The sequence below is a fragment of the Myxococcus sp. XM-1-1-1 genome (genome assembly GCF_020037095.1).
Taxonomy (GTDB): Bacteria; Myxococcota; Myxococcia; order Myxococcales; family Myxococcaceae; genus Myxococcus; species Myxococcus fulvus.
Window position 1 is genome coordinate 627,211 of the sequence record NZ_JAIQDH010000003.1, and the last position, 44,726, is coordinate 671,936.

38 protein-coding genes, 1 tRNA gene and 1 pseudogene (1 of these 40 running past the window's edge) are annotated in these 44,726 nt (G+C 70.1%); 16 read left to right on the forward strand and 24 right to left on the reverse strand.

The window, feature by feature from the left end; genetic code table 11:
• Positions 1 to 1,913, forward strand: the final stretch of a protein-coding gene (locus tag K8640_RS10310) for a myxosortase-dependent M36 family metallopeptidase (RefSeq protein WP_223746878.1). It extends 3,010 nt beyond the left edge of the window; only the last 1,913 of its 4,923 coding nucleotides appear in the window; the start codon falls outside the window, past its left edge; it ends in the stop codon at positions 1,911 to 1,913.
• Between the two features lie 967 nt (positions 1,914 to 2,880).
• Here K8640_RS10310 and K8640_RS10315 read toward each other — a convergent pair.
• The 3 genes from K8640_RS10315 to K8640_RS10325 form a co-directional block, all read right to left on the reverse strand.
• On the reverse strand, positions 2,881 to 3,630 hold the full coding sequence (locus K8640_RS10315; protein WP_223746879.1) for a hypothetical protein: 750 nt from the start codon (positions 3,628 to 3,630) through the stop codon (positions 2,881 to 2,883).
• A gap of 123 nt (positions 3,631 to 3,753) precedes the next feature.
• Positions 3,754 to 3,960, reverse strand: coding sequence for a hypothetical protein (locus tag K8640_RS10320; RefSeq protein ID WP_074957590.1), 207 nt, complete (start codon positions 3,958 to 3,960; stop codon positions 3,754 to 3,756).
• A gap of 100 nt (positions 3,961 to 4,060) precedes the next feature.
• Positions 4,061 to 5,506 (reverse strand): C39 family peptidase, encoded by a 1,446-nt coding sequence (locus K8640_RS10325; RefSeq protein ID WP_223746880.1) that lies wholly within the window; start codon positions 5,504 to 5,506, stop codon positions 4,061 to 4,063.
• Positions 5,507 to 5,674: 168 nt separating this feature from the next.
• Here K8640_RS10325 and K8640_RS10330 point away from each other — a divergent pair, with 168 nt between their 5' ends.
• Positions 5,675 to 6,667 (forward strand): hypothetical protein, encoded by a 993-nt coding sequence (locus tag K8640_RS10330; protein ID WP_223746881.1) that lies wholly within the window; start codon positions 5,675 to 5,677, stop codon positions 6,665 to 6,667.
• A 64-nt stretch (positions 6,668 to 6,731) separates the two neighbouring features.
• Here K8640_RS10330 and nadE read toward each other — a convergent pair whose 3' ends face one another.
• From nadE to K8640_RS10380, 10 genes are all read right to left on the reverse strand, one after another.
• Entirely contained in the window at positions 6,732 to 7,727 is a 996-nt protein-coding gene (gene nadE, locus K8640_RS10335; RefSeq protein ID WP_223746882.1) for an NAD(+) synthase, read from the reverse strand.
• A 22-nt stretch (positions 7,728 to 7,749) separates the two neighbouring features.
• Complete coding sequence (locus tag K8640_RS10340) at positions 7,750 to 9,327, reverse strand: class I adenylate-forming enzyme family protein (protein ID WP_223746883.1); 1,578 nt, start codon at positions 9,325 to 9,327, stop codon at positions 7,750 to 7,752.
• Positions 9,328 to 9,522: 195 nt separating this feature from the next.
• Positions 9,523 to 11,490 (reverse strand): asparagine synthase (glutamine-hydrolyzing), encoded by a 1,968-nt coding sequence (asnB, locus tag K8640_RS10345; protein ID WP_223746884.1) that lies wholly within the window; start codon positions 11,488 to 11,490, stop codon positions 9,523 to 9,525.
• Between the two features lie 12 nt (positions 11,491 to 11,502).
• Positions 11,503 to 11,757: an acyl carrier protein gene (locus tag K8640_RS10350; protein ID WP_141323149.1), complete on the reverse strand. Its 255-nt coding sequence runs from the start codon at positions 11,755 to 11,757 to the stop codon at positions 11,503 to 11,505.
• A 91-nt stretch (positions 11,758 to 11,848) separates the two neighbouring features.
• On the reverse strand, positions 11,849 to 12,439 hold the full coding sequence (locus K8640_RS10355; RefSeq protein WP_141323150.1) for a DapH/DapD/GlmU-related protein: 591 nt from the start codon (positions 12,437 to 12,439) through the stop codon (positions 11,849 to 11,851).
• Positions 12,436 to 12,939 carry a DapH/DapD/GlmU-related protein gene (locus tag K8640_RS10360; protein WP_223746885.1) on the reverse strand — a complete coding sequence of 168 codons (504 nt, stop codon included), beginning with the start codon at positions 12,937 to 12,939 and terminating at the stop codon, positions 12,436 to 12,438. The genes K8640_RS10355 and K8640_RS10360 overlap by 4 nt, the downstream gene beginning before the upstream one ends.
• Positions 12,940 to 12,985: 46 nt before the next feature.
• Complete coding sequence (locus K8640_RS10365) at positions 12,986 to 13,849, reverse strand: hypothetical protein (RefSeq protein ID WP_223746886.1); 864 nt, start codon at positions 13,847 to 13,849, stop codon at positions 12,986 to 12,988.
• 187 nt (positions 13,850 to 14,036) lie between these two features.
• A complete protein-coding gene (locus K8640_RS10370; protein WP_223746887.1) occupies positions 14,037 to 16,442 on the reverse strand; it encodes an ABC transporter permease in 2,406 nt (801 codons plus the stop codon).
• A gap of 148 nt (positions 16,443 to 16,590) precedes the next feature.
• Positions 16,591 to 17,271: a hypothetical protein gene (locus tag K8640_RS10375; protein WP_223746888.1), complete on the reverse strand. Its 681-nt coding sequence runs from the start codon at positions 17,269 to 17,271 to the stop codon at positions 16,591 to 16,593.
• 168 nt (positions 17,272 to 17,439) lie between these two features.
• Positions 17,440 to 18,936: a mechanosensitive ion channel family protein gene (locus tag K8640_RS10380; RefSeq protein WP_223746889.1), complete on the reverse strand. Its 1,497-nt coding sequence runs from the start codon at positions 18,934 to 18,936 to the stop codon at positions 17,440 to 17,442.
• 82 nt (positions 18,937 to 19,018) lie between these two features.
• On the opposite strand from K8640_RS10380, the gene holB reads away from it, so the two are divergent.
• The 4 genes from holB (at position 19,019) to K8640_RS10400 (ending at position 22,543) form a co-directional block, all read left to right on the forward strand.
• Positions 19,019 to 20,053 carry a DNA polymerase III subunit delta' gene (gene holB, locus K8640_RS10385; protein ID WP_223746890.1) on the forward strand — a complete coding sequence of 345 codons (1,035 nt, stop codon included), beginning with the start codon at positions 19,019 to 19,021 and terminating at the stop codon, positions 20,051 to 20,053.
• Positions 20,050 to 21,366: a DNA polymerase III subunit delta gene (gene holA, locus K8640_RS10390; protein WP_141323157.1), complete on the forward strand. Its 1,317-nt coding sequence runs from the start codon at positions 20,050 to 20,052 to the stop codon at positions 21,364 to 21,366. The genes holB and holA overlap by 4 nt, the downstream gene beginning before the upstream one ends.
• Before the next feature lie 62 nt (positions 21,367 to 21,428).
• A complete protein-coding gene (locus K8640_RS10395; RefSeq protein ID WP_141323158.1) occupies positions 21,429 to 21,890 on the forward strand; it encodes a hypothetical protein in 462 nt (153 codons plus the stop codon).
• Positions 21,891 to 21,991: 101 nt separating this feature from the next.
• On the forward strand, positions 21,992 to 22,543 hold the full coding sequence (locus K8640_RS10400) for an AraC family ligand binding domain-containing protein (protein ID WP_223746891.1): 552 nt from the start codon (positions 21,992 to 21,994) through the stop codon (positions 22,541 to 22,543).
• Here K8640_RS10400 and K8640_RS10405 read toward each other — a convergent pair.
• Positions 22,503 to 23,312, reverse strand: coding sequence for an NRDE family protein (locus tag K8640_RS10405; protein WP_223746892.1), 810 nt, complete (start codon positions 23,310 to 23,312; stop codon positions 22,503 to 22,505). The two genes, K8640_RS10400 and K8640_RS10405, sit on opposite strands and share 41 nt — an antisense overlap.
• A gap of 114 nt (positions 23,313 to 23,426) precedes the next feature.
• On the opposite strand from K8640_RS10405, the gene metG reads away from it, so the two are divergent.
• The 3 genes from metG (at position 23,427) to K8640_RS10420 (ending at position 27,380) form a co-directional block, all read left to right on the forward strand.
• Positions 23,427 to 25,541, forward strand: a complete 2,115-nt coding sequence (gene metG / locus K8640_RS10410) for a methionine--tRNA ligase (protein ID WP_223746893.1) — start codon at positions 23,427 to 23,429, stop codon at positions 25,539 to 25,541.
• Positions 25,542 to 25,632: 91 nt separating this feature from the next.
• Positions 25,633 to 26,607 (forward strand): HEAT repeat domain-containing protein, encoded by a 975-nt coding sequence (locus tag K8640_RS10415; protein ID WP_223746894.1) that lies wholly within the window; start codon positions 25,633 to 25,635, stop codon positions 26,605 to 26,607.
• A complete protein-coding gene (locus K8640_RS10420; protein ID WP_223746895.1) occupies positions 26,604 to 27,380 on the forward strand; it encodes a TatD family hydrolase in 777 nt (258 codons plus the stop codon). The genes K8640_RS10415 and K8640_RS10420 overlap by 4 nt, the downstream gene beginning before the upstream one ends.
• Here the strand turns inward: K8640_RS10420 and K8640_RS10425 are convergent.
• From K8640_RS10425 to K8640_RS10445, 5 genes are all read right to left on the reverse strand, one after another.
• Positions 27,367 to 29,322: an HD domain-containing phosphohydrolase gene (locus tag K8640_RS10425; protein ID WP_223746896.1), complete on the reverse strand. Its 1,956-nt coding sequence runs from the start codon at positions 29,320 to 29,322 to the stop codon at positions 27,367 to 27,369. The genes K8640_RS10420 and K8640_RS10425 overlap by 14 nt on opposite strands.
• A gap of 6 nt (positions 29,323 to 29,328) precedes the next feature.
• Complete coding sequence (locus tag K8640_RS10430; RefSeq protein ID WP_223746897.1) at positions 29,329 to 30,846, reverse strand: 3'-5' exoribonuclease YhaM family protein; 1,518 nt, start codon at positions 30,844 to 30,846, stop codon at positions 29,329 to 29,331.
• Positions 30,847 to 30,896: 50 nt separating this feature from the next.
• Complete coding sequence (locus K8640_RS10435) at positions 30,897 to 32,036, reverse strand: class I SAM-dependent rRNA methyltransferase (protein WP_223746898.1); 1,140 nt, start codon at positions 32,034 to 32,036, stop codon at positions 30,897 to 30,899.
• Positions 32,037 to 32,149: 113 nt separating this feature from the next.
• Positions 32,150 to 32,518: a hypothetical protein gene (locus K8640_RS10440; protein ID WP_141323166.1), complete on the reverse strand. Its 369-nt coding sequence runs from the start codon at positions 32,516 to 32,518 to the stop codon at positions 32,150 to 32,152.
• 34 nt (positions 32,519 to 32,552) lie between these two features.
• Positions 32,553 to 34,148: an NAD(P)/FAD-dependent oxidoreductase gene (locus K8640_RS10445; RefSeq protein WP_046713058.1), complete on the reverse strand. Its 1,596-nt coding sequence runs from the start codon at positions 34,146 to 34,148 to the stop codon at positions 32,553 to 32,555.
• A gap of 331 nt (positions 34,149 to 34,479) precedes the next feature.
• On the opposite strand from K8640_RS10445, the gene K8640_RS10450 reads away from it, so the two are divergent.
• Positions 34,480 to 34,683: a hypothetical protein gene (locus K8640_RS10450; protein WP_174816750.1), complete on the forward strand. Its 204-nt coding sequence runs from the start codon at positions 34,480 to 34,482 to the stop codon at positions 34,681 to 34,683.
• 107 nt (positions 34,684 to 34,790) lie between these two features.
• On the opposite strand, the gene K8640_RS10455 is transcribed toward K8640_RS10450, so the two are convergent.
• Positions 34,791 to 35,474, reverse strand: a complete 684-nt coding sequence (locus K8640_RS10455; protein ID WP_223746899.1) for a diacylglycerol kinase family protein — start codon at positions 35,472 to 35,474, stop codon at positions 34,791 to 34,793.
• A 78-nt stretch (positions 35,475 to 35,552) separates the two neighbouring features.
• Here K8640_RS10455 and K8640_RS10460 point away from each other — a divergent pair, with 78 nt between their 5' ends.
• The 6 genes from K8640_RS10460 (at position 35,553) to K8640_RS10485 (ending at position 42,254) form a co-directional block, all read left to right on the forward strand.
• Complete coding sequence (locus tag K8640_RS10460) at positions 35,553 to 38,420, forward strand: N-acetylmuramoyl-L-alanine amidase (RefSeq protein WP_223746900.1); 2,868 nt, start codon at positions 35,553 to 35,555, stop codon at positions 38,418 to 38,420.
• Positions 38,421 to 38,523: 103 nt separating this feature from the next.
• Positions 38,524 to 39,534: a type I glyceraldehyde-3-phosphate dehydrogenase gene (gene gap, locus K8640_RS10465; RefSeq protein WP_141323170.1), complete on the forward strand. Its 1,011-nt coding sequence runs from the start codon at positions 38,524 to 38,526 to the stop codon at positions 39,532 to 39,534.
• 27 nt (positions 39,535 to 39,561) lie between these two features.
• The gene (locus K8640_RS10470; protein ID WP_223746901.1) at positions 39,562 to 40,749 is read left to right on the forward strand and encodes a phosphoglycerate kinase; all 1,188 of its coding nucleotides are present in this window, start codon (positions 39,562 to 39,564) and stop codon (positions 40,747 to 40,749) included.
• A 57-nt stretch (positions 40,750 to 40,806) separates the two neighbouring features.
• Complete coding sequence (gene tpiA / locus K8640_RS10475; RefSeq protein ID WP_046713063.1) at positions 40,807 to 41,580, forward strand: triose-phosphate isomerase; 774 nt, start codon at positions 40,807 to 40,809, stop codon at positions 41,578 to 41,580.
• 87 nt (positions 41,581 to 41,667) lie between these two features.
• Complete coding sequence (gene secG, locus K8640_RS10480; protein ID WP_046713064.1) at positions 41,668 to 42,084, forward strand: preprotein translocase subunit SecG; 417 nt, start codon at positions 41,668 to 41,670, stop codon at positions 42,082 to 42,084.
• Between the two features lie 88 nt (positions 42,085 to 42,172).
• Positions 42,173 to 42,254, forward strand: a tRNA-Leu gene (locus K8640_RS10485).
• Between the two features lie 47 nt (positions 42,255 to 42,301).
• Here the strand turns inward: K8640_RS10485 and K8640_RS10490 are convergent.
• The 4 genes and pseudogenes from K8640_RS10490 to K8640_RS10505 form a co-directional block, all read right to left on the reverse strand.
• Complete coding sequence (locus tag K8640_RS10490; RefSeq protein WP_223746924.1) at positions 42,302 to 43,504, reverse strand: site-specific integrase; 1,203 nt, start codon at positions 43,502 to 43,504, stop codon at positions 42,302 to 42,304.
• Complete coding sequence (locus tag K8640_RS10495; protein WP_223746902.1) at positions 43,501 to 43,725, reverse strand: helix-turn-helix domain-containing protein; 225 nt, start codon at positions 43,723 to 43,725, stop codon at positions 43,501 to 43,503. Before K8640_RS10495 ends, K8640_RS10490 begins: the two co-directional genes overlap by 4 nt.
• A gap of 2 nt (positions 43,726 to 43,727) precedes the next feature.
• The gene (locus K8640_RS10500) at positions 43,728 to 44,309 is read right to left on the reverse strand and encodes a hypothetical protein (protein WP_223746903.1); all 582 of its coding nucleotides are present in this window, start codon (positions 44,307 to 44,309) and stop codon (positions 43,728 to 43,730) included.
• Positions 44,310 to 44,343: 34 nt separating this feature from the next.
• Positions 44,344 to 44,726, reverse strand: a pseudogene (locus K8640_RS10505) (hypothetical protein); the annotation flags it as partial.

Consider the following 44,726-nt stretch of genomic DNA (forward strand, 5'->3'; position numbering starts at 1 on the left):
ACGACGAGGTCGCCAACTCCTCGGACACGGACTACGTCGAGACGCAGAACACGAGCTGGACGAACTCCACGTTCAACTACCGTCCGCTGTGGCAGAACGGTCATGCCACCACGGGCTACTGGCACGCGGCGAACGAGTCGGAGTCGCGTGACATCCGCCTGACGTCGCCGCTGTTCGACGTCGCCCAGGGCCAGAACTTCGTGCTGTCCTTCTACCACCGCCACTCGTTCGAGTCGGCCGTCGTCCAGGGCGCTTGGGTGCACTTCGACGCGGGCGTCATCGAGGTCTCCGTCGACGAGGGGCCGTGGGAGAACTGGTACCTCTACCTGACGGCGGCCGAGCGGGCGCGGCTCACGAACCAGGGCAACATCGACACGGGCAACCCGTACGTCGGTGGCTGGCCGGGTTACGTGCGCATGAGCACGAACTACCCCAGCTTCATCCCGGCCCAGACCAACTTCGGTCGCATCTTCGGCGGACACCAGGTGCGCCTGCGCTTCCGCCTGGGCACGGATGGCTTCGTGGGTGCGTACGGCTGGGATGTGGCGAACATCCGCGTCACGGGCATCACGAACACCACGCCGTTCTACTCGCGCGTCGCGGAGACGGGCTCTGGGACGTGCAACGTGGCGCCCATCGCCGAGCCGGGCATCTCCCAGACGGTGACGGAGTACATCGTCAACCCGAACGGGACGCGCACGCTGCGCGTCATCACGCTCAACGGCTCCGCGAGCTTCGATCCGGATGCCGTCGCGGGCAGCACGCTGACGTACGCGTGGACCCAGATTGGCGGCCCCGCGGTGACGCTCACGGGCGCCGACACGGCGACCCCGAGCTTCACGGCGGAGGTTCCCGCGGCCACCATCTTCACGTTCCAGCTCGTGGTGAGCGATGGCACGGACTCCAGCCACCCGCGCGTGGTGCAGGTCCTGGTCAACAACGTGAACGCGGCGCCCGTCGCGGTGGCCCGCGTGAAGGACAACGGCCCCACGACGGTGGACGAGCGCTCGGGCAGCGTCACGCTCGACGCGACGGGGTCGTCGGATGCGGACGGCGAGCCGCTCGACTTCGCCTGGACGCAGACGGCGGGCCCGGCGGTGGAGCTGGATGACGACACCAGCGCCACGCCGACCTTCACGCCTCCCGAGGTGACGGCGGACACGGCCTTCACCTTCACCCTGGTCGCCAGCGACGGCATCGCCGCGAGCGCTCCGGCGACCATCACCATCACCGTGCGCAACGTGGACCGTGCTCCCGTGGCGAACGCGGGTGAGAACCAGACGGTCAACCAGGGCAGCCAGGTGACGCTGAACGGCAGCGCCACCGACGAGGATGGCGACACCATCACCTACGCGTGGACCCAGACGGCGGGTCCGTCCGTGACGCTCACGGGGGCCGACGCGGCCACCGCGACCTTCACGGCGCCGAGCGTGACGGGGAACTCCGTCGACCTGACGTTCAGCCTGGTGGCCACGGCCGCGGGGCAGGCCAGCGCGGCGAGCACGGTGACGGTCACCGTGACGCGCACCAACACCAAGCCGGTGGTGAGCGCGACGTCGAGCTACACGGTGCACGAGGGCTCGGGCGTGAAGCTCACGGCCACGGGCACGGACGCCGACGGTGACGAGCTGTCGTACCGCTGGGTGCAGGTCGCGGGTCCCACGGTGAAGCTGGATGGCGCAGAGACGGCCCAGGCCTACTTCGTGGCGCCCGAGGTCTCCGAGACGACCATCTTCCTGTTCCGCGTCCGGGCGAACGACGGCGTGGCCAACAGCGACACGGTGGACGTGGCGGTGACGGTGCGCAACCTGACGGACAGCGGCGGCTGCACCGCGGCGGGTGGTAGCGCCACCAGCGCGCTGCTGCCGGCCCTGGCCATGTTGGGCCTCGCGCTGCGCCGTCGTCGCAAGTAATGAAATGAGCCCGCCGGCCTCCGTGTGAGGTCGGTGAGCGGAGTGTGAGGGGCGGTCCCGGGATGTCTTCCGGGGCCGCCCCTTGTTTTTCAACGGGCCCGTGTGCGAGGTGCTCGGGGAGGAAGTGAGGATGCGGATGACCAGGACGTGGAATCAGGCGCTGCGGTGGACGTGCTGTGTGGCAATGGTGTGGGCGCTCGGGTGCAAGGGGGGAGGGGAGGAGCAGCGTCGTGACGCCGCCTCGGCGCCGGAGACAGCGCCCGCTGCCGAGGCCCCCAGGTCGGCGGACGTGCCGGAGTCGAAGGAGCGCCCCCGGGTGGCAGAGCCGGAAGTGGACGCCGGGCGCACGGTCTGCCCGGAAGGTCAGTACCTGTGCTGCGACGGGAGTTGCGGCGACAGCAAGGGATGCCCTGGCATTGCGTGCGACCCGCGCCGGATGCCGCCGACCATGACGAAGTAGCGGCCCCGGCGCGCAAGCTCGTGCGCGCCCAATGACTTGCATGGCGTGGAGGGGCGGGCGACGGCGCTCCTACTCGGGAGTGCTCTGCTCCCAGGGATTGACACACCGGGTTCTCCGCCTGTTCGCGGGAGCGTCGGCTGCGTCAATCGTGCTGGGGAGATCCTTCCCGTAGTAGGCGAATCGCAGCTCAACGAGCTTCTTCGCGCCATGGGCACGGACCACGAGTGGCGTGCCCGCGAGGATGCCTCCACCGGGAGGGCCCGGGGCAGGTCATTCCCTGGCGCTGCCCATCGCTCAACTCAATGTCTTCGTCGAGCACGACGAACTGGGCGGGGCCATACCACCCGTCCAGAATGTAATCCCGAGCAATGATGCTTGAGAGAATCCCCAGGAGAAAGCCGCCGAGGATGGCAATGGAGGTCCTGGTTCGTGACATTGAATGGCGCTCTCGCGCATGCCCGCGGAGGTCTGTCTTTGCAAGCGCAGACCTCCTTGTGAATCATTGCGTTACTGGTCGCCGAAGCGTCCCTCGCGAGGTCCGCGAGGGCGGGAGTTCATCTGCTCCTCGCGCCGCATGACCTGGTACTTGGCCAGCTGCTCCGCGTCGAGCATTCCCTTCATGACCTGGTCCGTCTCCTCGCGCTGGGCTCGGAGGGCCTGGCGGATGTCACGCGCGGACTTCGTCCCGGCGCGGACCTCATCGAACAGGGTGTTCCGGGACGTCTCCTCCTGCTCCAGCCGGCGCGTCAGCTCCTGCTCCTGCGAGTAGTTCAGCTTCGCCTCGGACACCAGCCGCTTCACCCGCTCCTGGCGCTGCTCCTGCCCGCGGACCTGCGCCTGCATCCACTCCTCCTGGCGCCGGTTGAGCTGCTCGGTGCGCATCTCCTGCTGCACCGAGCGCATCACGTCCTTCAGCGCCTCACGCCCGCCCTCCGTCGTCAGCGTCTCGCCCGCCATCAGCCCGCGCACCTCGTTGCGCAGCTGCTCCAGCTCGCCCGCCGCCACCGCGGTGCCTCCGCCCGCGGGCGCAGTGCCGGGCTGCTTCTCCAGCTCCATCAGGCGCCGGGACAGGCTCAGCGTGGTGTCCTCGAGCGCCTGGATGCGCCGCTCCAGGGCCTCCTGGTTCGCGGGCCGCTCGGCGACGGGCTCGGGCGTCTGGGACGGGGAGGGCGCCTCGACACGCCCGGGGGCCCAGAGGGCCACCGCGAGCGCGGCCGAGGCGAGGACGAAGGAGGCGGGACCCATTAGCTTGTTCATGGCTTCTCCGACGGGGACGGCAACGACGTATTCCATACCCCGTCGCGCCCACCTGGCTCCACCCCGTCGTGGCCCTCCGGGCGCCAGGCCCTCGCGCGGCTCCTCGCCCGAGGGCCCTCGGCTTCAGCTCCGGGGCTGCTCGGCCTTCGCCGGGTCGTCCATGTCGATGGGGCCCTGACCCGGACCCAGCGGCAGAGCGCACTCGTCGCACATCCAGAAGCGGACGATCATCCCGTTGTCACCCGTGGAGACATAGGTGGAGCCGACCACCTCGCCGCCCTCGGTCTTCTTGCAGGAAATGCAGGTATGCGTCTGCTTGCTCTGCGTCATCTGGGAGTCCTCGGGGTGTGGAAACGCGGACGGACCGACACCCTCACCGGAGTGCCGGTCCGCTCGAAGCCTACTTCACTCCATCCAAAGTCGGGTCATCTCACCCGATGGACATCTGGTAGCCGCCGTTGGGGTTGGAGTTCAGGAAGTGCCGCATCTGCTCGGGCGTAATCGTCTTCACGTTCGCGTCCGCCGGGTCGCGCACGATGAAGTTGCCCTTGGCATCCATGCCCGCCACCGTGACGTAGTGGCCGGACGTGCGGCCCTCGTTCTGGTGCGGCGGCATCGCGTGGTAGTCGCCGTTGGCCACCACCAGCTTGCCCTGCTTGAGCTGGTCGGCGATCCACTCCACGTTGGCGCCTGGGCCCTTCGTCACGGCGTCCTTGCCCATCGCCTTGGCCATCTTCGCGATGCCGTTGACGTCCGTGCCGTTGCCCGACGTGCCGCCAATCCTGCCCAGGTGGTTGATGAGCTGGGCATCCGTCATGTCCTTGCCGTATCCAAAGGCACGCGCGATCTGCGCCATGGACGTGGGGCCGCAGTTGGCCGGGCCATTCGTATACGAGCCGTCCTTGCCCGCCGGGCTGTACTGGCTGATCTGCGGGACCTTGCTCGGGTCCACGCGGCCGTCACCCGTCACCGGCGCGGCGCCGTCCGTGGCCTGCGGGCCCGTGGGCTTGGGGTTCAGGTCCACCGGCCCCGGCTTGTTCGTGCCCGGCGTGAAGGTGCTCTGGTCCTTGCCCGCGATACCCGGCAGCTTCAGCGTGTCGCCCGCGAAGATGAGGTTGGGGTCGGTGATCTTCGGGTTGAGCTGGCGGATCTGGTTGATGACATCCCAGTGCGAGCCCTCCATGCCCTTGGCCTTGAGCTCGGAGGCGATGCCCCACAGCGTGTCGCCCTTCTTGATCTCCCGGTCCGACGCCGCCACGGGCGTGCGCGAGTCGTCCGTCTTGCCCGGCGTGAGCCCCGGCTTGTTGCCCGGCTTCGACGTGTCCGTGCCACCCACCGTGGTGTCGGGCACGTTGGCCGTCGTCCCGCTCGGCGTCTTGCCGCCCGGGAACAGCCGGCTCATGTGGTTCTGGATCTTGTTCTGGTAGTCGTAGCCCCGCGCGTCGTTCATGTTGCCCGCGCCCCGGTGCCACTCGCGCGCGGCCGCCATGCCGCTGCCGTGCTTCTTGGTGAGCTCACCAATCGTCTTCGCCAGGAACTCCATCTGCTTCTCGGGCGGAATCGTCTTGGCGTTCGCCCCGCGGCCCACCTGCATCCCGGACCACTTCTCGAACGAGGGCAGCAGGCCGTTGTCGTCCAGGCCGATGAGCCCATGGCCCGTGCCGTCCGCGTGCACGCCGTGGTTCTTGAACGAGGACTCCTGCGCGACGATGCCCGCGAGCACCTTCGGGTCCGCGCCGTACTTCTGCGCGTACTTCTCGATGTACGGCCAGAGCTGCTGGAGGTTGAGCTGCGCGTCGCGGCCCTGCGGCAGGCCCTCGGCCTGCGCGGAGGTGGGCGAGTACGTCTGCTGGCGACGCTCGATGCGAGGAGACATGGGGTCACTCCACGAGTGGAGAAACAGGGGGTGTGGGAACGACTGATGACCGATTGTCGGCGGCTGAGAAAAAGAGTTGCGGCGACCCAGGTCGGTTTGGCCTGACTTCCGGGTTCGGAGAGCGATAGGAGTCGCCCTGTCTGGGTGAATCCACACAAGGAGTCGCGAATGAATGCACTGCGTTACGGACTCGTGACTGGCGCGGCATTGTGTCTGTGGGCGGGCCTCGCGGCCGCGCAGCAACAGCCGCTCACGGGTGTCTATGCCAAGGAGGGTGGCACCCTCGTCGTGCTGGAGGGCGATGGACAGACGCTCGTTCAATACGAGTCAACTTTTCCGCAGGGCCAGAGCATGGGCGCCTGTGAATGCACCTTCGCTGTCCAGAAGAAGACCTCTCCGAAGTCGTGGGCCCTGACGACCTTCCAGTCCCAGGGGAAATGGACGCTGGACCTGGAGTCCAACAAGCTGGTGCTGAAGGGGCCTGGGACGGACTGCTGCGGGGCGGGGTGGTCCGGACAGGACAGCTTCTCGCGGCCATTCAGCCGAGCGCTGTCGACGTGCACGGTGAAGGCGAAGGAGGCGCGCCTGCAGCCGCTGGATGGGAGTCGGCAGGGGCCCACGGTGGTGACCGGGGACAGGGTGGAGGCGCACGCAGCGTCACCGCTGCCGGACGTGGTGCCCGTGCGCGTGGTGAAGGGGACGCAGGTTGTCACGGGCCTGTTGCCGGGCGGCGAGCTGGAGTGCGGGACGCAAGCGGCTGGCGTCGAGGCGGCGTCCTCCGGGGCGCTCAAGGCCCTGGCCGGCAAGTGGCTTCAGGTGAGCCGCAAGGGCAAGGGCTACCTCATCGAGGAGTGGTGCGGGGCGAACACGCCCTCGGTGACGGTGGACGCGGCCGGGTCCATTCTCATCGACTTCGGCCAGGATGACCTGACGGGCCAGGTGAAGTCCGTGAAGTCCGAGGCCCGCGGCGGCTCGACGCTGCAGGTGGCCTATCCGAGCGGTGCCAGCGAGACGCTGACGTGGACCGTCACCGACGCGAAGCGCAACGTGATGCGCGTGCAGGGTGGGAAGGACTACTTCCGCGAGGGATATCTCTACGTGCGTGACGACGCGCGCAAGGACATCCCGGTGAAGGCGGAGGCCTGCGAAGAGGAGGAGTAGTCGCCCCTGTTCGCGAGGGACGGGAGGCGAGCGTGCCTCCCGTCTTCTGTCACGGCGGCGCGTTTCAGCCGAGCTTGAACGGCTCCAGCTCCGGCACCTTCTCCAGCAAGAGCGGCGGCGAGTGCAGGTAGGCCGTGCTGCGGCGCTTCTGGTCGATGTCGTCGTAGACGCGCTGCACCTGGGTGGGCGTCAGGCCCATCACCTGCGCGGCCTCGTCCGTGGGCACGTCGTGGTTCTTGGCCCACATGAGCAGGTCCAGCTGCGAGTAGTGCACGGAGAAATAGAAGTCCTCCTGCGACTGGGGGAGGCTGAACGTGTCCGTGGTCGGCTCGCCGCTGGTGATTTCGTCGATGACGCCCAGGTGCCTGGCCAGTTGATATGTCTGGGTTTTGTAGAGGCCGGCGATGGGCTTCACGTCCGCGGCGCCGTCGCCCAGCTTCACGAAGAAGCCCTGGTCATACTCCAGACGGTTGGGCGTTCCCGCCACCGCGAAGTTCAGCCGGTCCGCGTGGAAGTAATCCATCATCTTCCGCGTGCGCTGCTTGAAGTTCGTCGCGGCGACAATCTGGGTATAGGCCTGGGGCGGCAGCCGGAAGCGGCGCTCCTCGCCATTCACTTGCACCACGACGTAGAAGAAGTTCACCGCGTCCGTGTTGAGCCGGTCGCCGTGCATGACAATCTTCCACTTCATGTCCGGGGTGAACTCCGGGAAGACGGAGCGCACGGCCTCGTCGCGCTGGCGATAGCAGCCCGCGGCCTCGAGGATGGGGGCGATGTCGTGGAGCTGGTATTTGATTCCCAGCTTCTCGCAGAGCTTGCGGCCCAGCTGCGAGCTCCAGCCGCTGGAGTCGCGCTCGGGCAGGAGGATGCCGAAGACGCGCTCGGGGCCCAGGGCCCGCACGGCCAGCGCCGCGACACACGCGGAGTCGATGCCGCCGGAGATGGCCACGACGAGGCCGCGCTTGCGCAGCTTCTTGAGCACCGTCTCGCGCAGCCCCTCGGACAGCTCGGCCGCCTTCGCCTCCCAGTCCAGCTCCAGCACCTGCTTGGAAAACTTCATTGTGTGACCCCTCTCGAACCCTTCACGACGAACCGATGGATGAATATTGGGTGCGCAGCTCCGCCTTGAGCACCTTCCCACTGGGCCCTCGCGGCAGCGCGTCCGTGAACACCACGTGCCGGGGCACCTTGTGCGCCGGCAGCGATTCCCTGCAGAAGCGCCGCAGCGTGTCCTCCTCGACTGCGGCTCCTTCCTGGAGCACGACCACGGCGCAGGCCGCCTCGCCGCCCAGCGGGTCCGGGACTCCCACGACGGCCACCTCGCGCACCGATGGGTGCCTCGCGAGCTGATGCTCCAGCTCCGCCGGGCTCACCCGGTGGCCGCCGACCTTGAGGATCTCCTTCGCGCGTCCCACCAGGAAGATGAAGCCCTCCGCGTCGCGCCAGGCCAGGTCTCCGGTCCACAGCCAGCCATCGCGCAGGATGGCCGCGGTCTCCTCGGGGGCGCCCAGGTAGCCCGGCGTCACGTTGGCGCCGCGTGCCACCAGGTGGCCTGTCTCGCCCGTGGGGAGCGCCTTGCCGTCCTCGCCGACCACGCGCAGCTCGACACCGGGAATCGCCACGCCGATGGAGCCCGCCTTCTCCGCGGCCCGCGTCGGGGGCAGGTAGCTCAGTCGCGCCGTGGCCTCGGTCTGGCCGTACATGACGTACAGCTCGGCGGGGTAGAGGGCTTCGCGCGTCCACTGGATGGTGTCCGGAGACATGCCGCCGCCGGCCTGGGTGGCGTAGCGCAGACGGAGCTTCGAGAGGGCCTCCGCGCCAGCTTGCCGCTTGAGCAACTCGAAGGTGAGCGGCACGCCCGCGAAGCCGGTGCTGCGCTCCTGGGCCATCGCCTCCAGCACCACTTGTGGGTACATGAAGCGCGGGTCCAGGAACACCGAGCCGCCCACGAGCAGGTGGGTCTGGAGGACGCTCTTGCCGTAGCAGTAGTGCAGCGGGAGGACCAGGTGCGCCCTGTCTCGTGAGGACAGGCCCAGGTACTCGACGATGGAGCGCGTGTTGGCGGCGATGTTGCCGAAGGTCTGGATGACGCCTCGGGGCGTGCCGGTGCTGCCGGAGGTGTAGACGATGGACGCGTGGGCGTCGGAGGGCGTGGAGGGCAGGGCGGCCAGCGGTGGAGCCTTTGCCTCGGGGTCCACTGCGCCGTCCTCTTGCACCCACGTGCAGGTCGCGGGGGCGAGCGCCTGGAGCATCCGCTCCGGTGGGCGCGTGGCGTGAATCACATACACGTGTGTCAGGCCCGGCTTGCCGGACCACTTGCGCGCGTCCTGTCCGAAGACGAAGGCCTGTCGCGCGCCCGTCTGTGCGAGGATGGCGTCCACGGATGTCGCGCCCGTCTCACGGTCGAGCTCCACCGCGCATGCTCCCAGGGCCTGCACCGCGAGCCCTGCCACCGCGCCCGCCGAGCCGAGGGGCAGGGCGATGAGCACCTTGTCTCCGGCTGACACGCCCGAGGAACGCAGGTGCCCCGCGAGCGCCGTCATCCGCTCCGCGAGCTGCGAGTACGTGAGCCGGGTCCACGGCGAGTCCACCGCCGAGGCCGTGGGGGTGCGCTGCGCGTGGGCCATGACCCACGCTGGTGCGGAGTCCGTCGCGCTCACGCGACCTCCTGAAGCACGGCTGGTTTAATCGCGGCGAAGATGTGCGCGGGGAGGTCGCGAGTAATCACGCGACCTTCCGATGCGGGAAATCTGTGGTTGCGGCGAGGCGCGAGACCGTCGCGAGGGTTCACGCGACCTCCCGATGCAGGACATGTGCGGACGCACCAGCGCTCCGCACGTGAGCATCACTGCCGCTCATGCCGCCTCCAGCACCACGGCGTCGAGGTCCGCCTGCGGCGGTGCGCGCGGCGTGAGGAAGTGGTGCGCGAGCAACTGCGTGGACGCAATGGCGAACAGCGCCATGGTGTCCGCCTCGCTCTCCGCCGCGTTGGGCGCGCGCAGCTTCGCCACGAGCCGCTCCGCCTTGCGCGCATCGAACACGTCCACCTTCGCCACGGCCTCGGGCGCGAGCAGCTCCCTCGCCCACGCGGGCGCCTCCGGTCCCACCAGCGCTCCGGCGATGGGCGCACGGTACGGGAACTTGCTGCGCTCCAGGATGGACGCCGGAACACGGCCCTTCGCGTAGCGCTTGAGCACGTGCTTCTCGTCCAGCCCCTTGAGCCGCATGCGCTCGGGGATGCGTGCCGCCAGCTCCATCACCGACGTGTCGAGGAATGGGAAGCGCCCCTCCACCGCGTTGCCCAGCAGCATCCGGTCTCCCTGCGCCGACAGCAGGTATCCCGACAGCAGCGTCTTCGCCTCCAGGTACTGCGCGCGCGCCAGCGGCCGCCAGCGGGCCACGTGTGCGGGCACCGTCGAGAGCACCGACGCCGTCGGCTCCTCGTCCGCCACGCTCGCCGCGAAGTCCGGCGCCAGGAGGCGCGAGATCCGCCCGCTGTTCGCCCACCGCACCAGGTGCGAGAAGCCCAGGCTGCCCGGGTCCTCCAACCCCATGCCGAAGAACTCGCGCAGCAGCTCCACGTTCTGCTGGCTCACCGACAGGGTGGGGTAGAGCCGACGAAGCAGCAGCGGCCGCCACTTCGACGCCGGCTGCCGCGCCCAGAACTGCCGGACCTTCGTCTCCTTGAACAGGTCGTAGCCCAGGAACATCTCGTCCGAGCCCTCCCCCGTGAGCACCACCCGGATGCCGTTCTGCCGCACCCACTCGCTCAGCCGCAGGAACGGCGCGGGCGCCGAGCGCATCATCGCCTGCTCCGCGTGGAAGATGACGCCGGGCACCAGCGTGCCGATGTCCCCGTCGCGCATCTCCACCACGCGGTGCTCCGTGCGAAGCTCCCCGGCCACCGCGGCCTGGTGCTCGCGCTCGTCGAACCGCGCGTGCGCGAAGCCCACCGAGAACGTCCGCAGCGTCCCACCCAACTGCCCCTGCGCCAGCGCGCACAAGAGGCTCGAGTCCAACCCGCCCGACAGGTACGCCGCCACCGGCACATCCGCGCGCAGCCGCAGCCGCACCGCGCGCTCCAACGCCTCGCCCAGCTCCTCCTGGATGCGCGCGTCGCTGGCCGTGCTCGGCTCCACGCCGAAATCCAGGTCCCAGTACCTGAACGTCTCCAGCACCCCCGCGCGGAACCGGGCCGAGTGCGCGGGCGGCAGCAGCCGCACCCCCTCGAACGACGTGCGCGGCGCCACCGGCGACCACAGCTGGAACGTCTGCTTCAGCCCCCGCGCGTCCAGCGCGGGCGTCACCAGCCCGCTGGCGAACAGCGCCTTGGCCTCCGAGCCGAACGCGAGCTGTCCACCCGGCAGCTCCGCGTAATACAGCGGGCAGATGCCCACCCTGTCGCGAGACATCCACAGCGTGGCATCCCGCGGGTCCCACAGCGCGAAGGCCCACTGCCCCTCGAACCGGCGCACACAGTCGATGCCCCACGTGAGGAACGCCGCGAGGATGACCTCCGTGTCCGAGCGCGTGCGGAACGCATACCGCCCGGCGAGCTGCTCGCGCAGCTCCACGTGGTTGAAGATCTCCCCGTTGAAGACGACGGTGAGCCCCGTCGCCGCGTCACGCATCGGCTGGTGGCCCCCCTCCAGGTCCACGATGGACAGCCGCGTGTGGCCCAGGGCCACCCCGTTCAACACCAACGCCCGCTGCGCGTCCGGGCCCCGGTGACGGATGCTCGCCGTCATCCGGACCAGCCGCTCGCCCGCCTCGGCCCCGGCGCCCCCTCCCGCCGGGTAGGTGAATCCCGCGATGCCACACATGGCGCGCTCTTTTCAGCCCGCTTGCGGCAGGCGCTGGTTCTGCTTGCGCTCGACGAACGCCACCACGCGCGTCAGCGAGTCCAGGTTCTCCGGAACCAGCTCCTTGTCCTCCAGCTTGATGCCGAAGTCCGACTCCAGGAACGCCACCAGCTCCATCATCCCCGTGGAGTCGATGAGCCCCTTGCGCAGGAAGGAGTCGTCATCGCCGAAGTCGTCCACGAAGAACGTGTCGACGATGAAGGTACGGATGCGTTCACGAATGCTCACGGTAGGACGTCCTGTCTGGAAGTGCGGTGGTGAAGTGATGGAACAAGCCGGGCGCGAAGCAAGACGCGCCCGGGACGAAGACTTGAGGTGCTCAGCTGCCCGTGTCGCGGGAAACCAGCTCCAGGCTCATGTTGCGCGCGGGGTTGCCCATGGCCAGCGTGTCGGGCGGCACGTCCTGGGTGACGATGCTCCCGGCGGCGACCACCGAGCGCGCTCCCACGCGCACGCCGGGCATGATGATGGCGCCGTGCGCCACCCAGACATCGTCCTCGATGATGATGGGCGCGGTGTGGAGCCCATCCCGGTCTCCCACGCGCACGAACGACGCGAACATGCACCGGGCCCCCACGCTCACCGAGCGCCAGGCCTCCAGGCACACCCCGTAGTTGAACTGCGTCTCGTTCCCGATGGTGAGCTGGCCACCCGGGTGGCACACGAGCGAGCTGGGCAGCATCCCGCCGGAGAACGTCAGCCGATCCCCGAGGACCATCTCCCCTTCGTTGTGCACGCTCACCGGCCCATAGGCCGCCACGTTGCGCCCCAGCGACTGGACGGCGCGGAACTGCCAGCGCGCGCGCACCATCGCCACCGCGCGCTCCGCGCGAGGCCGGGCCGCCCGGCCCATCTCCTCCAGCTGGGCGACCACTTCGGGAATCCGGACGAATGGGCTACGCGACGTCATCCCATCACCTCCCTGCGCAGCACCCTCGCGGGCGCTCCCCCCACCGTCACCCCCGCCGGAATCCGACGCGAGATGACGGTGCCGGGCGCCACGGTGCAGCCCTTCTGCAGCTGCGCGCCCGGCAACAGGATGGCACGACTGCCCACCGTCACGCCCTCCTCGATGACCAGGGGCACCGACGGAGGCCGCTCATGGCGGTTTCCCCTCAGCGGGTGGTGTTGGTTGTCCATCACCTTGCTGAACGGCCCCAGCCGGGCGCCCCGGCCCACCGAAATCGAGCTGAGCGCCTCCAGCGACGCGCCTCCCTCGATGTGGGCCTCGTCCCCCAGGATGATGACGCTCTGGGGCGACATGGCATGCAGCTCGATGGGCGCCAGCCGGCCATCCAGCACCACGCGGTGTCCCACGAGCACCCGGCCCGCGCCGTGGATCCACACGCGGCCCAGCACCGTGGGCGAGTCCCCTATCTCCTGACAGCGCCTCAACTTCAGGCGCGCCATGAGCTTCCCCCACTCGCGCGACAGTGATTGATGTAACGGCCTCATGTCACGGCGTGGCCTGGACCGCGGGGATGGGAGGCTGCACCACGGGCGCGGGCAGGCCGGCCAGGAAGTTGAGCAGCTCGGTGGCCAGGCGCTTCTGGGCCGCCGCGTTCAGGTGGCCGCCGTCATCCGAGTAGCCCGGCACCATGGCCGGCCACGTCTGGCCATTGAGCTCGTACGTCTCCCGCGAGCCGTCGGGCGCGGTGGACTCCAGGCGCGCCAGGTCGAACAGGGGCTCCTTGTCCGCGTACGTCTTGCGCATCAGCTCGTTGAACGTCTCGCGCTGCACGTTCTCCGCCACGCCCCAGACGGGCCGGCCGAGCAGCTCCTTCAGCCACGCCTTCGCGCCGCGCTGCACCGTGGTGAGCGGCGCCGTCACGTGCACGAAGGTGGTGCCGGGGTGGCGCGCCTTCAGGCCCTCCATGGCCACGCGGTACTTCTCGAACAGCGCGCGCGTGTCCGTGGCCCCGTTGATGTCGATGTAGCAGAACTTGAAGAAGGCCACGTCCGTCGACTTCGCGAGCCCCGCGTCCATCAGCCGCTCGAAGTCGGCGATCTTCGACTCGGGCTTCTCGTTCTGTCCCACCATGGCGTGCGCCAGGGTGCCGGGGGCCAGCGACTCCGTGGGGCTCTGCACCTCCACCACGCGCGGCACCACGCCCTGGGCCGAGTTGGGCAGCGCCTTGACGCCGTCCAGGATGTTGCCGCCCACCGACTGGTGGCCGAAGAAGATGCGACGACCCGACAGCTTCTCCAGCGGAGCGCTCGGCGCGGAGGCCTGCGCCACCGCGCCGTGCAACGCCATCAGCAGCATGGCGGGCAAAGCCAGCACGCTCACGCGAACCAGAAACGTCCAGTCGAAGTGCATGCGGACTCTTAAACCCTTCCGTCGGCAAGCGTCAAAGGGCAGCCGAGCAGGACGTCCGCTGGTGCCCGTAAACGCGTGGAACGCAGGGGCTGGGGCGAAGTCACCCCATGCCTGCCCGCCGAGCTGGCGCGGGCCCGTGGCGGGGCCTTGAAGCTGCCTGGGCGCGGCGTTCCGCCAGCGGCGGAAGCTACTCCGCGCGCAGTGACACGGACGGTGACACCCGACTGGCGCGCAGCGCGGGAATCCACGTGGCCAGGAGCGACACCAACCCCAGCGCCGCCGCGACTCCCAGGAACAAGCCCGGCTCGTGGGCCTTCACACCATAGAGGAGCGCCGCGAGCAGGCGCATGCAGCCGAAGGCCGCCAGCAGGCCCACCCCCACGCCCAGGAGCGTGAGCATGAGGCCCTGACGCATCACCAGCCCGAGCACCTGTCTGGGGTGGGCGCCCAATGCCAGGCGGATTCCCAGCTCCCGGGTGCGCTGGCCCACCGCGTAGGCCATGACGCCATAGACGCCCACGCCCGCGAGCACCACGGCGAGCGCCGCGAAGGCCGCGAGCAGCCGCGCCGTCGCCAGGGGCCGGGATACCTGCCGGTCCATCCGGTCGACGAAGGGGGCCACGTCGTACGCGGGCTGCTCCGCGTCCACGGCCTTGAGCTCCTGTCGCACGGCGGCCACCAGGGTGGAGGGCTCGCGCGAGGTGCGCAGCAGGATGGACATGGTGCGCACCGGGTACTGCTCGTACGGCAGGTAGGTCTCCGGCTGGGCGGGCTCCGTCAGGCGGTTGTGACGCACGTCCGCCACCACGCCGACGATGTCGCGGAAGGGCTCGTTGTCGCTCCAGCCCAGGCGAACCCTGCGGCCCAGCGCCTCGCCGCCGCCGAGGAACTTGCGCACGAAGGCCTCGTTGACGATGACGCTGGGGGCGCCCTTCTCCGAGTCGCGGCCGTCGAAGTCGCGTCCCTCGCGCAGCGCGACGCGCAGGGCCCGGAAGTAGCCCGGCGAGGCCACCCGGTACTCGGTGACGTAGCGCAGCCCCGAGTCCCGAGGCGCCCCCTCCAGCGTGAAGTCCCCGTTGGAGTTGGTGCCCCCCAGCGGCGCGTCGTTGACCATGCCCACGCTCTCCACGTCCGGCAGCGCGCGCAGGCGCTCGAGGTAGTCGGCGAAGAAGCCGCGCTGCTGGTCGGGGCCGCCATACTTGAGGTCCGGCAGCGCCAGCCGCGCATGCAGCACCCGCTCCGCGTCGAAGCCGGGGTCCACCGCCTGCAGGTTGCGCAGCGTCCGCACCATCAGCACCGTGCCCACCAGCAGCACCAGCGCCAGGGCCAGCTGCACGGCCACCAGCCCGTTGCGCAGCGGGTGATTGGCGCGCGCGCCCGCCGCGCTCCCGGACTGCTTGAGCAGCGGCAGGACGTCCGCACCGGAGGTGTGCAGCGCGGGCGCCAGGCCGAAGAGCAACCCGGCGCCGAGCGACAGCGCCACGCTGAACAGCAGCGCGGGCACGCTCAGCTCCACCGGCGTCATGCGCAGCATCGAGGGCGGCAGGAGCGCGCGCACCAGCTCCATGCCCCACATGACGAGCAGGAGGCCCACCAGCCCGCCGACGAGGCCCAGGAGCACGCTCTCCGCCAGCGCCTGCTGGATGCGCCGACCCCGACTGGCCCCGAGCGCCGCGCGGATGGCGCCGTCCCGCTGCCGCGCCAGCGCCCGCACCAACAGAAGGTTGGCCACGTTGGCGCAGGCGATGAGCAGCACGAAGCCCACCGCGGCCCAGAGCGCCCACAGCACCGGTCGCGAGCTGGACGTGAGGTAGCGCTGCCACAGGTCCGTCGTCACGCCGTGGGCCTTCTCGCCCGGCGCGCCCGGCCGGGCGATGAGCTGGGCCACCCGCGCCAGGTCCGCCGTCGCCGCCTCCAGCGTGACGCCCGGGGCCATCCGCCCGATGACGCTCATGTAGTGGTTGCCGTGCTGCTCCGGGTTGAGCCAGTTGGGCAGCCACACGTCGACGTCCTCGGAGAACTCCGGGAAGGTGAAGCCCTCCGGCAGCACGCCCGCGACGGTGTACGTGCGCCCGTCCAACCGCACCGTCCCGCCCACCGCGTCGGAGGCTCCGCCCAGCGCCTTCTTCCAGAAGGCATGGCTCACCACCACGCTGCCCGGGGGATTGCCCGGCTGCGCGTCCTCGTCCCGGAAGTCGCGCCCCTGCGTGGGTGTCACGCCGAGCGTCTGGAAGAAGTTGGGGGTGACGCGGGCCGCGCGGACGCGCTCGGCGGAGTCCGCGCCCGTGCGGCTCATGTCCCGACGGGCGAAGCCGGCCAGCTGCGCGAACGAATGGCCATGCTCCCGCCAGCCGAGCAGCTCCGGCGGGGACACGGACGCCTGAGGGAAGTCCAGCTGCTGGCACCACAGCCGCACGAGCGCCTCCGGCGCCTGGAAGGGCAGGGGCTTGAGCAGCATCGCGTGGATGGCGCTGAAGAGGACGGTGTTCGCGCCGATGGCCAGCGCGAGCGTCACCACGGCGGCCAGGGTGAAGCCCGGCGTGTGCCTCAGCGTGCGCAGCGCGTAGCGGAAGTCCTGACGAAGCGAGTCCATGGCGGGCCCCCGAAGCGAAGGCCATGCCAGCCCTCCTGGAGCGAGGCAACCCCCCAGGCTCCCTGGAGGGAGGCCCGCCGCGGGCTCCGCGCCGTTCGCGGATGCGGGAAGCCCGTGTCCCGGAAGCGGACACGGGCCCCGCGGGCCGTCAGTGGAAGTTCCAGCGGCCGGCGATCTCCTCGCAGGCGAGCACGACGTCCTGGAGCCGGCGCTGGCGGGCCTTCGGCGCGACGAACAGGCGGCCGGCGAACACGTCGAAGACGCCCACCAGGCGCGGGTCCACGGGCCCCTGCTGCTCCAGCCGCTCCTCGGCGAAGAGCTGGAGCACGGTGGCGATGTACTGGCCGGCGCGCTCGTCGAGCGGCGTGTGCTTGGAGAAGTAGAGCTTCAGCACGCCCGAGCGCATCTGCCCGCGCGCGTCCACGCCCCGGAGGAGGACCTCGGGGCGCACCTTCACGGCGACGCCGGCGAGCTCCAGGGGCGCGAGCTCCGGGTCCGCGGGGCTGGCCACGGCGCGGGTGGCCAGGTCCTCCGTGGCGACGAGGCAGCGCTGGAGCGCCTCCGCGCACAGGGCGAGCCGGTGCGCGTCGAAGTCCGAGTCCGCCTGGGCGTTGAGCATCCGGCGCTGGTGGTAGCGCAGGATGACCTCGTCCCGGCCCTCGCAGAGGAACTCGGTGATGGCCTGGGCCGCCGCGGGGTAGCGCAGGTACTGCGGATCCACCGGGTTCTTCTGTCCCTGGATGATGCGCTTTCGCAGCGACGGCGTTCCGGTGAGGTACTGGCCGAGCTGGTTGACCGAGACACACGGGTTCTCACGAGGGGTGGTCATGTCGACGACTTCCTTTCCGGTAGCGGGAATGAAGAGAGACTACCGGAAGGGTCTGACATTCCCTCGGAGACGGGGCGGCCTGGAGGCCCCCAGAAACGCACCCCCTGGCAGGTAGGGTGGGCGGGCACGACCAGGGCGGGGAAGGGGCTTCGGGAGGCCCGGTGCGGGCTACTCGTGGTGGGAGCCGTGCAGGCCGAAGATCTGGCGCAGGCGGCCGAGGATGCGGCCCACCTCGGCGGGGATGGGGTCCCCGGTGGCGCCGCTGGCCTGGGCCACGGCGCGCAGCTGGGTGCGCCGCTGCGCGAGGATGGAGGACAGCTGCCGGGCCAGGTTGGGGTGCTCGCCGAACAGCCGCGCGAAGGTGGGCCGGTCCACCTCGAGCAGCAGCGAGTCCTCCAGGGCCACCACGGTGGCGGCGCGCTTCTCGCCGGTGAGCAGCGACATCTCGCCGAAGTAGCCGCCCTGGCCCAGCCGCGTTACCTCGGACTGGGACTTGCCGGCGCGCACGCTGACCTCGCCGGAGGCGAGCACGTAGAACGTCCGACCGTCATCGCCCTCCTGGATGATGTGCTCGTCGCGGCCAAAGCGGCGCACGTGGACCTCCTGGCCCAGCCGCTCCAGGTCCGCGTCCTTCAGCGGCTCGAACAGGTCCACCGCGCGCAACAGGCGCAGCACGGTGTGCGCGGGCAGCTCCGGCCGGGCCGCGTCCTCGCGCATGCGCACCACGCGGTGGGGCACGGGCGGCTCGATTCCGTCGCGCCGCATCCGGTACCACAGGCGCGTGTGCACCTCCGCGATGGTCGCGTCCGCGAGCGAGAAGTCGTTCACGAAGAAGCGCAGCATGTAGCGCACCGACTGCTCGTCGAACGCGAGCGTGCGGGCGATGGGCGGCGGGTCCACCAGCACCTGCGGAATCTCCCGCGCCACGTCCAGCAGGGCCGCCTTCATCACGTTGGGCGGCGTTTCGTACGTGGCGCGCACCTGCATGTCCACGCCCACCGGCTCGCGGTCCTGGTTGAACGTCTTGAGCTGCTCCTTGGCCACCATGGAGTTGGGCAGCGTCACCAGCTCACGGCGGAACGTCATGATGCGGATGGAGCGCCAGTTGACCTGCGCCACGCGCCCCACGTGCTCGCCGATGCGCACGAAGTCGCCGACCTCGAAGGGCTTGTCCAACTGCAGGGACAGGCCCGCGAAGAGGTTGCCCAGCGTCTCCTGGAGCGCCAGACCGATGACCACCGACAGCACCGCGGACGTGGCGACCAGGCCCGTCAGGTCCAGGTCCAGCTGCGTCTGGACGATGGGCACCGCGGCGAGCGTGTAGAGCAGGAAGTCGATGACGTTGCGGAGGATCTTCGGCGTCCCCACCGACGTCGAGCGCAGCCGGGCCAGCTTCAGGCCGAAGCCCACGCCCGCGCGGATGACGCCGAAGGCGAACGTCAGCATCCAGGCGACCTGCAGCGCCTTCATCGGCCCGGGCGGCGTGGTGGCGGGCAGCGCCCAGGCGCCCACGCGCAGGATGAGGAACATCACCATCAGCCGCAGGGCCCCGGTGAGGTCCCGCTTCAGGTCCGCGTCCTGGCTGGAGGCCCGGGTTCCCAGCAGCACCAGCGCCAGTATCGCGCCGACGGCCAGGGACAGATTGCTCTGGAGGAAAGGCAGCAAGGCCCCCTGACTCTCTCCCGCGCGTACATGGGGGGTCAAGGCAGCGGTTGACGCGTGGCGCGCAAGCGGGGATACACGCGCCATGACCCTCGCATCGGTGCTGGGACAGCCCCGCGCGATTGATTCACTTCAGGCGGCACTTCGCTCCGGCGCGGTGCACCACGCGTATCTCTTCGCGGGGCCGGAGGGCGTGGGCAAGGAGCGAGCGGCCGTGGGCCTGGCCCAGGCGCTCACCTGCCCCGAGCAGCCGGACGTGGGCTGCGGCACCTGCGCCAGCTGCACGCGCGTCTCGCGCGGACTCCACCCGGACGTCACCTGGGTGATGCCGGACGACGAGCGCGTGTCGCGGGGCCTCGCGGGGCGCTCGGACTTCACGGGCACGCCGAGCCGGGACCTGCGCGTGGAGCAGATCCGCCAGCTGCAGGAGCGGCTGGCCCTGCGCGGCCTGGAGTCGCGCCGCAAGGTGGCCATCCTCGTCTCCGCGCAGGCGATGAACGTGCAGGCGCAGAACGCGTTCCTCAAGACGCTGGAGGAGCCGCCCGCGGACACCACGCTGGTGCTGGTGGCCAGCGCCATGGACAAGCTCTTGCCCACCATCCGCAGCCGGTGCAGCAAGGTGCACTTCGGCCCGCTGCCGGTGGAGCTGGTCGCCGAGCGCGTGCGCACCGAGCGCAAGCTGGACGCGGACACCGCGCAGCTGGCGGCCATCATGGCCGGAGGCAGCCTGGGCCGCGCGCTGTCTCTGGACGTGGAGGCGCTGGCCCGCCGCAAGGACGTGGTGACGGCCTTCGAGAACCTGCGCGGCGACAACGCGGTGGGGCTGTTGCGCTTCGCGGACGAGCACGGCGGCTCGCGCGAGGACGCGGAGGCGACGCTGGAGCTGTTGACGCTCTGGACGCGCGACGTGGCCCTGGCCAAGGTGGGACGCGAGGACGCGCTGGCGAACCGCGACCTGCGCCAGCTGGCGGTGGAGGTGGGCGCGCGCCTGTCCGATGCGTGGCTGCACCGTCGCCACGCGCTGCTCGACGGCGCGCGCGCGGCGGTGGCCCGCAACGGCGCGCCCCGGCTGCAGCTGGAGCGGATGCTCATCGACCTGTTCACGGAGACGTCCCGATGAGCTCGGAGCTGGATGACGTGCTGGCGGGCGTGAAGGCCGGGAAGCTTTCGCCCCTGTACCTGCTGTGGGGCGAGGAGTTCCTGGTCCGAAAGGGCGCCGACGAGCTGGTCAAGGTGCTGGTGCCCGACGCGGCGGTGGGGCTCAACCTGGTCACGCTGGACGCGGGCAGCCCGCGCGAGGTGGCGCAGGAGCTGGCCACGATGCCGCTGTTCCCCGGCCGCAAGGTCGTGGTGGTGAGGGACCCGGAGTTCCTCGCGCCGAAGAAGGGGCGGGGAGACCCGCTCGCCAAGGCGCGCGAGGCGTGGAAGGCGGGCAAGCGCAAGGAGGGCGCGCGGCGGCTGCTGGCGCTGGCGGCGCGCGCGGGCTGGGGCGTGGACCAGCTGGACCCATCCGCGTCCAGGGCGCCGTCGGTGGAGCAGTGGAAGGAGGAGCTGAACGTCGACCTCGCCGAGGCGGACGTGGCGTTCCTGAAGGAGGCCGCGGCCTTCTGCAAGGAGGAGCGCATCAGCGCCCCGGAGGGTGACGCCACCGCGCTCATCGAGCTCATCCAGAAGGGCGCGCCTGCGGGACACGCGCTGGTGATGGCGGCCACGGAGGTGGACGCGAAGAACCCGCTGGTGAAGCTGGCGCAGGACAAGGGCCACGTCGTCGAGCGCAAGGTGGCCGCGCGCCACAAGGACCTGGACCTCTCCGACATCGCCAAGGAGTTCCTGGCGCCCTTCAAGAAGAAGCTGGGGCCCGGCGCGCTGGAGGAGCTCAAGGAGCGCGTGGGCGGCAACATCCGCCTGTTGCAGTCGGAGCTGGAGAAGCTCGCCACGTACTCGGAGGGCCCCGCAATCGAACGCTCCGACGTGGTGATGCTGGTGCACCACGCGCGCGAGGAGGAGTTCTTCGAGCTGTCGGAGGCGCTCCAGAAGCGCGACTTCCGCGGCGCGCTGTCCTACGCGGAGGACGCGATGGGGCAGGGCACGCACGCGCTGCAGCTGTTGGGCGCGGTGGCCTCCATCGTCCGCACGCTGCTGGAGAGCCACGAGTGGCTGACGCGCTACGCGGGAGGCACGCCGCCGCGCACCGCGAAGGACGTGGAGGCCCGGGTGTTCCCCAAGCTGGAGGCGGAGCTGAAGGGCACCCGGCGCAAGATGCCCAACGCGTGGGCGCTCACCTTCAGCATGAAGGCGGCCGCGGGCTACGAGCGCAAGGAGCTGCTGGGCGCGCTGGTGGCGTGCGCGGAGGCGGACCTGTCCTTGAAGTCCTCGGGCAACGGGCGGCTGGTCATCGAGCGGCTCCTGGCCACGGTGTGCCTCGGCGCCTGAGGGAGCGGGCGGGCACACTGGGACGTGCACTCGGAGTCCGGCTCGGGTAGAGGAGGCCGCGTATGGCGGACAAGCGTCGCTTCGACCTCTTCGCGGACTTCATCGTGTCGCGCTTCATGGCCCCTCGCGTCTTCGACGTGGCGGGAGGGCAGGGGCGCCTCAACGAGGCCTTGACGCGGCGGGGCCGCGCCGTCACCACCTTCGACCTGCGGCACAAGCACCTGCCGGTGACGTATGCCCAGCGCATCTTCACGCTGGACGAGCCGTGCGAGGCGGAGCTGGTGGTGGGAATGCACCCGGACGGCGCCACGCGCGTCATCATCGAATACGCGGCGAGACATCGGCTGCCGTTCGCCGTGGTGCCGTGCTGCTCGGACAACGGGATGCCCTACAACCCGTGGATGCGTCACCTGGCGGAGCTGGCGCGAGAGTCCGGCTTCGGCACTGTCGAGGAGGTGAAGCTCTCCATGGACGGCCGGGCACGCGTCCTCGTGGGCGAGCCCGCGCCCGCCGGTCCGGCCTGAGGCGAGTGCCGGCCCGACGACACGGCCTGTGTCCCGGGGGCTGGCTGCGCCGAACCCACATCGGCGTCTAGCTTCCCGTACATCGACGCGGGGAGCGGGAGATGGTGACGGAGTGGGACGGGCATGCGACGGCGCAGGTCTGGCGACCCGGCACATACCCGGGACTGGTGCTGTATCGGGTGAGTGGCCGCGCCACCACGCAGGCCCTGCATGTCCATGACGAGCTCCAGCTCACGCTGGACGCGGGGCATGTCCAGCAGGTGTGCTGCGGAGGTGTCCGGCTGATGGCGCCGCCCGGAAGCCTTGTCGTGATTCCTCCAGGTGAAGTCCACGCGCTGCACGCCGAGAGCGGTCGCCCCGGGGTGCTGTGCGGGATGCTCGTGCCGGTGGCCCTGCTCAGGCCGCCGTCGCGCCGTGTATGGGAAGACGAGGACGTGGCGCTCGTCGACGACCTCTTTCCCGGAGGGGGCGCCGTGCTCGACGACCCGGACGTGGCGCGGGACTTCGTGGCGCTGCATCGCGCGCTGCGCGGGCTCGGCGCCGAGCAGGGCGCGCACCCGTGGCCCCTGCTCTCACGGTTGCTGGCGCGCCTGGGCGAGGGGCGCCGCGGGCTCAGCGCGTCGTGGGAGGGGGGACATCGAGCATCCCCGTGATGTCCTCCCAGGAGCCCTCGCACGGCGCGGACTGCGACACCAGGTAATGCCCCACGCGTCCCGGAGCCAGGGCGACGATGGAGGACCAGCGCGTGCCATAGGCGGGCGTATGGATGCAGAGCGCCTGCAGGCGACGCAGGAAGTCGGGGGGCAGCGACTCCCCGGGCGCGGGGCGCGGCGTCCCGCTCTCCGGGGGCAGCAGGTCGTCCCCGAGCAGGGCCTTGAGCCCGGATTCGAACCGGGGCCAGGGCTCGTGCGGCAGCTCGGCGGCGAGCATCCGGGCTCGCGCCACCTTGGGGAGCTCCGGACTGTCGAGCACGTCATTGGGGAGCACGTGGATGCCTGGGGGGACGTCCTCGCGCCGCAGCTCGGCCTGGCCCGTCCTGGCGTAGGCGACCCGCAGCGTCCGGGCATCGCCGTAGAGGAGGTTGAAGGGGAGGAAGTCCTCGCCGGACAGCGTGTCCAGGTAGCGCTCGATGCCCTCCACGCTGGCGGCCCGCAGGGCCTGGAGGACCACCTCTCCCCTCGAGCGGGGGGCCGGGCCCTTCCCCTGTCCTCCGCGCTGGTTCGTCAGGCCCACGAAGAGGCCCTCGTTAGTCACTCCCATCCACGTCCCGCCGCGCTCCACGTCCCGTCCGCCGACGGCGCGAGGGGACTCGAGCAGGACCTGGGGGCCCGTCGTGGGACGTGCGTAGAACTCGTCCCGGTTGGCCGCGAGCACCAGCGGCCATTCGGGGTGGACCTGACGAAGGATGACGATGGTGCACATTCGTATCCGGTCGATAACATCCCCGGCTCCGTCGTGCATTCGTGCGCGCGGCCCCACGCCGTCGATGACCTCGGCCCCCCGAGCGGCTAATGTCCGCCGCCCCCAGGAGAGTCCATGGCGGAGAGAATCCTCGTCACCAGTGCGCTTCCGTACGCGAACGGCCCCATCCATCTCGGGCACGCCGTCGAGTACATCCAGACCGATATCTACGTGCGCTTCCTCCGCTCATGCGGCAAGGACGTCGTCTACTTCTGCGCGGACGACACGCACGGCACGCCCATCGAGCTCAACGCGGCGAAGCACGGGCTCAAGCCCGAGGAGTTCATCGCCCGCTTCCAGGACGAGCACCAGAAGGACTTCCACGACCTGGACGTGCGCTTCGACTCCTTCCACTCCACCAACTCGCCGGAGAACCGCCACTACGCGGAGCTCATCTACGGGCGACTGAAGGAGAAGGGCGACATCGAGCGCAAGGACGTCGAACAGGCGTACTGCGAGAAGGACCGCCGATTCCTGCCGGACCGCTTCATCAAGGGCACCTGTCCCAACTGCAAGTCGCCCGACCAGTACGGTGACGTCTGTGAGAAGTGTGGCAAGGCGTACAGCCCCACGGACCTCATCGAGCCGCGCTGTGCGCTCTGCGGGACGCCTCCGGTGCGCAAGTCTTCGGCGCACCTGTTCTTCAAGCTCTCGAAGCACGCGGACTTCCTCCAGGCGCTGCTGCGCAAGCCGGGCTTCCTCCACCCGGGGCTCGCGACGCAGCTGCAGGGCTTCTTCGAGAAGGGGCTCGCGGACTGGGACATCAGCCGTGACGGGCCCTACTTCGGGTTCGCCATTCCCGGTGAGACGGACAAGTACTTCTACGTCTGGCTGGACGCGCCCATCGGCTACATCGCCACGACGGAGAAGTGGGCGAAGGAGACGGGCAAGGCGAAGAGCGCGCTGGACTACTGGGAGAAGGACAGCGGCGCGCGCATCGTCCACTTCATCGGCAAGGACATCGTCTACTTCCACGCGCTGTTCTGGCCCGCGGTGCTGGACGTGGCGGGCCTGCATGTGCCGAGCGAGATCAAGGTCCACGGCCACCTCACGGTGAACGGGGAGAAGATGTCGAAGAGCCGCGGCACCATGATTCCGGTGCGCGACTACCTGAACCAGCTGGACCCCAGCTACCTGCGCTACTTCTACGCGGCCAACCTGGGCGCGGGCGTGGAGGACCTGGACCTCAACCTCAAGGACTTCCGTCTGCGGGTGAACGGGGAGCTGGTCAACAACGTGGGCAACCTGGCCAACCGCGCGCTGTCGCTCCTGGCCGGGCCGCTGGGCGGGAAGCTGGCGCCGGGTCGGGCCGAGGGGCCTGGACGCGCGCTGGTGGAGTCGGTGCTGGCCCGGGTCGGCGAGGTGCGCGAGGCGTTCGAGAAGCTCGAGTACCGCAACGCCATCCGCGTCATCACGGACATCGCGTCGGCTGCGAATGCCTTCGTCCAGGCGCAGGCGCCGTGGGCGCTGGTGAAGAAGGACGCGGAGGCGGCGCGCGCGGACCTCTCCGACGCGGCGGACGTCGTGTACCTGCTGGGCGCGTTGCTGGGCCCGGTGACGCCGAGGTTGTCCGAGAAGCTGTTCGCGCAGCTGGGCGCGCCGCCGCTCACGTTCCAGGCGCTGGAGGGCGCGAAGTATCCGCTGCTGGACCGCAGCCGTCCCATCGGCACGCCGGAGCCGCTGTTGCCCCGGCTGGAGGAGGAGCGCGTCAACGCCATCCTCTCGCTGCCCGCGGGCGGCGCGCCGGCTCCGGCCGCCGAGGTGAAGAAGGCCGAAGGTGGCAAGGAGAAGAAGGTGGAGAAGAAGCCGGCCGAGGCCGCGCCCGTCACGCAGGCGACGGAGGGCGCAGGGGAGGCGTCCGCTGAGATCGAGTACGCGGACTTCGCCAAGGTGGTGCTCAAGTCGGGCAAGGTGCTCGCGGCGGAGAAGGTCCCCAAGGCGGACAAGCTGCTGAAGCTCACGGTGGACGTGGGCGAGGCGACGGGGCCGCGCACCATCGTCTCGGGCATCGCCGAGGCGTTCGCGCCGGAGTCGCTGGTGGGGCGCAACGTCGTGGTGGTGGCGAACCTGAAGCCCCGCAGCCTCAAGGGCATCTCGTCGCGCGGCATGCTCCTGACGGCGGGGCCGGGCGGCAAGGACCTGTCCTTGTTGGATCCGGGCAACGTGCCGCCGGGCAGCGACGTGAAGTAGTCGGCGCGGACGGGGCAGGGTGGCAACCCCCTGCCCCTGTTCGCTCGAGGTGCTCGAAGCGGACGCTGTCGGGCAAGCGAGGTGATGGGACGTGACGGATTGGCGTGCGGAGCGGGACCGGGCCTTGCTGGCGCTGGAGAACGAGAAGCGCCCCGCGTTTCGCGCGGAGGCTGCAGAGCAACTCCATCACCTCGCGGCGGAGGTGCCCTCGCGCGCGCCCGAGTTCACGGAGGTCGTGCCGAGGATGCTGTCGGACGCGCAGCCCGAGGTGAAGCGCTCGGGCATCGCGCTGGCCACCGTGGTGCTGCCTCAAGAAGAGGCGATCGCGCTGCTCATCTCGCGGCTTCGCGATGAGGAGTCGCTGGTGCGCCTGGAGGCCACGGGCCGACTGGCGGACATGGCCCGTCCCGAGCTGCGCGGTGCGCTCGCGGGCATGCTGGAGGACTCCGTCCCCGAGGTGCGCTTCGAGGCCGCGCGAGGCATCGCCGCCCTCAAGCACCCCGCGGGGCTCGAGGTGCTCATCGACGCGCTGGACGCGGACCTGCTCCGCTTCCGCGCCCTGGGTGCACTGGCGGAGCTCGAGGACGCTCGCGCGCTGCCCGCGGTGAAGAAGCTGTTCGGCCGCTGGCTGCTCCCCGCCTTCGACAAGACGCAGGCCGCGGGAGTCCTCGCCCGGCTGGGTGACGCCGACGGCGCGGCGCACCTGCTCCAGCGCTCGCGCAAGAAGTGGAGCCAGGACCGCGCGCTCGCGGTGGAGCTGCTCGGCGAGGTGAAGGCGCCCGGCGCGCTGGAGCGTTTGAAGGCCATCCTCGATGACCCGAAGGACTCCTGCCGGGGTGCCGCCGCGCGCGGCCTGGGGCGCCTGGGGGACGAGCGGGCCTTGCCCTGGCTGCTCGCGCTGCTGCGGGACGTGAGCGCCCAGGAGGAGGACCGGCTGGACGCGGCGGATGGGCTCTGGAGATTGGGCCTCCCCGAGGGCCGCGAGCACGTGCGCGCGGCGGTGAGCACCTTCACCTCACCCGAGGCACGGCAGGAACTGGACGACTTGTTTCAGGAGGGGACATGAGACTGGTGGATGCGCACTGCCACCTGGAAGTGAAGGACTTCGCGGACGCGGCCCCGGTGCTGGAGCGCGCGCGCGCCGCGGGCCTCATCCACGCCATCGTCGTGGGCCAGTTCCACGGTCCTGGCGAGTGGGGCAACGCGCTGGAGCTGGCCGCCGCGCATCCGGAGTTCCTCTCGCCCACGCTCGGCATCCATCCGCACGAGGCCGCGCGCGCCACGGAGGACGACCTGGCCATGCTGGAGCGCACCTGCGCTCGGCCCGAGGTCCGCGCCGTGGGTGAGGCCGGCCTGGACTACTACTACGACCACTCGCCCCGGGAGGCGCAGGCGCGCATCTTCCGACACCAGTGCGAGCTGGCCGTGAAGCTGGGCAAGCCGCTGGTGGTGCACGTGCGTGACGCGCACGAGGACTGCGACGCGATTCTCGGCGAGGTGGGCGTGCCCAAGGGCGTCATCCACTGCTTCACCGGAGACACCGACGCCGCGCGGCGCTACCTGGACCGGGGCTTCTACCTCTCGCTCTCCGGCGTCATCACCTACAAGAAGACGGAGGCGCTGCAGGACGCGGTGCGCTTCGCGCCGCTCGACAGGCTGATGGTGGAGACCGACAGCCCGTACCTGGCGCCCGTGCCGCACCGGGGGCGCAAGAACGAGCCCTCGCACGTGGTGGAGACCGCGCGGAAGCTGGCGGAGCTCAAGGGCGTGACGCTGGAGACGGTGACCGAGGTCACCACCGCCAACGCCGCCGCCCTCTTCAACCTCAACCTGCGCTGACGCCGCCGGCCAGGGCCTGGAGGTCCTGGTCCATCTGCGGCACGTCCAGCAGCAGCGCGTCCGGGTCGTACTGGAAGTCGGCCTGCTTGAGCTTCAAGAGCGCCTGGAGCGCGGGCTCTCCCGTGTGTCCGCCGAATGAAGCGAACACGACGCGGCCGCTCTCCAGGTGCATCGAGCCCTCCAGCGTGTGCTGACGCAGGTTGAGCTTGCCGCTCTTCCTCGCGCTGCCCAGCGTGCGCAGCAGCTCCTTTGGAGGCAGCTCGTCGAAGCTGCCACGCACCACGCGCCCCGGGCCGTTGTGCAGCACCCGGTCCTCGAGCAGCGCGCGCACCGCCTTGGCGACGAGGGACTTGTCCCCGGGAGGCAGCAGCTCCGTCGCGCCGCCCATCATCAGCCGCTCGCGCGTGGGCGCATCCGGCTCACCCACCACCGCGATGGGCAGCCCCGCCGTCTCCGGCGCGGAGCGGGCCTGCTGGAGCAGATCCAACACCTCCTGCTGACCCAGGCGCAGGCTCACCACCAGGACATCGCAGTCCTGCCGGGCGAGGCCATCCTGCGCGCCCTCTTGCGTGGACAGCGCATGGGCCACCAGCCCCTGCTTGAGCACGGCCTCCAGCAGCTCGCCGCGAGCCGTCTCGTCCGGCTCCACCACGAGCACCTGCCGGCCCTCGCTCTCCAGCCTGTGGCGGAGCAGCTCGCCGCTCTGCAACTGGATGACGATGTCCGCCACCACCGGGTCGTAGAGCACGCCCGCGTTCGTGCGCAGGTGCTCCAGGGCCTGCTCCTTGGGCAGGGCCTTGCCCAGCGCGTTGCCGGGGTTCTTGGTCAGCTCCAGGAAGCTGTCCACCGCCGCGAGGATGCGCGCGCCCAGGGTGATCTCCTCTCCCTTGGCGCCCTGGGGCGTGCCCGAGCCATCCCAGGCCTCATACAGCTGCGCCAGGATGGTGTTGACCTGCGCGGGCAGGTGCACCGTCTCGAACAGCTTCGTGGGCGCGCGGCACGCGGCGCGGGCCTGCGCCTTCCACTCCGAGTTGACGGCGTTGCTCGCCAGCGAGAAGTGCCGCTCGGACGGCTTGCCCAGGTCGTGCAGGTACGCGGCGATGGACAGCGCGGCCAGCTCCTTGTGGGGCATGCCCATGCGCTGACCGACGATGCCCGCCTGCCGCGCCAGCTGCGCGGAGTGTCCCCGGTGCCGCTGGCGGTCCTGCTCCAGCAGCCCCACGAGGATGCCCAGCGTCTCCACGTAGTCGATGTCGCTGACCAGCCCGCGCGGGCCACCCGGCTCGCGCCGCTGCGTGGACGACGGACGCCCGGCCACCTGTGTGCCGCCGCTGGGGCGCTGCACCCGCATGCGCGGGTCCGTCTCCATGCGGAAGGACAGGCTGCTGCGGTTGCTGGTGGACGTGCGGTTGTGCTCCGGCGCGCCGGAGCGCGACGTGGACTCGGCGGGGCCGGACTGCGCGCTCGCGGCCTCCAGCAGCGCGGCGAACGCGGTGGGGTCGCCGTAGTAGTGCTTGCGGATGGCCGCGGCGATGGCGCCGCGCAGGCCCACATACGCGTAGACCTCCGACATGCCCGTGACGAGGGCAATCTCGTCCATCAGCGCCTTGTTCTGCGGCTCGGCGGCGACCACGGACAACAGCTTCCGGTCCGGGTCCACCGCCAGGGGCAGCACGTTCTGCGCCTCGGCGAGTCGCACCGGGAGCCTGTCGAGCACCTCGGTGGCGATCTTCGCCTTGGCCAGCTTGTCCGCGCTCACGAAGCGCGTCTGGAACTCCGCGGCCAGGAAGCGCAGCAACGCCGCTTCCTGGAGGAGCCCCAGCTCCACCAGACAGTCCCCCAGCTTGTGGCCGGTGATCTTCTGGTGCTCCAGGGCCTGCTCCACGGCCCCGGCGTTGACGAGCCCCGCCTCGATGAGGCGCTCACCCAGCTTCTTCGCCATGACGACTCAGCTTTCCGACGAACCCTCGCCACTCTTGTCGCCCGAGAGCGTCGTCAGCGCGCTGAAGGGCTTGAAGGTCAGCTCCTTCGGCAGGCTGTTCGGATCCCTCGGCGGACGCGGCGGACGCTCCTCGCGGGGCGCGCGCTGCTCGTCCCGGGCGCGCTCCTCGCGCGGCGGACGGTCCTCGCGGGGAGGCCGGTCCTCGCGAGGCGGCCGCTCGCGGCGGGGAGGACGCTGCTGCGGCTGCTGCTCCTCACGCGCCACCACCGGCGCGCCGCCCTCCTGCGAAGGGGCCTGCTGCTGCGGAGCCTTGTCGCCCCGGTTCTTGCGCTTCTCCTCGCGCGACTTGCGGCGGCCACCGCCACCACCGCCGCCACCCTCGACGGGTCCGCGGCCGCGCACGGTGGGCAGGGGGCCCTTCCAGAGCTGCCGGTCGTAGTGGCGCAGCACGTCCGTCCACTTCTCGTTCGAGTCGCGCTGCATGGCCTCCAGCCACGAGGCGATGCGCGAGTCGAGCGAGTCGAGCGCGTGGACGATGTGCGCCTCGATGGTCATCGGCACCTTGGGGCTGCCGTACTCCAGCTGCCCGTGGTGCGAGATGGCCAGGTGCGTGAGGTGGTTCTCGAGCAGCGGCGGGAAGCCGGGGATGGACAGCGTCTTCTCGCGGATCTTCTGGGCCGTCATCACCAGGTGGCCCACGAGCTTGCCCTCGTCGGTGTAGTCGAAGCCCTTGTCCGGCGAGATTTCGGCCACCTTCATCACGTCGTGCAGGAACGCGCCCGCCAGCAGCAGGTCCCGGTCCGCCATGGGGTAGTGGTCCGCCACCCGCAGGGTCAGCCGCATCACCGACAGCAGGTGCTCGGCCAGGCCGCCGCGCCACGCGTGGTGCATGCCCTTGGCGGCCGGCGCCACCGGCAGCCCCGCGGCCACCTGCGGGTCGTCCAGGAACGCAATCAGGAGCTGCTTCACGAACGGATCGTTGATGCGCTCGTTGATGAGCTCGCGGATGAGGCCCGCGGCCCGGGCGCCACCGCCGCCGTCGTGACGGGGCTCGCTCTTCTCGCTCTTCTCACCCTTGTCGGCCTTCTCGGCGCGCGGCTCGGCGGCGGGCTTCGCCTCCGGGGCGGCCTTGGCCTCGGCGGGAGGCGCCGGGGGCGGCTCGAACTCCTTGGGGTCCAGGGGCTCGGGGTCCAGGCGCTCCAGGCCCTCCACCACCACCTGCGTGCGGCCGTGGAACTGGATGACGTTGCCCTGGACGAGCACGAAGTCGCCGGACTGGAAGGACGGCTCGAGCGCGTCGACCTTGTCGAACACGCGCGCGTCCACCTCGCCGCTCTTGTCGACGAGCGTCAGGGCCAGGAACACCTTGCCGCTGCGGGCCGTCACCTTCTCCTTCTTGGTGACGCGGAAGACGGTGTGGACGCGGTCCTTCTCACGCAGGTCGGCCGCGTACACCTTGCGGACGGTCTTGACGGAATCCGCCGGGGTGGAGGTCGCGGTCTGGGGGGCGTTTTCGTTGGTCATCGCGGGCGCGGACACTAGCACTCCCCACGGCGGAGCGGTGCTTTCCCGCGTCAGCTCACCTCCAGCGCCACCGTGTCCAGGTACTCCGCGCCTGGGGAGCCCACCAGCGTCGGGTGGTCCGGAGGCAGTCCGGGCCGGGCCAGCCGGGTGGCGATTCGCGCCTCCGCCTCGCACGCGGTGGCCACCAACTCGTCGAAGCCGCCGAACGCCAGGGGTGGGTGATAGCCGACCACCATCAGCCGGCCCCCATGCCGGGTGCGTCGCAGCGCGTACCGCAGGTGCTCCACGAACTCCTCCTCGGTCGCCACCCGGAGTGTGTCCAGCAGCACCAGGTCGAAGGTCTCCCGCACCGCGCGCAGGGCCTGCAGCGCGGTGCCCTTCTCCACCAGCACGCGCCCCAGAAGCCCGTTCGCCTCGGCGTTCTCGCGCGCCAGGTCCGCCGCGTCCGCGTCCGCGTCGAAGGCGAGGATGTGCCGCGCCCCGTGCAGGCCCGCGTGCACGAAGAGCCCGCCCACGTTGCAGGCGGCGTCCAGCACCCGGCCATCCCAGGCCATGCGGCCCACCACGCGGCGCAGCTCCCGCTGGTCATAGGCGTAGCCCGTGCCCTGGCCGTACGTGAGGTCCACGGTGAACCTGGCGCCCAGCTCCAGCAGCCGGCACCAGCGGGGTGGGGTGCCGTAGAGGACATGGGGCCGCTGGGTGGACAGTCCCAGGGCCTTCCTGCGCGGGGAGTCGTTGCGCAGCAGCACCGAGCTGGCGCCCGTCACCTCCACCAGCGCGCGGGTGATGTCCTGGTGCCGGGCGTCCATGGAGCGCGTCAGCGTCTGCACCACGAAGTGGGTGTCGTACCGGTCCACGATGAGGCCGGGCAGCCCGTCCCCGTCATCGTTCACCACCCGGCAGAAGCGCGGGTCGTCCACCATGCGGCCCCGGCGCTCGAAGGCGCGGCGCAGGTGGCGCGGAATCAGCCCCTCCACCGCCTCGTCCGGCATGCCCAGCCGCCGCACCGCGAGCGAGGCCTCCAGGTCCACGTCCCCCAGCCCGAGCACCGCGCCGTCCTCGTCCCGCAGCTGCACGGGCTCGCCGGGTTGGGGCGTTCCCTCCATGGAGACGATGTCCTCCCGGCGCAACCAGGGGGCTCCATGGCGCAGTCGGCGGGCGGCATCTTTGGACAGATAGGTGCTGAGCAAGTGCGTCCTCCCCTCTCGCGTGGCTGACTTCCAGCGGACAAGATGGGCCGTGCGCTTGCCGATGTCGGCGGGCGTCGGGCCCTCCGGCTGGAGAGCAGGGGAGGAGGCGGGCCTCAGGCCTGGGGCGGAGGCCGCTTGAAGGCCTTGAACGTCACCCGCGTGAGCAGCGAACTGACCACCAGGGCCAGGACGATTCCCAGGATGCGCAGGTGCCAGGAGTCGCGCAGCACCAGCGACAGGGCCAGCGCGCCCACCAGCACCGCGCCCGCCACCGTGAGCCACTGGCCCCGCGCCGCCAGCCCCGAGGACGGCGACTTCGCGCGCGCGAGCACCGGCAGGCTGCCCGCCTTGCGCCACGTCTGGGAGGTCTCCTCCCGCACCTCATCATCGGCGTCCACCAGGCCCTGGACGTAGGCGCGCTCCACGTCCAGGAGGCTGGGGTAGGTCAGCTCACCATCCGGAGTGCGCACGACGTAACGCATGGCAGGGCTCCCTCTGTTGGGGCGCGGGCGTGGCTCACGCCAGCTCGGTGGCAATCTGCTCCGCGACGCGCAATCCATCAATGGCCGACGAGACGATGCCGCCCGCATAGCCGCACCCCTCGCCCGCGGGGTACAGGCCCTTGCAGGACACCGACTGCAGGTCCTCGCCGCGGGTGATTCGCACGGGGGACGACGTGCGGCTCTCGATGCCGATGAGCTTGCCCTCGTCGCTGATGAAGCCGCGCATCTTCCGGTCGAAGGTCTTCAGCGCCTGCTTGAGGGACGTGGTGAGCCGCTCCGGGAACAGCCGGTTCAGGTCCACGTGCGCCAGGCCCGGACGGTAGCTGGTGCCGCCCGGGTCCTTCTTCACGCGCCCGGCCAGGTAGTCCGGAATCGTCTGCGCGGGGGCGAAGAACTTCCCGCCGCCCAGCTCGTACGCCTTCTGCTCCCAGTGCCGCTGGAACTGCAAACCAGCCAACGGTCCGTGGAAGCCCTCGCGCTCGAAGTCCGCCACGGAGACGGAGACGACGATGCCCGCGTTGGCGTAGCGCGCGTTGCGGCGCGAGTTGCTCATGCCATTGGTGCACTGCAGCCCGTCCTCGGTGGGCGTGGGCACCACGATTCCGCCCGGGCACATGCAGAACGAGTAGACGCCGCGCACCTCGCCGTCGACGTCCAGGTTCTCCGCGAGCTTGTAGTCGGCGGGGGGCAGCTTCGGGTTCTTCGCGGCGCTGCCGTACTGGATGCCGTTGATGAGCGTCTGCGGGTGCTCGGCGCGGAAGCCCAGCGCGAAGGGCTTGGCCTCCACGCTGACGCGGCCGTCGGCGGCGAAGCGCTCGTACAGCTCGCGCGCGGAGTTGCCGGGGGCCAGGATGACGCGGTCGCTCTCCAGCGTGCGCCCGTCCGCGAGCTTCACGCCCGCGACGCGGCCGTCCTTGTAGACGAGGTCGTCCACGCGCTGGCCGAAGTGCACCTCGCAGCCGCCGGCGATGAGCTCCTCACGCAGCTTCGCCACCGCGCCCGGCAGCAGGTCCGAGCCGATGTGCGGCTTGCCCTCGACCAGGATGGCGTCCGGCGCGCCGTAGCGGGCGAAGGCCTCGATGACCTTGCGCACCATGGGGTGGTTGATGCGCGTGGACAGCTTGCCGTCCGTGTACGCGCCGGCGCCGCCCTCCCCGAAGTTCATGTTGCTCTCCGGGTCCAACGTGCCGTCGCGCATCAGCTTCGCCACGTCCTTGCGCCGCGCCACCACCTCGCGTCCCCGCTCGATGAGGATGCTCTTCACGCCGCGCTCCAGCAGCCCCAGCGCGGCGAACAACCCCGCGGGGCCCGTGCCGATGATGATGGGCCACTGCTCGGGCGGCTTCACCGACGTCAGCGGCTCGGGGGGCGGCGGCGCCTCGCCCACGTCCGGCGGCAGCTGCTTGGGCTTGCGCCCCGGCGCCATCTCCACCTCCAGCGTGTAGATGTAGCGCGGGCTGCCCTTCTTTCGCGCATCCAGCACGGAGCGCACCACCCGCACGGAGGCCAGGTCGGAGCGGGTGACGCCCAGCTTCTCCGCGGCCCGCTGACCGAGCAGCTCCTCCGGCTCGTCCAGCCACAGCCCGATGTTGTTCACCCGATACGCCATTGCCATTCGCTCCTGGTGGGGGGCGCGTTCTGCTCCACCCCGCTGAAAGATTGCAAGCACTTGAAACCACGAGGGGCTCGCCGCCGCGGAACGGGTGCGTACCTCGTGATGCACCCGGCCATCCAGTTCCCTCGGGGGTTCCCCCGGGTGCGTAGCCCCCTTCGCACCCCAATTCACCCCATGCCGACCCGCGCGGCTCTTCAACCCCTGGGAACTGCTGGTGAATCCGTTTGGAAGAGAACGACTGGCACGGGGGTTGAAGAACAAGGCTCGAGTGATTAGCCGGCGGCCCTCGTTGTTCGCGCCGCCCCCAAATTTGGAGGCATTGACTGTGAGCACCGATCAAAAGGGCACCCGGATCCTGGCGCGCACCTTCTTCAACCAGCTTCGCGCCAGCGGCTACACGCCGCACCAGGTCATCGGTATCGCCACGGAGCTGCTCGATCTGGTGACCTCGGACCTGAAGGAAGGCGACAAGGCCGTCGCCGTGCCTGCGTCCCCGGAGCAGGGCTCCGAGTGGCGTCAGCGCGCCTGAGCGTGCGAGACTCACCCCAAGCGACCCTCGGCGGGTGAGCGAGCTCCGGACGGGTTCCGGGGCTCCCGCCCCCTGAGGTGGTGGTGGACCGGCGTCAGCCGGTTTTTTTATGTCCGGTTGACCGCCGAATCGCCCGCTGGCGCCCCTGGAGAGCCCGCTTCGCGTCGGCGGGTGTAGGCCGCCGAGCCCGCGACGAAGAGCAGCCCCGCCGTCATCGCGGTGAACACGGTGCTGGCCGTGTACTGGGCCAGGAACGCGAGCAGCACGCCGCCCGCCACGAAGGCGCCCACGTCCACGCCGACGGGCCTTCGCTGGGGCAGCACCAGCACCACCACGCACGCCGTCAAGGGCAGGCCGAGCGCCACCTGGCGGACGATGGCGTCGGTGCTCGTGCGCACCGTCTCCCAGTTATGCACGAGGATGGCCGCGAAGATGACCACCGTGCCCAGCGCGAGCACCAGCACGCCCGCCGCGGCCGCGTCCTTGGTGAGCCGGGCCTTCTCGTCGAACTGCTGGACGGCCAGGTCCACCAGGTGCTCCAGCGCGCTGTTCAGGATTTCCGCGAAGAAGATGAGCAGCACGCAGAAGATGAGCGTGACCTTCTCGGCGAGCCCCAGGGGGATGCCGCTGCCCACCAGCCCCACCAGCACGGCGGAGATGAGGTGCAGGCGCATGTTGCGCTGGTGGACGACGGTGTGGATGAGGCCCGCCCAGGCATGGCCGAACGAGGCGAGGAACCCCGAGCCGCGACGGGAAGGGAAGGTGGGAGGTGGCCGGGCAGGTACGGTCATCGGAACCTGAAGGGACGGGCAGGCTAGCACTCACGGGTCCGATTGCCGTGGAGATGTGAATGGGTAAGGTCGGCCGCCATGAGCACCGACTTCTTCCGGGCGCGTCCAGGCGGCGTGCTGCTGGCCCTCCTGTTGACCTCCACCCTCGCCTCCGCCCAGGCCCCCGTGCACACCCACGAGGGCGAAGTGGGCGCCTGTGGCCTGGAGCCCCCGGACGCGGTGTACCTGCCGGCGCCGACCCGCCGCGCGCACGAGTCGAGGAAGCTGAGCGCCTCCGACGCCCCCGTGGTGCGGCGCGAGCAGCGGGATGGCACGACGAAGGCCTCGCTCGCGGGGGTGCCCCAGACGCGGACGCGGGCGGGCGCGCTGTCCGGGAAGGTCATCTACCTGAGCCCCGGCCACGGCTTCTACCGGGCGCCCACGCTGTCGCGCTGGGCCACGCAGCGGCCCAACACGTGGGCGGTGGTGGAGGACCTCATCTCCGCCGAGGTGGTGAACCAGTACCTGTTGCCCATGTTGATGGGCGCGGGCGCCACGGTGGTGCCGGTGCGCGAGGCGGACCTGAACTCGCGCATGGTCATCGTGGACGACGGTGGCGCGGGCTACTCGGAGGCGGGGGACACGGGGCTGTTCCGTGCGACGGAGCAGAAGGGCTGGGCCACGCCTGCCTTCCCCATGGGCAACGGCGTGGAGCCCTTCACGCAGGGCACCACGCGGGAGCTGCTCACCACGCAGACGTCCACGGCCACGGCCACGTGGGCTCCCGTGGTGCCCGCGGACGGCAACTACCACGTGTACGTCTCCTATGGCGCGGCGCCCACGCGCACCGAGAACGCGCACTACGTCGTGCGCCACGCGGGCGGCGAGAGCCACTTCCGCGTCAACCAGCGCCGCCACGGCGGGACGTGGGTGCTCCTGGGCCGCTTCTTCTTCAAGGCGAACGCGGGGCCGGAGCGCGCTGCGGTGGTGCTGATGAACGACGCGGAGGAGGGCGCCACGGTGTCGGTGGACGCGGTGCGCTTCGGCGGAGGCTCGGGCGTCATCGGCGACGCGCAGATGGCCGCGCTGTCGCGTCCCCGCTACGAGGAGGCCGCGCGCTACCACGTGCAGTTCAGCGGCGCGCCCGCGACGGTGTACGCGCCCACCGGGGCCAACGCCATCGCCAACGAGCGCAACGCGGACGTGACGGCCCGCGCGCGCTTCGCCGCGTGGCTGCACGAGGAGGGTGAGGATGCGGTGTACGTGGCCTGGCACACCAACGCCTCCACCACCGGCAACGTGGTGGGCACCGAGGCCTATGTCTATGGACGCAACCCGGTGGACGGCACGCTCCAGTTCGAGGGCGTTCCCGGAAGCGACGTGCTGGGGCGGGCGCTGTTGGACGAACTGGGCACGGACCTCAAGCGCGAGGTCGACCCGACGTGGCGCGTGCGCAACCTGCGCTCGGCGAACCTGGGCGAGGTCAACCCCATGCACAACCCGGAGATGCCGTCGGTGCTGCTGGAGATCGCGTACCACGACGCGGTGGCGGACTCGAACCGGCTGAAGGAGCCGGCGTTCCGCCGCGTCGCCGCGCGCGCCATCCTCCAGGGCCTCATCAAGTACTACGCCGCGCGGGACGGCGTGGCGGTGACGCTGCCGCCCGAGGCCCCCGACGCGGTGGTGGCGCGCAACGTCTCGGCCGGCACGGTGGAGGTGCGCTGGGCCGCGCCCCAGGCCAGCCCGGACGAGGAGGGGCGCGATGCGCCCACCGCGTACCGCGTCTACCAGAGCGAGGACGGCCAGGCCTGGGACGACGGCACCGAGGTGTCCGGGACGAGCCTGAGCGTGCCGCTGGCGGCGGGCGTCTCGCGCTACTTCCGCGTCGCGGCGGTGAGCGCGGGCGGTGAGGGCTTCCCGTCCGCCATCGTCGGCGTGCGCTCGGGGGACGCGCGCCCGGCGCTGGTGGTCAACGCCTTCGAGCGGCTGGACTCCGCGCTGGCGTGCGGCGAGGCGCTGGACGCGTATGACCTGGAGGCCCCGCTGCGGGTGCTCCTGGAGACGATGAACGACGGCACGTACGTGCGCCGCCACGGGGACGCGATGAGCCAGTCGGGCGTGGCCTTCGACAGCGCGACGAGCGGGGCGGTGGCGGCGGGGCTGGTGTCCGTCGGCGCGGGCTACCGGGTGGTGGACTGGTTCACCGGACGGGGGGGCGAGGCCGGCGCTGGACTGACGCGCGCCGAACAGGACACGCTGCGCGCGTATGTGATGGGCGGTGGACATCTGCTGCTGTCGGGCAGCCAGGTGGCGTCCGCGCTGTCGGTGGGGGACGCGGACGACAAGGCCTTCCTCACGGACATCCTCCGGGCCTCGGTGGGGACCGGCGCGCCGCCTCGGAGCGTGGAGGGCGTGCCGGGAGACTTCCTGGCGGATTGGACGGGCGTGGCCCTGGACGACGGCACCCGGGGCGCCTATCCGGTGGGGTCCACCGATTTGCTCATCCCGGCCTCGGGCGGCTCGGCGGTGGTGCGGTACGCGGGGACGGAGCTGGGGGCGGGGGTGTTCTCCATGCCCGCGGGGCAGGTGCTGCTGTTGGGGGTCCCCTTCGAGGCGGTGGTGGACCGGGCGGCGCGGGCGCGGCTGTTGTCCGCGTTCCTGGTGCGCGCGGGCTTCCCCGCGCCGGGCTCGCCGCCCGTCGGGGATTCCGGCGAGACGGGGCCCGGCCTGTTGAGCGGGTGCGTGGCGCCGCGCGGGGTGGACCCGCATCCTCCCGAGGAGCCCGAGCCTCCCGAGCCCCCCGAGCCCATCGTCCTGGACGCGCTGCCCCAGTTCTACCATCCGCTGGGCGACTCGGGCTGCGGCTGCGGGGCCGGCGGGGGAACGGGCGCGGGGCTGTGGCTGTTGGTCGGGGTGATTGTTCAGCTTCGACGCGCGCGCCGTCGCACGAGCGACCTGAAGCGTTGACTCAGCGGGGCCGCGTGCCTACGGTCGGCGGCCCTCGTTTTCTGACGTGAAAACCGTTCGTGGGCGCGCCTTTCGCGCCCACCTCTTCTAAGGAGACACGCACATGGCCACTCGCATCGCCATCAACGGGTTTGGACGCATCGGTCGCTGCATCCTCCGCGCCGCGCTCAGCCGCAAGGAAGACCTGGAGATCGTCGCCATCAACGACCTGGACAAGCCCGCCGCCCTGGCGCACCTGTTCAAGTACGACTCCGTGCACCGCACCTGGCCGGGTGAGGTGAAGGCGACGGACAAGGGCATCGTGGTGGACGGCAAGGAGATCATCGTCACCGCGGAGAAGGACCCCACGGCGCTGCCCTGGAAGAGCCTGAACGTGGACGTGGTGCTCGAGTGCACCGGCCGCTTCACCGGCCGCGAGGGCGCCGAGAAGCACCTGAAGGCGGGCGCCAAGAAGGTCCTCATCTCCGCGCCGGCCAAGGGCCCGGACCTGACCATCGCCTACGGCATCAACCACGGCGAGTACGACGCGTCCAAGCACCACATCATCTCCAATGCCTCGTGCACCACCAACTGCCTGGCGCCCATCGCCAAGGTGCTGGTGGACAACTTCGGCATCGAGAAGGGCCTGATGACGACGGTGCACAGCTACACCAACGACCAGCGCATCCTGGACCTCACGCACGAGGACATGCGCCGCGCCCGCGCCGCCGCGCTCTCCATGATTCCCACCAGCACCGGCGCCGCGAAGGCCATCGGCGAGGTGATTCCGCAGCTCAAGGGCAAGATGCACGGCCTGGCCGTCCGCGTCCCCACGCCGAACGTGTCCCTGGTGGACCTGACGGTGAACACCGAGAAGAAGATCACCCAGGAGGCCGTGGTGGAGGCCTACCGCGCCGCCGCCGCCGGTCCGCTCAAGGGCATCCTGGAGTTCAGCGACGCGCAGACGGTGTCGGTGGACTACAACGGCAACCCGCACTCGGCCATCTTCGACTCCACCAACTGCTTCGTGATGGGCGACAACATGCTGAAGGTCATGGCCTGGTACGACAACGAGTGGGGCTTCTCCAACCGCATGGTCGACACGGCGAAGTTCCTCGTGTCGAAGGGCGTGTAGTCCGTTTCCGGTCCAGGGAGAGCCAAGATGATCCGCTACATCGACGAGCTGCAACTCACGGGCAAGCGCACCTTCATCCGCGTGGACTTCAACGTCCCGCTCGACGGCCGGAAGGTGACGGACGACACCCGCATCCGTGAGGCGCTGCCCACCATCCGCCGCGCGCTGGAGTTGGGCGGCAAGGTCATCCTGGCCTCCCACCTGGGACGTCCGAAGGGACCGGACCCCAAGCTGTCGCTCGAGCCGGTCGCCGTGCGGCTGGCCGACCTGCTCGGCGGCAAGCACGAGGTCATCCTCACGGATGACTGCGTGGGCGACGGCGTGAAGAAGCAGGTGAAGGAGCTGAAGGAGGGGCAGGTGGTGGTGCTGGAGAACCTGCGCTTCCACAAGGAGGAGGAGGCCAACGACGAGGCCTTCGCGCGCGAGCTGGCCGCGCTGGCGGACGTCTACGTCAACGACGCCTTCGGCACCGCGCACCGCGCCCATGCCTCCACGGCGGGCATGGTGCCCTTCGTGAAGGAGAAGGCGGCGGGCCTCCTGATGAAGAAGGAGATCGAGTACCTGGGCCGCGTGCTGAAGACGCCGGAGAAGCCCTTCGTGGCCATCCTGGGTGGCTCGAAGGTGAGCGACAAGATCAAGGTCATCGAGAACCTGCTGCCCAAGGTGGACGCGCTCCTGGTGGGCGGGGCGATGGCGTACACGTTCCTGAAGGCGCAGGGCGTGGAGGTGGGCAAGTCCCGCGTCGAGGAGGACAAGCTGTCCTTGGCCACGCGCCTGCTCGAGGCGGCGCACCGGCTGAAGACGCCCATCGTCCTCCCGGTGGACCACATCGTCGGCACCGAGCCGACGGAGAAGAGCTCCGCGCAGGAGACGCCGGACAACGCGGTGCCCAAGGACATGATGGGCCTGGACATCGGTCCGAAGACGCGCTCGCTGTTCACGCAGCACATCCGCGACGCGCGCACGGTGGTGTGGAACGGGCCCATGGGCTTGTTCGAGGTGGCGAAGTTCGCCGAGGGCACGCGCTCGGTGGGCACGGCCATGGCGAACAACAAGCAGGCCATCACCGTGATTGGCGGCGGGGACAGCGCGGCGGCCGTGGAGCAGATGGGGCTGGCGGAGCAGCTCAGCCACGTGTCCACGGGCGGCGGGGCCTCGTTGGAGTTCCTGGAAGGCCGCGAGCTTCCGGGCATCAAGGCGCTGGAGACGCGGTAGTCTCCGTCGCGCCCAAGCAGCAGCACCACCACATCCACAGCGCTGGGGGAGTGACACATGGCCGTCTCGTCTCGACGTCGGAAGATCGTCGCCGGCAACTGGAAGATGAACAAGACGGTGCCGGAGGCCCTGGCGCTGGTCCGTGAGCTGCGGGGGGCGGTGACCTCCGTGGGGGATGTGGTGGAGGTGGTGGTGGCGCCGACGTACCTGGCGCTGCAGGCGGTGCACGTCGCGCTGGAGGGCGCGCCGTTGCAGCTGGCGGCGCAGAACTGCCACTGGGAGTCGTCGGGGGCGTTCACCGGCGAGGTGTCCGCGCCGATGCTGGCGGAGCTCGGGTGTGCCTACGTCATCGTGGGGCACTCGGAGCGCCGGCAGCTGTTCGGCGAGACGGACGAGACGGTGAACAAGAAGGCCAAGGCGGTGCTGGCCGCGAAGATGACGCCCATCCTCTGCGTGGGCGAGACGCTGGCGGAGCGCGAGGCGAACCGGACGTTGGAGGTGGTGGAGCGCCAGGTCCGGGGAGGGCTGGAGGGCTTCGAGGCGAAGGACGTGGCGGGCTTCGTGCTGGCGTACGAGCCGGTGTGGGCGATTGGGACGGGGCGCAACGCGACGTCGGCGCAGGCGCAGGAGGTCCACGCGGCCATCCGGGCGCTGGTGGGCCGGCTGTACGGCGAACAGACGGCCGCCCAGGTGCGCATCCAGTACGGCGGCAGTGTGAAGCCGGATAACGCCGCGGAATTGCTGGGGCAGCCGGACGTGGACGGGGCGCTGGTGGGGGGGGCGAGCCTGAAGGTCGGCGATTTCGCGGCCATCATCCAGGCGGCCCGGTAGGGTAGTGCGCGCGATTTGGTGCTATCGGCGCACTGTTTTCTGCAATAAGGTGCGCCCTCTTTTCACGGAACGTTCGGAAAACTCCACATGCTGACCTTCGTCACGATCGTGCACGTCCTCGTGTGCGTGTTCATGATCTTCGTCATCCTGCTGCAGCCGGGTAAGGACGCTGGCATGGGCTCGGCCCTCGGCGGCGGCGCGGCCACGAGTGCCTTTGGTGGTCGTGGCGCGGTGACCTTCCTGAGCAAGCTCACCGGCGTGTGCGCGGCGATGTTCTTCTTCACGTCGCTGGGCCTGTCCTTCGTCGGCCTGAAGTCCTCGGTGGCGGCGGGCGGTTCCATCGCGGCGCCCGCTCCGGCGGCTCCCGCGGCGCCGGCTCCTGCGGCGGGTGAGACGTCGTCTCCGGCGGGTCAGCAGGCGGCCCCTGGGACGGTGGAGCAGCCGCGCGGTGAGGCGGCTCCGGCCGAGGGCCAGCAGGCCCCCGCGCCGACCCCGGCTCCCTGAGGGGCCGGTTGAAACAAATCGGAGCACGCAGCGGTTAGAATCTCGTTGCGTGATCCGAAGCGGTCCTGTAGATGGTCCGCGCAGCAACGCCCAGGTGGTGGAACTGGTAGACACACCATCTTGAGGGGGTGGCGCCGAAAGGTGTGCGGGTTCGAATCCCGCCCTGGGCAACCCGAAAGAGCCTCCAAGTCCCTAGGACTTGGGGGCTTTTTCATTTTCAGCCGATGGCGTCCTGTTCATGTGCCCCCAATGTGCCCCTCGCGGGGCTGTCGAGAGCCTTCACGGCTTCTCGTCGGGTGTCTGGACTCAGGTGGGCGTACCGCATCGTCATGTCGAGCGTGGCGTGCCCCATCAGCTCCTGGATGACCTTCATGGGGATGCCCCTCATCGCGAGGTGGCTGCCGTAGGTGTGGCGCAGGTCGTGCCAACCGATGGTGCCCTTCTCGCGAGTGACGCCCGCCCGCTTCAGCGTGGTGATGAGCAGGTGGTCCATCATCCCCGGAGTGAGGTGCTCTCCGTTCTCTTGGCAGAAGACGAAGGGGCCTCGGAGGTGTCGGTGGGACTTGAGCGCGTCCACACCGGATTGAGGCAGGTCCACCGTCCGGGAGCTGCCGCCCTTCGGAGTGCCCTCGACGCCGCGCCAGATGGTCCGCTTGACGTGGAGCTTGGCGCGGATGAGGTCGACGTCCGACCACTGGAGCCCGATGAGTTCCCCCTGCCGTAGGCCCGTCTTGAGCGCCGTCGTCAGGAGGGCCGCCTCTTGGGGCGTGGCCGCATCGAGGAGCTGATCCACCTCTTCGAAGGTGAGGAAGTCGTAGTCGGGCTTCGCGACCTTGAAGAGCTTCACGTCTGGGGTGTTGGCCAGGACGTTCTGCTCTTTGGCGAGGTTGAGGAGCTTGCTGAGGACGGCCAGGGCGTTGTTGATGGTCTTCAGGCCCAACGTCTTCGGCTTGTTGACCTTGCGCCGTCGGAGGGCTCGCTTGGATGGGGTTTCAGAGTGGCCGCTGAGCCGTCGGGGCTTCTTCTTCATGGCTGCCTTGAAGTCCTCGATTTCGGCTGGGCCGATTGCATCGAGCTTCTTCTCCCCGAAGAAAGGAAGGATGTGATCCCTGAGAATCTGCTGCTTGCTGACGACGGTGGAATGCTTGTTGTTGTTCTCGCTGTAGGTGAGGAACTGCTGGATGAACTTCGCCAGCGTGAGAGCCTCTGCCTCCTCCTTCTTTTCCTTCCCGAAGGTTCCGGCCAGGAGTGCGTGACGGAGTTGGCGCTCGTACTCTTCAGCACCACGACGGGTGTTGACGGGAGACGCCTTCCGCACGCGCTCCACCGAACCGTCGGGATGTTGGTACTTCACGTCAACCCACCACGCTTCCTGCACCTTTCCCTCCTTGGACTTCCACTTCCGCAGTCTGACGCTCACGACTTTGCTCCGAGCGAAGGACCGCTGTTGCCCGAGGACCAAGCTAGCAGTGCGTCGCGCTGGACGCGGAGGGCTTTCCCGATGCGGACGACGCCTGGGACGCTGCCGAGCCGGATTGCCTCGTAGAGCGTCTTCCGGTTCACGCGCAGCAAGTTGGCGGCCTCGTCCACGGTGAGGAAGTCCGGGAGAGCTGGCGGGCTGTTAGGCGTGGGCGCTGACATGGCTACCTCGGGAAGACGTGATGGGGCGCGAGGCGACCGAGGGCGTGAAGCCCGATGCCGATGGCGTCCCAGACGTTGTGATGGAGCGAGGAGGCAGTGGGCAGCTCCACGCGCAGGTGCTCGGTGGCGTCGAGACGCTGCTTGATGCGCTCAATGAACGCGTCTGCGTCGAGGGTGCCCTTCCAGTCGCGCGGGTAGACGCTGCGACGGCTGGCGACGTTCGGCAGGAAGCCACCGAGCATGCCGACGACGCCCGCGAGCTGGATGAGGTCGTTCTGGTCGCCCTTCTGGTGGGCGGCGCTGTAAACGCGGGGTAGCTCGATGACGAGCTGGTGGGGCGTGTCGCCCATGCGCGGACCAAGCCACTTGCGGACCGCGAATGCCATGGCGGCCCACGATGCCAGCGACAGCTCCCCGTCCTGGCGCGTGGGGTTCTTCGGAAGTCCGGCGGCCAGGAGCGTTGCGCGCTCGCCCATTGGCACGTCGAACACGGCGACACCGCAATGCCGAAGACCCGGGTCAATGGACACGAGCTTGGCGGGGCGTTGCTCGGAGGGAGTCTCAGGAAGGATGCAGGTGCTCACTCCTTCTTCAATGGGGACGCTTTCCGCGATTGGTTCAGGCAGCCTTCGCTTCGGGCTCCCACATCAGCAGTCGCCCGTTCGCGTCGCGCACCGTGGACGCGTCCTTCGAGAGCACGCGCGAGAGTGCCGGCTCGGCTTCGATGGCGCCCGCGAGGTCCGGCGTCACCTCGCGCATGGCCTGCCGCATGAGTTCCGCCATGCGCTCGACTGCGTCGTGGAGGCGGTTTGGACAGTCCGCGCGCAGCTCCGCCACCAGTTCGTCGTGCACCATGAGGACGAGACGTGAGCCCCAGAGTGGAGAGCGACGGTCCGCGTACATCTCCCGGGACACGCGCACGTGGGTCGTGTCCCTATAAGTGTGTAGTCGGCGAGCAGGGACGAGCGGGAAAGAGGGAAGCTCCTCGGTGAAACCAACCG

Coding starts and splice junctions, on each gene's coding strand:
- K8640_RS10370 (WP_223746887.1), bottom strand. CDS start 16,442: ATGGACTCGCTTCGTCAGGACTTCCGCTACGCGCTGCGCACGCTGAGG.
- K8640_RS10355 (WP_141323150.1), bottom strand. CDS start 12,439: ATGACGTCGCGTAGCCCATTCGTCCGGATTCCCGAAGTGGTCGCCCAG.
- nadE (WP_223746882.1), bottom strand. CDS start 7,727: ATGAAGTTTTCCAAGCAGGTGCTGGAGCTGGACTGGGAGGCGAAGGCG.
- K8640_RS10445 (WP_046713058.1), bottom strand. CDS start 34,148: ATGGCGTATCGGGTGAACAACATCGGGCTGTGGCTGGACGAGCCGGAG.
- metG (WP_223746893.1), top strand. CDS start 23,427: ATGGCGGAGAGAATCCTCGTCACCAGTGCGCTTCCGTACGCGAACGGC.
- K8640_RS10420 (WP_223746895.1), top strand. CDS start 26,604: ATGAGACTGGTGGATGCGCACTGCCACCTGGAAGTGAAGGACTTCGCG.
- K8640_RS10455 (WP_223746899.1), bottom strand. CDS start 35,474: ATGACCGTACCTGCCCGGCCACCTCCCACCTTCCCTTCCCGTCGCGGC.
- K8640_RS10495 (WP_223746902.1), bottom strand. CDS start 43,725: ATGTCAGCGCCCACGCCTAACAGCCCGCCAGCTCTCCCGGACTTCCTC.
- K8640_RS10425 (WP_223746896.1), bottom strand. CDS start 29,322: ATGGCGAAGAAGCTGGGTGAGCGCCTCATCGAGGCGGGGCTCGTCAAC.
- holB (WP_223746890.1), top strand. CDS start 19,019: ATGACCCTCGCATCGGTGCTGGGACAGCCCCGCGCGATTGATTCACTT.
- tpiA (WP_046713063.1), top strand. CDS start 40,807: ATGGCCGTCTCGTCTCGACGTCGGAAGATCGTCGCCGGCAACTGGAAG.
- K8640_RS10405 (WP_223746892.1), bottom strand. CDS start 23,312: ATGTGCACCATCGTCATCCTTCGTCAGGTCCACCCCGAATGGCCGCTG.
- K8640_RS10365 (WP_223746886.1), bottom strand. CDS start 13,849: ATGCACTTCGACTGGACGTTTCTGGTTCGCGTGAGCGTGCTGGCTTTG.
- K8640_RS10315 (WP_223746879.1), bottom strand. CDS start 3,630: ATGAACAAGCTAATGGGTCCCGCCTCCTTCGTCCTCGCCTCGGCCGCG.
- asnB (WP_223746884.1), bottom strand. CDS start 11,490: ATGTGTGGCATCGCGGGATTCACCTACCCGGCGGGAGGGGGCGCCGGG.
- K8640_RS10440 (WP_141323166.1), bottom strand. CDS start 32,518: ATGCGTTACGTCGTGCGCACTCCGGATGGTGAGCTGACCTACCCCAGC.
- K8640_RS10360 (WP_223746885.1), bottom strand. CDS start 12,939: ATGGCGCGCCTGAAGTTGAGGCGCTGTCAGGAGATAGGGGACTCGCCC.
- K8640_RS10325 (WP_223746880.1), bottom strand. CDS start 5,506: ATGTCTCCTCGCATCGAGCGTCGCCAGCAGACGTACTCGCCCACCTCC.
- K8640_RS10320 (WP_074957590.1), bottom strand. CDS start 3,960: ATGACGCAGAGCAAGCAGACGCATACCTGCATTTCCTGCAAGAAGACC.
- holA (WP_141323157.1), top strand. CDS start 20,050: ATGAGCTCGGAGCTGGATGACGTGCTGGCGGGCGTGAAGGCCGGGAAG.
- K8640_RS10395 (WP_141323158.1), top strand. CDS start 21,429: ATGGCGGACAAGCGTCGCTTCGACCTCTTCGCGGACTTCATCGTGTCG.
- K8640_RS10460 (WP_223746900.1), top strand. CDS start 35,553: ATGAGCACCGACTTCTTCCGGGCGCGTCCAGGCGGCGTGCTGCTGGCC.
- gap (WP_141323170.1), top strand. CDS start 38,524: ATGGCCACTCGCATCGCCATCAACGGGTTTGGACGCATCGGTCGCTGC.
- K8640_RS10375 (WP_223746888.1), bottom strand. CDS start 17,271: ATGACCACCCCTCGTGAGAACCCGTGTGTCTCGGTCAACCAGCTCGGC.
- K8640_RS10470 (WP_223746901.1), top strand. CDS start 39,562: ATGATCCGCTACATCGACGAGCTGCAACTCACGGGCAAGCGCACCTTC.
- K8640_RS10400 (WP_223746891.1), top strand. CDS start 21,992: ATGGTGACGGAGTGGGACGGGCATGCGACGGCGCAGGTCTGGCGACCC.
- K8640_RS10430 (WP_223746897.1), bottom strand. CDS start 30,846: ATGACCAACGAAAACGCCCCCCAGACCGCGACCTCCACCCCGGCGGAT.
- secG (WP_046713064.1), top strand. CDS start 41,668: ATGCTGACCTTCGTCACGATCGTGCACGTCCTCGTGTGCGTGTTCATG.
- K8640_RS10330 (WP_223746881.1), top strand. CDS start 5,675: ATGAATGCACTGCGTTACGGACTCGTGACTGGCGCGGCATTGTGTCTG.